The following is a 57,671-nucleotide window of genomic DNA, read 5'->3' on the forward strand; positions in this document are numbered from 1 at the left end:
ACCTGGTACGCCGCCGTGCCACCGACGACGACCTCACCCGCACCGTCGCCGTCATGGAACGCCTCGCCGAACGCGGCCGGATCACCAGCGGCATGACCCGCGACGACCCCGCGGTCGGCCTGCACAACCCCGGCGTCAGCCTGCCCCTGCTGGGCAGCGGGGCCGTCGGCCCGCCCATGAAGTGGACGATGACCGACTTCTCCGCCCAGCTGCTCAAACGGACCGTCCAACTCTGCTCGCTGTCGAGGAACATCGCCTCCCAGGACCGCCTGCTGCGGCTCGCCGAGGACATCCTCGACCACCTCTGGCAGCGCCGCATCGGCGAGGGACGGGGCGCCGGCCTCTGGGACAACGTGCACGCCGTCTACCCCGAATCCCCCGAACGCCAGGGCCCGGTCTCCTGGAGCATGACCGAGCGGGTCACCGAGTGCATGGTCGCCGCGCACGGCCTCTACGACCAGCCGCCCATCCGCAGCGCCGAACTCTCCCTGCTGGCAAGGGCGTTGATCAGCGAGTCGGCGCATCTCCTCGGCAAGGAGCAGATGCAGCAGCCCGCGCCCGCCCCCAAGAGCCCCCAGGGCGAGGAGATCAAGGGCATCGAGGCCGACCTGCGCCGGGCCCGCCTGCTCGTCGACGAACAGCCCGGCACGGCCTACGCGCTGGCCCTCGGCGTCCTCGGCCGGCTGGACACCCTCTCCCGGGCCCGCGGCGGCTCCGGCCACCAGGGGGTGTGAGCGTGCTCGTGTTCGCCGCCTCCGACAAGGGGGGCACCGGCCGGTCCGTGACCAGCGCCAACCTCGCCTACCACCGTGCGCTGGACGGGGACGACGTCTGCTACCTGGACTTCGACTTCGGCTCGCCCACCGCGGCCGCCGTGTTCGACCTGCCCGACGTCCTCTCCGAGGCCGAGGACCGCGGCCTGCACTCCTACCTCAAGGGCAAGACCGCCGAACCCCTGCGCGTCGACGTCTGGTCGCGCACCGAGCACCCCGTGCTGCGCGGCCGGCCCGGCGGCTCGGGACGGCTCGTCCTGCTGCCCGGCGACCGCACCGGCGGCGAATTCGTCACCGACGAGGAGAACCTGCACCGCTGCGTCGATCTCGTCCTGCGGCTGAAACGCGAATTCGACGTCATCATCGTGGACCTGAGCGCCGGACGCAGTTATGCGATGGACCTCGCTCTCGCCGCCACCTCGCCCCGCGGCGGACTCGGCCGCCTGAAAACGCGCTGGCTCGTCTATCACCGCTGGACCCGCCAGCACGTCATGGCCGCCGCCGAACTCGTGTACGGAAAACAGGGCATTGTGAAGGCCGGCGTCGCCATGGGCCACGACACCGACGCGCTTTCCGCCTCGATCCGCTTCGTCCGCGCCGCCGTACCCGATCTGGACTCGCCGATGTGGTCGCAGGCCTCGCCCGCGCAGTACGCGTGGATGCGGCAGTGCGACACCCAACTGGAGGAAACCGCGGCCGGCCTCGGTATCGGCAGGACCCGCGTCCTGTCGTCCATTCCGCTGGAACCCGTCCTCCAGTGGCAGGAGCGGCTCATCACCGACGAGGACGTGCACGACCGGCGCATCGCCAACGTGGAGACCTGGCAGAAGATGGGCGAACTCGCCCAGCGCCTGACCGAGGACAAGCACTGGGGGCAGCTGTGACCGGACCGGGAACCGTCTTCCGGGAGACCAGCGCACAGCCGCGCACCGAATCCGTGCCGTTCTCCCACCTCTCCCTCGAACTCGGCCACCTGTACATGGAGGACTTCGCCGAGGGCCCCGCCCGGCTGCGCCGCCACTTCACCGCCGTACGGCCCTGGGTGGACGCCGCCCGCGCCTCGGTCGGTCCCCTGCCGGCCGGCGCACGGCCGCGGATCAGCACCTGTTTCCTCGTCGACGACTACTTCAGCCGGCTGTCCACCCCCGCCGAACTCGTACCGCCCCTGCTGGCGGCCGCCGCCGAGGCCGGCCTGAGCATCGACTACCTGGCCCGCGAGTCCGGCTGCGCCGCCGCCGAACCCGGCCACCGCGACCGCGCCGGACTCGCCGAGTCCGTCCTGCACCGGCTGGTGGAGTCCCCGCCGCCCGGCAGCAACGGCTTCCGCCCGCCCGTCAGCCGCTCCGGCTGGCTCACCAACGGCCGGCGCACCCCCTCGCACCGCACCTCCGCCGCCCTCGACGCCACCGGCACCGTGTGGGAGCCGCCCAGCGAGACCGGCGCCCGCGGCCACTCCGTCTTCGTCGACGTCGAACTGTGGAGCGGACCCGAGGACGAACGCCTCTGGTCCTGCGCCTTCCTCGCCTCCGTCTGGCAACTCGTCCGGCTCGGCCTGCTGCGCCACGACGGCCGGGCCGTGCTGACCCCCGTGCCCTGGGACGACAAGGAGTTCCCCGCCGACTGGGACGCCCTGCCGCCGGTGGTACGCCTCAACCCCCTGGCCGCACCCTTCACCGCGTACGCCACCTGCAGCATCCTCCCGGCCCGCTTCCTGCCCGTCGAACACGCCGTCCGCGTCGTCCTCGACCAGGTCCACGTCGAGTCCGAGGCGTTACGGCAGGTCGCCGAGCGGTCCGCCGCGGAGGGCCGGCCCGTCCCCGCGGGCGTCGTGGACCGCACCTCCTACGTCTTCCCGCCGGGACTGTGACATGAGCGGCCCGCGGGAGTCCACGGAGCCGGTCCTCGCCTGCGGGGAGGTCCGCACCTGCCTGCTGCCCACCCGGGACGCGGTCGACGAGCAGGTCGCCGAACGGCTGCTGCGGCTGCGCGCCGACGAACGCGTCCGGCTCTCCCGCCGCCCCAACCGGCACGCCGTCTCCCCGGACGTCCTCACCGGCGTCGACTGCCGGCTGCCCACCGCCGGCGGCGCCAGGATCCGGGCCGTCGGCACGGTGACCGCCCGCGCCGCCCTCGTCGAGGGCCGCGTCCTGCAGGCCACCGCCCACTTCCGCGTCCCCGCCGGCGGCCCCGACCGGCGGCAGCCCTGGGGCTACTACCTGGTCCGCCCCGGCGTCCTCGTACCCGTCGGCAAGCTCTCCGCGCCGGCCGTGGTCGAGGGTTTCCTGACCGGACCCCGGCAGGACGAGCTGGACGTCGGCTCGGTCGCCGAGAGCCTCCTCGCCCGGATCTCCCGCCAGCACCGGCTGCTCGACCACGACACCCCGCTCAACACCACCGACACCAGCCTGCGCTGGGCGGCCCTGCCGGCCGCCGACGGCGAGGCGGCCGTCCCGCGCTTCACCGTCGCCGACGACGGCCGCCGGATCGTCGAACTGCGGCTGCCCCGCGGGACCGCACCCGCCGCGGCGGCCGCGCTCTGCGAGGACCTCGCCCTGCACGACTGGCTGCTCACCACGGTCGCCGACAAGCTCGACGGTCTGCGGCTCGGCTCCGACGACGGCCGGGCCGCACTGAAGGTGCTGCGCCCGCTCGTCGACCACCTGCTGCACCTGTGGATGCCGCAGGCCCGCGTCGACCGCGGCCTGCACACCCTGTGGCGGGAACTGGAGGAGACACCGGGTTTCAGCCGGCAGTGGACGAGCCTGGCCCAGCGCATCCGGGACCAGCTCGCCGTGCGTCTCCTCACCCGGAGCGACGCGCTGACCCCGTCCTGACGGCGGCACCGCGCGGCACCGCCTCCGAAGACCCGACGACTGTCCGAGCACCATCCGACGCACGACTCGACGCACGATCCCAACGGGGGGAGAAAGAGAGATGAGCGCACCGACGAACTCGTACGTCCGAAGCAGCCGGCAGCGGCGGTCCGACAACGACAGCGCACGTCAGCTCACGCTGAAACTCCTGGTCACCGTAGTGGTGGGCGGAGTGGTCTATGTCCTCACCAACGTCCTGCTGCCGAGGGACGAGGGTCCCTGGCAGCTCGTCCTTTCCGTGCTGTGCGGCGGCACGGTCCTGATCGTGCAGTTCATGGCGTCCTTCGTGAACCAGCTCAGCGAACTGAAGGACGTCGTGGAGAAGCGCTTCGCCGACATAGGCGAGGCCACCAAGCTCTTCAACGAGGTGGAGAAGCTGCGCGGCGACGGGGTGCCCCGGCTCGCCGAACACGCCACCAAGGTCGTCTCCATGGGGCCCGACATCCTGCACGAGTTCGCGCACGAGGAGATCAACCGCCTCGCCGCGCAGATGGAGGACCTCACCAACCTCAGCGCCGAGACGCCGGGCGAGAACCACGACTGGCTGATGACGCTGACCAAGTGCACCAGGAGCAGCATCGACGCCATCAGTACCAGCGTCGTCGACGACGGCTTCTGGTCCAGCGAACCCGCGAACCGCTACCTCACCGCCCAGCGCGAGGCGATCACCGAACGAGGCGTCACCGTGCGGCGGCTGTTCATCGTCAAGGAACCCCGGGAGCGCTCCGCGCTGGCCCCCATCTGCGAGGAACAGCGCCAGATCGGCATCCAGGTCCGGGTGGTGGTCCTGGAACAGCTCCCCGCCCATCTGCGGCGCGGCAAGATGATCGACTGGATCGTCTTCGACGGGGCGCTGTCGTACGAGATCCACGCCGACCAGCTCAGCGTGAACTCCTCGACCACGGTGAACGCCCGCGCGGACGAGGTGCAGCCGCTGATCCGGCGCTTCGACCAGCTGTGGGACGCCTCCGCGGAGATCTCCCCGAACGGCACGCCCGACACCGTGCCCGTGCTGATCCCGGGGGCCGACCCGGGCGGTGACTGACGCGCCGCCCGGGCCCGCCCCGGGGCGGGCCGGTGGCGGTGCCGGTGGCGGTGCCGGTGGCGGCGTCTCAGCCGAGCGTCGCCGCCAGCAGCCTCGTCGTCTCGACGATCAGGTCGTGGTCGTAGGCGGCCTCCCGGTCCGGCATGGTGACCTGCACGACCAGTACCACGGGCGCGCCGTCGGGCGTCCAGGCGATCCCGGCGTCGTTGTTGGCGCCGTACCAGCCGCCGCCGGTCTTGTCCGCGAGCGTCCAGGTGGGCGGCAGACCGGCCCGGAAGCGGTTGTCGCTGGTGCGGTTGGCGAGCATCCAGTCCGTCAGCCGCCGCCGGTCGCCGTGCGCCAGCGCGTCGCCCAGCACCAGCCGGGCGTAGGAGCGGCCGATCGCGTACGGGGTCGTGGTGTCCGTCACCCGCCACGGCTCGGCCGAGTTCAGCTCCGGCTCCCACCGGTCGAGCCGGGTGACCCGGTCCCCGATCGACCGGGCGAAGCGGGTGACGGCGGCCGGGCCGCCCAGCTCGCGCAGCAGCAGGTTGGCGGCCGTGTTGTCGCTGCGGCGGATCGCCGCGTCGCACAGCTCGGACACGGTCATGCCGTCGGCCACGTGGTCCTTCGTGACGGGCGAGTTCTCCACCACGTCGTCGTCGGTGAAGTGGATGCGGCGGGCCAGCACCTCCCCGTCCCGGTCCAGGTCGCGGAGCACGGCGGCGACCGCGAGGACCTTGAACAGGGAGCAGACGGGGAAGCGTTCGCCGGCGCGGTGGCGCACGGAACGCCGGGTGCGCACGTTGTGCGCGAAGACGCCGAGGCGGGCGCCGTGCGCCTCCTCCAGGGCGCGCAGGCGGGCGGCGACGGGTCCGGCGCCGTCGGCGGCCCGCGCCGGACCGGCGCCCAGCAGGGAAGCCGCGGTGAGGGCGCCCGCGGTGGTGAGCAGGGTGCGGCGGTTCGTCGAGCTTAAGATCGTTCTCTCCGTCCGTCGGTGACTGGGCGGGGTGACCCCGGTGGTCCCCGGGACCCCCTCAGTCACGGACGCCCCTTCCCGCCACACGGTTGCGGGAGCCGGGAGGTCGCCGGCGGCACACCGCTCCCGCCGGGTAGGCGAGAATGGCGGCATGAGTCTGTTCCGCGACGACGGCATCGTGCTGCGCACCCAGAAGCTGGGCGAGGCGGACCGGATCATGCTGCGGTCCCGTGGGGGACGCCCCCCACACCCCCGGCCGCCCCGGGGTGGTGCGCGGTGAGTCTGTTCAGGGACGACGGCATCGTGCTGCGCACCCAGAAGCTGGGCGAGGCGGACCGGATCATCACCCTGCTCACCCGCGGCCACGGCCGGGTGCGGGCCGTCGCCCGTGGGGTGCGGCGGACCAAGTCCAAGTTCGGGGCCCGGCTGGAGCCGTTCTCGCACGTGGACGTGCAGTTCTTCGCGCGGGGGAGCGAGCTGATCGGGCGCGGACTGCCGCTCTGCACGCAGAGCGAGACCATCGCGCCGTACGGCGGCGGCATCGTCACCGACTACGCCCGCTACACCGCCGGCACGGCCATGCTGGAGACCGCCGAGCGGTTCACCGACCACGAGGGCGAACCGGCCGTGCAGCAGTACCTGCTGCTCGTCGGCGCCCTGCGCACCCTCGCCCGCGGCGAGCACGCCCCGCACCTCGTCCTGGACGCCTTCCTGCTGCGCTCCCTCGCCGTCAACGGCTACGCGCCCAGCTTCGGCGACTGCGCGAAGTGCGGCATGCCCGGCCCCAACCGGTTCTTCTCCGTCGCCTCCGGCGGCTCCGTCTGCGTCGACTGCCGGGTGCCCGGCAGCGTCGTACCCTCGCCGCAGGCCCTGGCGCTGCTGGCGGCGCTGCTCACGGGAGACTGGGAGACCGCGGACGCCTGCGAGGCACGGTACGTCCGGGAGGGCGGCGGGCTGGTGTCCGCCTACCTGCACTGGCACCTGGAGCGCGGTCTGCGCTCCCTGCGCTACGTCGAGAAGTAGAGAAGCAAGCAGACAAGCAGCAACGCAAGAGGAGACGAGAAACACATGGCCGTACGCGGGTTCCTGGGGCGGCAGCGTCGGGAGTACAAGGCGCCGGAGCCGCACCCGTCCGGCGCCCGCGCGCCGAAGCTCCCCGGCGAGCTGGTCCCCGAGCACGTGGCGATCGTCATGGACGGCAACGGCCGCTGGGCGAAGGAGCGGGGCCTGCCCCGCACCGAGGGCCACAAGGTGGGCGCCGAGCGGGTGCTGGACGTCCTCCAGGGCGGCGTCGAGATCGGTGTGCGCAACATCTCCCTGTACGCCTTCTCCACCGAGAACTGGAAGCGCTCGCCCGACGAGGTGCGCTTCCTGATGAACTTCAACCGCGACTTCATCCGCAGGACCCGCGACCAGCTCGACGAGCTGGGCATCCGGGTGCGCTGGGTGGGCCGGATGCCCAAGCTGTGGAAGTCGGTCGCCAAGGAGCTCCAGATCGCCCAGGAGCAGACGAAGGACAACGACCGCCTCACGCTGTACTTCTGCATGAACTACGGCGGACGCGCGGAGATCGCCGACGCGGCGCAGGCCCTCGCGGAGGACGTGAGGGCGGGCCGTCTCGACCCCTCGAAGGTCAACGAGAAGACCCTGCAGAAGTACATGTACTACCCGGACATGCCGGACGTGGACCTGTTCCTGCGCCCGAGCGGCGAGCAGCGCACGTCCAACTACCTGCTGTGGCAGAGCGCCTACGCGGAGATGGTCTTCCAGGACGTCCTGTGGCCCGACTTCGACCGTCGCGACCTGTGGCGGGCCTGCCTGGAGTTCGCCTCCCGGGACCGCCGCTTCGGCGGCGCGATCCCGAACGAGGAGCTCCTGGCCATGGAGGGCCGGCAGGAGTGACCAGCCCGTCCGGCGATCGAGGACGAGGCCGTTCAGGCCGAGAGGGGGGTCCGGGGGCGAAGCCCCCGGGCGGTCCCGTGACCCACCCGCACGTAGAGCCCGCTCACCCCGCGGCGCACTCCGCGCAGGTGCCGAAGATCTCCACCGTGTGGGCCACGTTCACGAAGCCGTGTTCCGCGGCGATGGCCTCCGCCCACTTCTCGACCGCGGGTCCCTCTACCTCGACCGCCTTGCCGCAGGCGCGGCAGACGAGGTGGTGGTGGTGTTCGCCGCTGGAGCAGCGGCGGTACACGGACTCGCCGTCGGAGGTGCGCAGCACGTCGACCTCGCCGGCGTCGGCGAGGGTCTGCAGGGTGCGGTAGACCGTGGTCAGCCCGACAGAGTCGCCCTTGTGCTTGAGCATGTCGTGGAGTTCCTGAGCGCTGCGGAACTCGTCGACCTCGTCGAGCGCCGCCGCCACGGCGGCGCGCTGCCTGGTGGCTCGGCCCTTCACGGGCGATCCAGCGGTCGTCACCGTTGCCTCCTCGCGTCTGCGCTGTGCCGGGCCATTGTGCCAGCCCGGACCGTGCGCGGTCAGACGCCGACTCCGTCGCCGCCCGCGCGGCTGGCTGGAATCGCGCACTCCGCCGGGTCCCCGGCGGGTTGCGCGGCGGCGGCCGCGCGGGCGCGGCGCCGGGCCAGCGGGGCGGCCAGGGCGGTCAGCACGAGGAAGGCGCCGATGGTCAGCAGCACGATCGTCGCGCCGGGCGGGACGTCCTGGTAGTACGAGGTGACCGTGCCGCCGGTCGTCACGCCGACGCCGATCGCGACGGCGATCGCGAAGGTCGCCGCGAAACTGCGGCTGAGCTGCTGGGCCGCCGCCACCGGCACCACCATCAGCGCCGACACCAGCAGCAGGCCGACGACCCGCATGGCGACGGTGACGGTGACCGCGGCGGTGACGGCCGTCAGCAGGTTCAGGGCGCGCACCGGCAGCCCGGTGACCCGCGCGAACTCCTCGTCCTGGCTGACCGCGAACAGCTGCCGGCGCAGTCCGACGGTGACGAGGACCACGAAGGCCGCCAGGACGCAGATCGCGGTCACGTCCGACTCCGACACCGTCGACAGCGAGCCGAAGAGGTACGACGTCAGGTTGGCGTTGGAGCCGGTCGGCGCGAGGTTGATGAACATCACACCGCCGGCCATGCCGCCGTAGAAGAGCATGGCGAGGGCGATGTCGCCGCGGGTCCTGCCGTACCAGCGGATCAGCTCCATGAGGACCGCGCCGAGGACGGAGACGGCGGTGGCCATCCAGACCGGGGACCACGACAGCAGGAAGCCGAGGCCGACGCCGGTCATCGCGACGTGGCCGATGCCGTCACCCATGAGGGCCTGGCGGCGCTGGACGAGGTAGATGCCGACGGCGGGGGCGGTGATGCCGACCAGGACGGCGGCGAGCAGCGCCCGCTGCATGAAGGCGTAGTCGAGGAAGTCCATCAGCTCAGCAGTCCCGTGCGGATCGGTTCGGTGCCCGCCGGAGCGTGCGGGTGTACGTGGTCGTGGCCGGGCAGTGCGTGCTGGCCGAGCGCCCGGGGCGGCGGCCCGTCGTGCGTGACGCAGCCGTCGCGCAGGACGACGGCCCGGTCGATGAGGGGCTCCAGGGGGCCCAGTTCGTGCAGGACGAGCAGGACGGTGGTGCCCTGGGCGACCTGCTCGCGCAGGGTGGCGGCGAGGACCTCCTGGCTGGCCAGGTCGACGCCCGCCATCGGCTCGTCCATGATCAGCAGCTCGGGTTCGGCGGCGAGCGCCCGGGCGATCAGCACCCGCTGGTGCTGGCCGCCGGAGAGCGCGTCGACGGAGTCCTTGGCGCGGTCGGCCATGCCGACGAGGTCCAGTGCACGGCGTACGGCCTCGTGGTCGGCCTTGCGCAGGACGCCGAAGCGGGCCCGGGACAGCCGCCCGGAGGAGACGACCTCGGTGACGGTCGCCGGGACGCCGCCCGCGGCCGTGGTGCGCTGCGGTACGTAGCCGAGGCGCGACCAGTCCCGGAACCGGCGCCGGTCGGTGCCGAACAGCTCGATGCGCCCGGCGCTGAGCGGCACCTGCCCGATGACGCTGCGCACGGCGGTCGACTTGCCGGAGCCGTTGGCGCCGAGCAGGGCGACGACCTCACCGCGGTGCACGGTGAGGTCGATGCCGCGCAGGACCGGGCGCGAGCCCAGTTCCGCGCGGACACCGCGCAGCGATATGACGGGCTCGCTCTTGGTGTCCATCACGCCCTCCGTGAAGATCATGCGGCTCCCAGGGCCGACTGCAGGGCCTTGAGGTTCGCCCTCTGGACCGCGAAGTAGTCGGTGCCGCGGGACTCGTCGGTGATGCCCTCGATCGGGTCGAGGACGTCCGTCTTCAGGTTCGCGTCCCGGGCCACGGTCTTGGCGGTCTTGTCGCTGACGAGCGTCTCGTAGAACACGGTGGTGACGCCGTCGGCCTTCGCCATCTTCTCAAGTTCCTTGACGCGCGCGGCGCTGGGCTCCGACTCGGGGTCGAGGCCGCTGATGGCCTCCTCGGTCAGGCCGTAGCGCTCGGCGAGGTAGCCGAAGGCGGCGTGCGTGGTGATGAAGACCTTGGTCTTCGTGGCGGCCAGGCCGTTCTTGAACTCGGTGTCCAGCGCGCCGAGCTTGGCGACCAGGTCGGCGGTGTTCTTCTTGTAGTCGGCCGCGTGGTCGGGGTCGGCCTTCTCGAAGGCCTTGCCGACGCCCTCGGCGACCTCGGCGTACTTCACCGGGTCGAGCCAGACGTGGGGGTCCTTGCCACCGGTCTCCTCGTGCCCGTGCTCGTCCTCGGCGGCGTGCTCGTCCTCGTGTTCGTCGGCGTGCTCGTCGGCGTGCTCGTCGGCGTGGCCGCCGACCTCGGTGCCGTGCTCCTCCAGCGTGGTGAGGGTCGTCGCGTCGATCTTCGTCTTGATCCCGGACTGGTCGACGGCCTCGTCGACCGTGGGCTGCAGGCCCTTGAGGAAGAGGGCCGCGTCGGACTCCTCCAGCTGGGCGCGCTGCCGCGTGCTGATCTCCAGGTCGTGCGGTTCCTGGCCGGGCTCGGTCAGGCTGGTGACCTTCACGTGGTCGCCGCCGATCTGCTCGGCGAGGAAGGCCATCGGGTAGAACGACGCGACGACGTCGAACTTCTCCGTGCCGCCGGCGGCCGCGCTGTCGGACGAGCAGGCGGAGAGGGTGCCGAGGCCGAGGGCGGTGACGGCCGCGAGGGCCATCCCGGATATGTGGTGTCGTCGTACGTTCATGACAGTCATTTTCAACAAATATGGAAACCGTTGTCAACAAAGTCGTGGATGGCGGCAGGGGAGAGGGCCCGGTGAGGATTTTCCCGGCGGGTCCGTCGTCCTCCGTGAAGCCTTGGACGGGTACCGATTTGGTCGAGGGGGAGCCCCCGCCGGTACCCTGGGGCAATTCTCTGGAAGCATCTCGCTTCGTCGCCCGTCGTCGTTATGAAGAGAGCACCGTGGCCGCCGACAAGATCGACACCATCGTCAGCCTGAGCAAGCGCCGTGGCTTCGTATTCCCCTGTAGTGAGATCTACGGTGGCCAGCGCGCCGCCTGGGACTACGGACCGCTGGGTGTCGAGCTCAAGGAGAACCTGAAGCGCCAGTGGTGGCGCTACATGGTGACGTCGCGCGAGGACGTGGTCGGCATCGACTCGTCCGTCATCCTGGCCCCCGAGGTCTGGGTCGCCTCCGGCCACGTCGCCACCTTCTCCGACCCGCTCACCGAGTGCACCTCCTGCCACAAGCGGTTCCGCGCGGACCACCTGGAGGAGGCCTACGAGGCCAAGCACAAGCGCCTGCCGGAGAACGGCCTGGCGGACGTGAACTGCCCGAACTGCGGCAACAAGGGCCAGTTCACCGAGCCCAAGCAGTTCTCGGGCCTGCTCTCCACCCACCTCGGCCCCACGCAGGACACCGGCTCCATCGCCTACCTGCGCCCCGAGACCGCCCAGGGCATCTTCACCAACTTCGCCCAGGTGCAGACCACTTCGCGCCGCAAGCCGCCGTTCGGAATCGCCCAGATGGGCAAGTCCTTCCGCAACGAGATCACGCCCGGCAACTTCATCTTCCGCACGCGCGAGTTCGAGCAGATGGAGATGGAGTTCTTCGTCAAGCCGGGCGAGGACGAGCAGTGGCAGGAGTACTGGATGGAGCAGCGCTGGAACTGGTACACCGGTCTCGGCCTGCGCGAGGAGAACATGCGGTGGTACGAGCACCCGAAGGAGAAGCTCTCCCACTACTCCAAGCGCACCGCCGACATCGAGTACCGCTTCCAGTTCGGCGGCAACGAGTGGGGTGAGCTGGAGGGCGTCGCCAACCGCACCGACTACGACCTCGGCGCCCACGCCAAGGCCTCCGGCCAGGACCTCTCCTACTTCGACCAGGAGGCCGGCGAGCGCTGGACGCCGTACGTCATCGAGCCCGCGGCCGGTGTCGGCCGCGCGATGCTGGCGTTCCTGCTCGACGCCTACGTCGAGGACGAGGCGCCCAACGCCAAGGGCAAGCTGGAGAAGCGCACGGTGCTGCGCCTCGACCACCGCCTCGCCCCGGTGAAGGTCGCGGTGCTGCCGCTGTCGCGCAACCCGGAGCTGTCGCCCAAGGCCAAGGGCCTCGCCCAGGCGCTGCGGCAGAACTGGAACATCGACTTCGACGACGCCGGCGCGATCGGCCGCCGCTACCGCCGCCAGGACGAGATCGGCACGCCGTACTGCGTCACCGTCGACTTCGACACGCTCGAGGACAACGCGGTGACCGTGCGCGAGCGCGACTCGATGAAGCAGGAGCGCGTGTCCCTCGACCAGATCGAGGGCTACCTGGCCGCCCGCCTGATCGGCGCCTGAGCCCCACCGGCGCACGAGGCCCCCGGCTCCCTTTCCGGAGCCGGGGGCCTCGTGCCGCGGCGGTGGAGCCCGCCGCGCCCGAGGGCCTCGCGCCCGGGGCCGGGTGTTTCGTTCGGATCGGGCCGGATCGGGGCGCGGTGCCAGGGCCCGTGAGCCCGGCATGATCCGAACGGGAGGTCCTAAGCCCGTGCGGGGTCCACCGTCGCCCGATGGGCCTGCGCCAGGTGCTCCTCCGCCTTCAGCCAGGGCAGGAACTGGGCGCCCTGGCGCCAGCCGCACGTGTCGCACCGGATCGTGCGCCGGCTTCCCTCCCGCCGGACCCGGACGACGTGCTCGCGCCCGTGCTGGTCCCAGCGGCTCACTTTGCTCGTGTTGATCTCCGACATGCTGCCTCCAGAAGCCGGCCCGGCTGAGAGTGTGCAACAAGTCCAACACCAACGGGGCGTTCCGCGGAGCGAGTTGGCCGGGCCGGGGGTTCCGGGGGACTTCATGGCAACCTGCGTACCGGGTCCGGGTCCGGCGGGGCGCGGCCGCACGCGGCCTCGCCGCGTGAGCGTGCCCGGCCCGTGACGAGGCGCCCGCCACCCCTGAGCCGGCCGCGGGGCGTCACGCGCCCGTCCCCGGGAGGCCCGGTCACGCGGCGCTGCCCGCCCGCCGCCCCGAATCCGGCCGCGGCCGCCGCCCGCACACCCCTGCGGAAACCCGCCCGCGGGGTGCTACGCCTTCAGCCCCGCATGCTCGCGGATCTCGGGGGCGGCCAGCCGTTCGGCCGTCCGCGCGGCCGTTCCCCGTGCCCACGGCCCGCTGCTCACCAGGCCCACCACCAGCACCAGCGCCCCGCACGCGGCGATGACCCACCATCCCGGCACCGCCGCCGCCACGAACGTCTCGCGGTACGCCGACGCCCCGATGCCCGCCGCGAGCACCGCCCCGACCACCGCGACCCCGAGGGTCTGGCCGAGCTGCCGGCTGGTGGAGGCGACGGCGGCGGCGACCCCGGCCTGGGTACGGGGCATCCCCGAGACCGCGGTGTTGGTGATGGGGGCGTTCACGAAGCCGAAGCCGATGCCGAACAGCACGTATCCGAGGAACAGCGTGGTGTCGGAGGTCTCCGCGTCGAACGCGGCGAACAGCACGCCGCTCGCGGTCATCGCGAGGCCGGCGACCAGCAGGGGCACCCGTGGCCCCCGGCTGCCGACGAGCCGCCCGGACAGGGGGGCGCACAGAAAGGTCGGCAGGGCCATAGGCAGCATCCACAGACCGGCGTGGAGGGCGTCGAGGCCGCGGACGTTCTGGAGGTACAGCGTGGACAGGAACAGGAACCCGCCGAGCGCCGCGAAGGCGCTGATCGCGATCACGGTCGCCCCGCTGAACGGCGCCGACCGGAAGAACCGCAGGTCGATGAGGGGTTCGTCGCGGCGGGGCTCGTAGCGCAGGAGGCCGAGCAGGGCGGCGAGGGCGACCGCGGCGAAGGGCAGGCTGACGCCGGGCCCGGCCTCGGGCGCCTCGATGATCGCGTACGTCAGGCTGCCGAAGAGGACGATGACCAGGAGCTGGCCGACCGGGTCGGGGCGGCGGGCCTTCGGGGCGCGGGACTCGGGGACGTACCGCAGGGTCAGCAGGAAGGCGCCGAGGCCGACCGGCAGGTTGACCCAGAAGATGGAGCGCCAGCCGACGGACTCCACCAGCAGGCCGCCGATCAGGGGGCCGGCGGCCATGGAGATCCCGACGACCGCACCCCACACGCCGATGGCGCGGGCGCGCTCGCGCGGGTCCGTGAACGTGTTGGTGATGATCGACATGGCGACCGGGTTGAGCATCGAGCCGCCGACCGCCTGCACCGTGCGGGCCGCGACCAGCAGGTCGAGGTCGGGGGCGAGGGAGCAGAGCAGGGAGCCGAGCGAGAACACCACCAGGCCCGCGAGGAAGACCTTCCTGCGGCCGATCCGGTCGGCGGTGGACCCGGCGAGCATCAGCAGGGACGCGAGGACGAGGGTGTAGGCGTCGATGGTCCACTGCAGACCGGAGGTGCCGGCGTGCAGGTCGCGCTGCATCGCGGGCAGGGCGACGTTGAGGATCGTGTTGTCGAGGCTCACGATCAGCAGGCTCATGCAGCAGATCGCGAGGACGAGCAGACGTCGTCGCTGGCTCAGCTCGGGCATGCGGTCATGGTACGCCGAGTTCAATAGTGCGGCTAACTAATGACCGTTACATGAGGGTCGTCGATGGGCGACAATGGGCGGATGTCCACGCCCGTTTCCCCCCTGCAGATCGGCCCGCACACCGTCCAGCCGCCGGTCGTCCTCGCCCCCATGGCCGGTATCACCAACGCGCCCTTCCGCACCCTGTGCCGCGAGTTCAGCGGGGGCAAGGGCCTGTTCGTGAGCGAGATGATCACGACCCGGGCGCTGGTCGAGCGCAACGAGAAGACCATGCAGCTGATCCACTTCGACGCGAGCGAGAAGCCGCGCTCGATCCAGCTGTACGGCGTGGACCCGGCGACCGTCGGCAAGGCCGTCCGCATGATCGCCGACGAGGGCCTGGCCGACCACATCGACCTGAACTTCGGCTGCCCGGTCCCGAAGGTCACCCGCAAGGGCGGCGGCTCCGCCCTCCCCTACAAGCGCAACCTGCTCCGCGCCATCCTCCGCGAGGCCGTCGGCGGCGCCGGGGACCTCCCCGTCACCATGAAGATGCGCAAGGGCATCGACGACGACCACATCACCTACCTCGACGCCGGCCGCATCGCCGTCGAGGAGGGCGTCACCGCCATCGCGCTGCACGGCCGCACCGCCGCCCAGCACTACGGCGGCACCGCCGACTGGGAGGCGATCGCCCGTCTGAAGGAGCACGTCCCGGAGATCCCCGTCCTCGGCAACGGCGACATCTGGTCGGCCGGGGACGCGCTGCGGATGGTGCGCGAGACGGGGTGCGACGGAGTGGTCGTCGGCCGCGGCTGCCTGGGTCGGCCGTGGCTGTTCGCGGACCTGGTCGCCGCCTTCGAGGGGCGTCCCCAGGACATCGCGCGGCCCTCCCTGCGCGAGGTCGCCGACATCATGGTCCGGCACGCCACCCTCCTCGGCGAGTGGATCGGCGACGAGTCCAGGGGCGTCGTCGACTTCCGCAAGCACGTCGCCTGGTACCTCAAGGGCTTCGCCGTCGGCTCCGAGATGCGCAGGCGTCTCGCGATCACGTCCTCCCTGGCGGAACTCCGCGCCGGACTCGACGAACTGGACCTCGACCAGCCCTGGCCCGCCGGTGCCGACGGCCCCCGCGGGCGCACCTCCGGCAACAACAGGGTCGTCCTCCCGGACGGCTGGCTGAAGGACCCCTACGACTGCGCGGGCGTCGGCGAGGAAGCCGAACTGGACACCTCCGGCGGCTGAAACCGCCCGGCGGGGTGAGCCCTCCCACGGCCCGCCGGGTCCGGGCCCGGGTCAGTCCTTCGTCGGACGCGGGGTCGACCCGTACGCCGTCAGGAAGCGGTCCCGGAAGAGGTCCATCCTCCAGACCGGGGCGTCCTGGGCCGGTTCGAGGCCGTCGGTCCACTTCCAGGCGGCGATCCGGTCGAGGACCGCCGGGTCCTTGGCCACGATCGAGACCGGCACGTCACGGTCGGCGTTCTCGCCGCTGACCCGGGCGATGGGCTGGTGGTCGCCGAGGAAGACCAGGACGGTGTCCTCGGTGCCGTAGCGCTCCAGCCACTGGGTGAGGGCGGTCACCGAGTACTCGATCGACCTGCCGTACGCCTCGCGGGACCTGGTCGAGTCGGCGATGACGTCGGACGCCTTCTCGCCGGCCCGCTGGATGCCGTCGAAGACCGAGCCGTCGCCCACCTCGTCCCAGCCGACCATCTCCGGGAGCGGGGCCCACGGCTGGTGACTGGAGGTCAGGATGATCTCCGACATCAGCGGCTTGTCGCGTTCCCTGCCGTGCTCCAGCCGCTGGAACGCCTCCAGGGCGTACTGGTCGGGCATCGTCGACCAGCTGAACTTCGGGCCCCGGTAGCCCATCTGGAAGGCGTTGTAGACCTTGTCGAGGCCGTAGTGCTTCTGCTCGGGCCACGCCTTCTGGATTCCGGGCATCACCCCCACCGTGTCCCAGGCCCCGGTCTTCTGGAAGATCTTCGGCAGGCTGAGGCGGTCGCTGTTCATGACCGTGCGGTAGCGCTGCTGGTTGTCGATCCACAGTCCGGACAGCGCGGTGGAGTGGCCGAGCCAGCTGCTGCCGCCGAAGGTCGCCGAGGTCAGCCAGCCGCTCTTGGCGCGGTAGCCGGCCTTCGCCAGCGTGGCGGTGCTCGCGGTGAGCGTCCGGCCGACGCCGGGGGACATGACCGGGTCCTCGATCGCGCTGCGGCCGTAGCTCTCGATGAAGGTGAAGATCACGTCCTTGCCGCGCAGGTCGGGAACGAGCTGGTCGGGCGGGGTGTCGCCGAAGGCGTCCACGCGGGCCTCCTTCGCGAACGCGGCCTCGTCCGCGAGGGTCTGCCGTACGTCCCTGGCCTTGACGGTGACGGCGCTGACCGCGCGGTTGAAGGCGAGCGGCAGTCCGGCGTACTGGACCGACAGGACGGAGCAGGTGATCCAGACCGTGCCGGCGATCAGCGTGCCGCGGGTCGCCGCGGGGACGTCGCGCGCCAGCACCTCGCTCAGCCGGACCGCCGCCAGCGCCATCACGACGAACAGCACGGCGATCAGCAGGAGCAGACCGATCGCGGCGCCGAGGGCCGTCGCCCCGCCCATCGAGTCCGCGACGTAGGACTGCGCGTCGTCCAGCAGGCCCCAGTCCAAGACCAGGTTGAAGCCGCGGCCCAGGTACTCGGAGTACGCCATGTCCAGGACGTTGACCACGGTCAGCGCCGCGAGGCCGGCCCCGAGCGCCGCCGCGGCCACCACCCGGGGACGGCGCGGCAGCGCCAGCAGCACGGCCGCCGAGACGACCGCCTCGCCGGGCAGCCGCAGAAGCCGGTCGGCCCGCAGGAGGCCCAGCTGGTTCGGCAGCACCATCGCCCCGAGCACGAGCACGAGGGCCAGCACGGTCGTCGTCCACCACAGCACGCGCGCCGCCCGCGGATGACGGCTCCGCCAGGCCCACCCGTACGCGATGCGGGAGGCGAGGGTGCGCGGCGGCGCGGTTCCGCTCCCCGGCGCCCCGGGCTCCCCGGCCGTCTCGGCGCCGTCGGGCGAGCCGTCGCGGGAGTCGGGCAGGTCACGAGACCGTGTGAAGACAGGCACCCGAGGGGGTCCTTCCGTACGAAGCCGGGCGGATCGGCGGATCCGGTGGTGGGGCCGGATCCGCCACCGTTTCGTACGGCGTGCCCGGGCCCGGCGTTCACCGGTTCCGGCCAGTGGTCGGCAAACACCGGGCGAACGCCCGGCCATGTGCGACGCCAGGGCCTGTCCGGCGGATCGAGCCGGAGGAAACCGGCGGTGCCCTGGAGCCAGGATGGGCGGGGTCCGGTGCGTCCGGCTGCAGGGCGCGGGAGGGCGTCGACGCGGTGGGGGCGCCTCCCGGCCGAAGGCCGGGGGACGTCGGCAACCGACGACGACGCCGCCGGTGGCACCCCCTTCCGGGGGAGGGCGTGCCGGACGCCGCGTCCGCGGCATGATCCGCCGGACAGGCCCTACGCTCCGCCCACCGCCGTGAGCAGGGCCAGCGGGGCCGCCGCCGCGCGGGACTCCCGCACGCACGCGTGCGGGTACGGCACCGGTTCCGCGTGGGTGTCGCGGCCGTAGCCCGCGAGCACCTCGGGCAGCCGGTGGCCGGTCGCGGTGGCCGCGTCGACCAGCCCGTGCGCGACGGTGCGGGCCTCGTCGTGCAGGCCGTAGCGGGCCAGCCCCAGGGCGATCAGCGCGTTGTCGTGCGGCCACACCGAACCGCGGTGGTACGACAGCGGGTGGTACGCCGGCTGCCCGGCCGCCAGCGTGCGCACGCCCCAGCCGGAGAAGAAGTCCGGCTCCAGCAGCCGCCGGCCGACCAGCTCGCCGTACTCCTTGTCCAGCAGCCCCGACCACAGCAGGTGGCCGGCGTCCGAGGCGAGCGCGTCGACCTGGCGGCCCTCGCCGTCCAGCGCGAGCGCCGGGAAGGAGCGCTCGTGCATCCAGAAGTCCCGCTGGAAGCGGTCGCGCAGGTCGGCGGCGGCCTGTTCGAGCAGGGCCGCGTAGGTGTCGTCCCGCCACGCCGCGCGCGCCACGGACGCGGTCCGGCGCAGCGCGTCGTACGCGTAGCCCTGGGCCCCGGCCGCCGTCACCGGGCCCGAGGGGCGGGTGCCGTCGGCCGAACAGATGGCGCCGGGGGAGTCCTTCCAGTTCTGGTTGGCGAGGCCGCCCTGGTCGGCGCGGTAGACCAGGTAGCCGCGCGAGGTGAGGCCGCCGTGGTCGAGCATCCAGCCGACGGCCGCGCGGGCGTGCGGCTCCAGCCGGCGGGCGAGGGCCGCGTCGCCGGTCTGTTCGACGTAGGCGCCGAGCAGGACGAGGAAGAGCGGGGTGGCGTCCACCGAGCCGTAGTAGCGGCGGTAGGGGACCTGGTGGAAGTGGGCGAGTTCGCCGTGCCGCACCTCGTGGACGATCTTGCCGGGCTGGGCGACCGACTCCGGGCCGGTCTCGGTGGCCTGGGCCGCGGCCAGCGCGAGGAGCGTGGCGGCGGCCGGGGCGGGCCGGTAGGGCAGTGCGAAGAGCGAGGTGAGCAGGGCGTCGCGGCCCAGCAGGGTCAGGAACCAGGGGGCACCGGCGGCCGGGACGCGCAGCTCCTCCCCGTCCGGCCCGGTCGCGGGGACCTGGAGCGCGGCCAGGTCGGCGAGGCCCCGCGCGCAGGCGGCCGCCAGTTCGGGCCAGCCGGTGGGGAAGGCCACGCCCTCCACGAACTCGCCCTCCCGCACGAGCAGTTTCGCGGTCAGCGCGGCGGGGGAGCTGGGGACGCGCAGGGCCCGCTTCTCGCCGTGCGGGCGGGCCATCACCCGCAGCGTCAGTTCGGCCGAGCCGTGCGGCTCCAGTTCCAGGGTCCACACCAGGCGGCGGGCGCCGGTGCCGGTCTCCTCCACGCCGTCCGGCGCGGGGTCGGCGGTCACCGTCGTGAGGGACCGCCACTCGCCGCGCCGGTAGTCGAACTCCACCCCGTCGTCGAGGATCCGGCGGCGGCGGACCGCACCGGTCTTGGCGTAGGTGCGGTGGTCGGAGCGGAGTTCGAACTGGTCGGTGAAGTCGGCGTCGACGGTGAGCGCCAGCCGGACCGTCAGCGGCACCGGACGGTTGCCGACCACCCGCAGCGACTCGACGAACGAGCCGTCGCCCACCGCCTGTTCGCGGAAGAGCGTGCACGACGGCGGCTCCGTGCGGCCGCCGCGCGGTACGAGCACACAGCGCGCCGCGTCCCCGTCCGCGACGGGCACGAGCACCTCGGGCACGGCCCCGTCCACGGTGAGCTGCCAGCGGCTGAGGTGGCGCGCGTCCCTGACGAACATCCCGTCGGGGGATCCGGCGCCGCGCACGCCGCTGATGTCCCCGCGGTCACCGACGGCGGCGAACGTCCCGCCGTACACGAGCAGATGATGCCGGTCCGTCATCCCCGGTCCCCTCCCTTGAACGAGCTGTCGTCCCTGACGATGTCCGTGCCGCACGGCACGCCTTCGGTGTCGTGCAGCAGGTCGAGCATGAGCGCGGCGGTCCAGCTGAAGCCGGTCGCCCCGCAGGCTTCGCCGGTGTACGGGTCGACGTACTCGGCGAAGTCCGAGGAGTCGGCGAGGTCCAGCACGGCCTCGCGCAGCGCGTCCGCGTCCGCGCGCTCGCCGTGCAGCCGCAGGCCCCGCTCGACGAGCCAGGCGGTGTTGAACCAGGCCGGCCCCCGCCAGTAGCGGTGCGGGTCGAAGGCCTCGCCGAGCAGGTCGTAGCTGGGGGCGAGACGGGTGGTGACACCTACCCCGAAGTGCGGGCCGCGCAGGGTGCGCACGAGAGCGGAGACGATCTCGCGGGGCAGCGCGGGCAGCAGCAGCGGGACCAGGCCGGCGACCCCGCGCTCCCGGATCAGGCCGTCGCCGCGCAGGTCCCGGCAGAGGAACAGACCCTCGGCGGGGTCCCACAGCCGCTCCACGAGCGCCGCCGTCAGCCGCTCCGCGCGCGCGTGCCGGGCGGTGCCGGTGGCCCCCAGCTCCCGCGCGATCCGGGCCAGCGCGTGCTCGGAGGCGATGAGCAGGGCGTTGAACGCGGGGTCCTCGACGGCGAAGGCGCCCGGCCCGGCCTCCCTCCCCCCGCCCGGCCCGGCCTCCCTCCCCCCGCCCGGCCCGGCCTCCCTCCCCCCGCCCGGCCCGTCCCGGTACCCCCCGTCCCGGTAGTCCGTCGCCAGCCGCACGTACCGCCCGTAGTCCAGGTCCGTCGGCCGGTCCTGCGGCGCCCCGTGGGCGAGGTCGGCGCGCCGGAAGGAGCGCGCCGGGGCCGGGGTGATCCGGGCGAGCGGCGCGTCCCAGGAGGGAGCGTTGTCCATCCCCTGCTCCCAGGGGTGCACGACCGACGCCAGACCGCCGCCGCCCAGGTCCCGCCGGTGCAGCAGATAGCGGTGCCAGGCGGCCAGCCGGGGGTACACCCGGGCGAGGAAGCCGCGCGCCCGGGACAGCCCGGGGTCGGCGCGGTGCACCAGCCAGGCCGCCAGCGCGTGCACCGGTGGCTGCACGATGCCGGAGGTCTGTACGGTGCGCGGGGCGCCCGCAGCGCGCCCCGCGGTCGAGGAGCGCCAGAAGTCGGGGCTCGGGAAGTACGCGTCGAGCGGTACGGAGGGGTTGAAGACGATGTGCGGGATGCGCCCGTCGCCCCACTGGGCGTCCAGCAGCGTCTCCAGCTCGGTCTGCGCCCGGCGCGGGGAGACGTGCCGCAGCCCGATCGCGACGAACGCCGAGTCCCAGGACCACTGGTGCGGGTACAGGCCGCGGGAGGGCACCGTCGAGGTTCCCGTCCAGTTGCCGTCCAGCACCTCCACGGCCCTGAGGTGCGGCGACCCGGCCGAAGTGGTCGGATCGTATACGGAGGGGTGCTCCGCGGGACGGGCGACGAGCTGGGCAGTGCGATCCACTCGGGCTCCCCGAAGAACGACGACGAGGCCACCGCCGACAGGTTCGGCAGTGGCTACCGTGGGGTTACGTCTATTTAACACGCAGAACTCAATATGTAATGCAGGATTGAGAAACACAAGGGGGTGCGCATGACCGGACAGCCCGGACGGACGGGCAGGGGTGGCGGTCAGGCCGGCGCCGGAGACCTGCTCGCGCTGGTACGCACCGGCCGGGCCACCACGCGCGGTGCCCTCCAGCAGGTCACCGGACTCTCCCGGGCCACGGTCGGACAACGCCTGGACCGCCTCTTCCGCGCGGGCTGGCTGCGCGAGGGCGCGGGCGGCCCCGTCGACTCCCCGCTGGGCGGCCGCCCCTCCATCACGCTCGAGTTCGACGACGCGCACGCCGTCGTCCTCGCCGCCGACCTCGACACCCGGCACGCGCGCGCGGCCGTGCTGTCCCTGACCGGCGAGGTCCTCGCCGAGCACGCGGGCACGCTGGCCGTCGAGGACGGTCCGGACGCCGTGCTCGGCGAGCTGGGCGGCTGGTTCGCGGAACTGCTGGAGAAGGCCGGTCACCGCGCGGAGGAGGTGTGCGGCATCGGCCTCGCCGTGCCCGGCCCGGTCGACAGCGAGACCGGCCTGGTGGTCCAGCCGCCGATCATGCCCGGCTGGGACGGCTACGACATCCGCGGCCGGCTCGCCAGGGCGTTCACGGAACGCACGGGCACCGCACCCGTCCCCGTCCTCGTCGACAACGACGCCAACCTCATGGCCTACGGCGAGCAGCGCACCGGATACCCCGACTGCTCGGCGTTCGTGCTGGTCAAGGTGTCCACCGGGATCGGCGCCGGGATCGTGGTGGGCGGCGAGATCTTCCGGGGCGCCGACGGTGGCGCCGGCGACATCGGGCACATCCGGGTGGGCTCCGAGGCGCTGTGCCGCTGCGGCTCCCACGGCTGTCTCGCGGCCGTCGCCGGCGGCGCCGCGGTGGCCCGCAGACTGGCCGGCACCGGGGTGCCCGCGTCCTCCGGCTCGGACGTGCGGGACCTGCTCGCCGCCGGGCACCCGGGCGCGGCCGCGCTGGCCCGCGAGGCCGGGCGCCAGGTCGGCGACGTGCTGGCGACCGTCGTGACACTGCTCAACCCGGGCGTGCTGATGATCGCCGGGGACCTCGCCGGCACCTCCTTCGTCACCGGTGTGCGCGAGCTGCTGTACCAGCGGGCGCTGCCCCGCTCCACGGCCCGGCTGGAGGTGGTGACCTCACGGCTGGGGGAGCGGGCGGGGCTGGTGGGGGCCGGCGCGCTGGTGGTGGAGCACCTGTACGCGCCCGCGCGGGTGGAGGAGCGCCTGCTGGCGCTGGGCGTGTGAACGGGGGCGGCCGCCGGGCGCGTGAACGGGGGCGGCCGCCGGGTGGAGGACCGCGGCCGGTGCCGGGCGCGGGCGTGTGGACGAGGACCGACGCCGGGCGGACGACCGCGGCCGTGCCGGACGGCGGGCGTGTCACGAGCACGTTTCCGTTCCGGGACGGGCCGGGTCGCGTCCGCGGGGGCGTCCGGATGGTGAAATCCGGCGGCCTGTGGAAGCGTGATTCTCGCCACCCTTGATAGGGGTAGCGCTCAGATGAGCGATGCGCGCTCGTTTGCACTTCCTCAAGGGGTGGCACTCAGTGCCACCCCTTGATCGTTCATCGATCGAAATCAAGCGTGACAGCGAGCGCTCATGTGAGCGTCAAATCGGGCGTACGGAAGGGGATGTGTTCAAGAGGTGAAAGCATCGGCCGCTCCGCGCTTGCCAAGCTTTGACTTTCGATCCGGTGGCGGACGACTGGTTACAGGCGCATGACGCACAAGTGGACGTACCCAGGTGCCTTCGATCTGGGTATGTTCCTGGCCGTCAGGGCAGCCACCGCGTCCTCGAGGAGTCGAGACCCGTGTCGGAAAACAAAGATCTCCCGGTAGCCGGAACGGCCACGAGCGTTGAGGCCGTGAAGTTCGTTTACGACTTCACCGAGGGCAACAAGAACCTCAAGGACCTTCTCGGGGGCAAGGGCGCCAACCTCGCCGAGATGACCAACCTCGGCCTGCCGGTGCCGCCCGGCTTCACCATCACCACCGAGGCCTGCAAGGTCTACCTCGACAGCGGCGAGGAACCGGCGGCACTGCGTGACGAGGTGAGTGCGCACCTCGACGCCCTGGAAGAGAAGATGGGCAAGAAGCTCGGCCAGGCCGACGACCCCCTGCTCGTCTCCGTCCGCTCCGGCGCCAAGTTCTCGATGCCCGGCATGATGGACACCGTCCTCAACATCGGCCTCTCCGACAGGTCGGTCCAGGGCCTGGCCAAGCAGGCCGGCGACGACCGCTTCGCCTGGGACTCCTACCGGCGCCTCATCCAGATGTTCGGCAAGACCGTCCTCGGCGTCGACGGCGACCTCTTCGAGGAGGCGCTGGAAGCCGCCAAGGCGGCCAAGAAGGTCACGGTCGACACCGAGCTGGAGGCCGCCGACCTCAAGAAGCTCGTCACCAGGTTCAAGAAGATCGTCAAGACCGAGGCCGGCCGGGACTTCCCGCAGGACCCGCGCGAGCAGATGGACCTCGCCATCCACGCGGTCTTCGACTCCTGGAACACCGACCGCGCCAAGCTCTACCGCCGCCAGGAGCGCATCCCGCACGACCTGGGCACCGCCGTCAACGTCTGCTCGATGGTCTTCGGCAACCTCGGCCCCGACTCCGGCACCGGCGTCGCCTTCACCCGCGACCCCGCCTCCGGCCACCAGGGCGTCTACGGCGACTACCTCCAGAACGCCCAGGGCGAGGACGTCGTCGCCGGCATCCGCAACACGGTCCCGCTCGCCGAGCTGGAGGCCATCGACAAGAAGTCGTACGACCAGCTGATGCAGATCATGGAGACGCTGGAGAACCACTACAAGGACCTCTGCGACATCGAGTTCACCATCGAGCGCGGTCAGCTGTGGATGCTCCAGACCCGGGTCGGCAAGCGTACGGCCGGCGCGGCCTTCCGCATCGCCACCCAGCTCGTCGACCAGGGCCTCATCGACGAGACCGAGGCCCTCCAGCGGGTCAACGGCGCCCAGCTCGCCCAGCTGATGTTCCCCCGCTTCGACGAGCAGGCCAAGACCGCGCAGGTCGGCCGCGGCATCGCCGCCTCCCCGGGCGCCGCGGTCGGCAAGGCGGTCTTCGACTCCTACACCGCCGTCAAGTGGTCCCGCTCGGGCGAGAAGGTCATCCTGGTCCGCCGCGAGACCAACCCCGACGACCTCGACGGCATGATCGCGGCGGAGGGCATCCTCACCTCGCGCGGCGGCAAGACCTCGCACGCCGCGGTCGTCGCCCGCGGCATGGGCAAGACCTGTGTCTGCGGCGCGGAGGAGCTGGAGGTCGACACCAAGCGCCGCCGGATGACGGTGCCCGGCGGGCACGTCGTCGAGGAGGGCGACCTGATCTCGATCGACGGCTCGTCCGGGAAGGTCTACCTCGGCGAGGTCCCGGTGGTCCCCTCCCCCGTCGTGGAGTACTTCGAGGGCCGCATGCACGCCGGCGCCAACGACGCCGACGAGCTGGTCGAGGCCGTGCACCGGATCATGGCGTTCGCCGACCGCAAGCGCCGCCTGCGGGTCCGCGCCAACGCCGACAACGCCGAGGACGCGCTGCGTGCCCGCCGGTTCGGCGCCCAGGGCATCGGCCTGTGCCGCACCGAGCACATGTTCCTCGGCGACCGCCGCGAGCTGGTCGAGCGCCTGATCCTCGCGGACACGGAGACCGAGCGCGAGGACTCGCTGAAGGCGCTCCTGCCGCTCCAGAAGAAGGACTTCGTGGAGCTGTTCTCGGCGATGGACGGCCTGCCCGTCACCATCCGCCTCCTCGACCCGCCGCTGCACGAGTTCCTCCCCGACATCACCGAGCTGTCGGTGCGCGTGGCCCTCGCGGAGTCCCGCCAGGAGCCCCACGAGAACGAACTGCGCCTGCTCCAGGCGGTCCACCGCCTCCACGAGCAGAACCCGATGCTGGGCCTGCGCGGCGTACGCCTCGGCCTGGTCATCCCCGGCCTGTTCACCATGCAGGTCCGCGCCATCGCCGAGGCCGCGGCCGAGCGCAAGAACGCCAAGGGCGACCCGCGGGCCGAGATCATGATCCCGCTCGTCGGCACCGTCCAGGAGCTGGAGATCGTCCGCGAGGAGGCCGACCAGGTCGTCGCCGAGGTCGAGGCGGCGACGGGCGTGTCGCTGAAGCTGTCGATCGGCACGATGATCGAGCTGCCGCGCGCCGCGCTGACCGCCGGTCAGATCGCGGAGGCGGCGGAGTTCTTCTCCTTCGGCACGAACGACCTCACCCAGACCGTGTGGGGCTTCAGCCGCGACGACGTCGAGGCCTCCTTCTTCACCGCCTACCTGGAGAAGGGCATCTTCGGGGTCTCCCCCTTCGAGACCATCGACAAGGACGGCGTCGGCTCCCTCGTGAAGGCCGCCGCCGAGGCCGGCCGCGCGACCCGCCCCGACCTGAAGCTCGGCGTCTGCGGCGAGCACGGCGGCGACCCGGAGTCCGTGCACTTCTTCCACGAGGTCGGCCTCGACTACGTGTCCTGCTCCCCCTTCCGCATCCCGGTCGCCCGCCTCGAGGCGGGCCGGGCGGCCACCCAGTCGGAGGGCAGCGACCACCGCTGAGCCGGGGGGTGGGGGACGGTCCCCCGACGGTCCGTCCCCCACCCCTCTCCACACCCGGAGCCGCCGCGGTCCCCGACCCTCAGCACCGATCGCGGCGGCTCCGGCGCACCGAGAGAGGGCGGCACCCTGTGCGGGGGTGCCGCCCTCTCGTGTCGTTCTCGGCCTGCGCGGCCCCGCGCGGTCCCTACTCGCAGCCCGTCCCGTCGCCGTCCCGGTCCAGGTGCCTGCCGTAGCCCGGGTCGCCCGCGTGGACGGGGGCCGCGCCCGCGGCCCGGGCCTCGGTGCAGTTGGCGTAGTAGGCGGTGCCGGAGCCGTCCGAGCCGCCGGAACCGCTGTCGCCGGAGCCGCTGTCGTCGTTCGCCGCCGCCTCCGCCGTGACCGTCTTGGTCACCCTCACCGTCTCCGTCGCGGTCACCGTCTCCGTCGGCGCCGGGGCGGCCTTCGCGGTGGCGGTGGCCGTCGCCGTCGCCGTTGTCGTCACCGTGACCGTCGGCCGGGGCTTGGCGGACAGGGGTTCCGCGTCCGTCGTGGAGTCCTCACCGCTGCTGCCCATGCCGACCCCGATGAACAGGGCGAGGGCGAGCGCGGGCAGGACGTAGCGCTTGCGGGCCCATCTCGGTGCGGGCCGGGTGGTGGTGTACGGGTTGCTCATGTCGTCCCCCTGAGACGCTGGTGCCAGGGGGACGACCGTAGGGCGCCGGGACGGAGCGTGAAGGCTTCGTGGCTGATCCGTGATGAAGATGTGTGAGGCATCCGTCCGGGTGGGCGGGCCCGCGGGCTCAGGGAGCGGGCGTCCGGCCGGTGGGGACGGTGCCCACGACGGGGTCAGGCCCGGAACGGCCCCTTCACCTCGTACGTGATGCCGCCGGAGGAGCTGCCCGAGGTGCCGCGCTGGCTGGAGAAGTACAGGCGGGTGCCGTCGGGGGAGAAGGCCGGGCCGGTGATCTCCGAGCCCGACTGGCCCTCGACGCGCAGGAACGGGGCGACCACGTCGGCCGGGGTGATCACGCAGATCTCCATGGTGCCGCCGTCCTCCGCGACGAACAGGTCGCCGGAGGCGGAGCCGGTGATGTTGTCGACCCCGGTGAGCGGGGCCGTGCCGGAGACCAGGGAGTCGTCGTAGGCCAGCTGGTAGGTGTTGTTCGCCAGGTCGAGCTGCCAGACCCGGTTGTCGCCCTTCGTGGTGAACCAGACGGTGTCGTCCGCGTAGTGGCAGCCCTCGCCGCCGTTGAAGGACTTGGCGCCGGACACCTGGGTGCGGGTGGTGGTGGGGGAGCCGTCCGGGTCGGGGACGTCCGCCCAGGTGAAGGAGCCGGACGTGGCGCTGCCGGCGACCATCACCTGGAGCGTGCCGGACGCCAGGCTGCCCCAGGTCGTCGGCACGAAGCGGTAGAAGCGGCCGTTCGTCTCGTCCTCGGTCAGGTAGACCACCTCGCGTACCGGGTCGGCGGCGGCCGCCTCGTGCTTGAAGCGGCCCATCGCCGGCCGTCGCACGGCCGCGTCCACGCCCCACGGGTCCGTCTCGTAGACGTAGCCCAGCGACACCTCCTCGCACGACAGCCAGGTGTTCCACGGGGTCTTCCCGCCCGCGCAGTTCTGCCGCGTGCCGGACAGGATGCGGTACGCGCCGGTCACCGCGCCCGTCGAGGAGAACCGCACCGCGCTCGCCCCGCCGGACGGATTGATCTCCGAGTTGGAGACGTAGATCCAGCCGGTGCCATCGGCGTAACAGGCGCCCCCGTCAGGGGCGTTGTGCCACGTGTACGACGTGCCGGGCACCGTCTGCCCGGAGCGGGCGATCACCCGGCTGGTGAAGCCGCTCGGAAGCCTGATGCCGTTGGCGTCCGGCGAGCCGAGCGCCCCGTACGGGCTCGTGCCGGGCTGTGCCGGCGCGGCGTACGCGGCGCCGCGCCACAGGGTTCCGCCGAGCACGGCGGAGGACCCGCCGAGGACGGCCGCACGCAGGAGGGTACGACGTTCCACGCTCACTCCCAAGGGGTGTCGTGACACCCCGCGGCCGGCCGGCCGCGGGGTCGTGCGGTCAGGGAGACTACGAGCGCGGGGTGACTGTGTCGTGGACACGCTGTGACGGGGAGATGCCTAGGCTGGGGACAGCAGCGGAGGGAGCACGGCCATGAACGGCTGGAACACGCACGACATCCCCGACCAGAGCGGCCGCACCGCCGTCGTCACCGGCGCCAACGGCGGGCTCGGCTACGTCACCGCGCGCGAGCTGGCCCGGAAGGGGGCGAGGGTCGTCCTCGCCTGCCGCAGCGAGACCCGGGGGCGGGCGGCCGTGGCCCGCCTGACCGGTGAAGTGCCGGGAGCGGAGGTGGAGTTGGGGCGGCTGGACCTCGGTGACCTCGCCTCCGTCCGGGAGTTCGCCCGGCCGTACGCCCGGCTCGACCTGCTGGTCAACAACGCGGGCGTGATGGCGATGCCGTACGGCACGACCGCCGACGGGTTCGAGACGCAGTTCGGCGTGAACCACCTCGGCCACTTCGCCCTCACCGGACTGCTCATGCCCGGGCTGCTCGTCGCACCCCGGGCCCGCGTGGTGACCGTCTCCAGCATGGCCCACCTGCTCGGCACCATCGATCCCGGAGACCTCAACAGCGAACGGAAATACCGGCGTTGGATCGCCTACGGCCGTTCCAAGACCGCCAACCTGCTGTTCACGCACGAGCTGGCGCGCCGGCTGGAGGCGTCCGGCGCGCAGGTGACCGCGGCGGCCGCGCATCCCGGATACGCGGCGACCGGCCTCCAGACGGCCGGACCGCGGGCGCGGGGCAGCCGGGCGGCCGAGCGGCTGATGTCCGCCGGCAACCGCGTCTTCGCCCAGTCCGCCGAGGCGGGCGCCCTGCCCGTCCTGTACGCCGCGACCGCGCCGGACGTGCGCCCCGACTCCTTCACCGGCCCGTCCCTGGCGATGTGGCGAGGGGCTCCCGCGCCCTCGTGGCGGGCGCCCTGGACCCTCGACGACCGGGCGGGCCGCCGCCTGTGGACGGAGTCGGAACGGCTGACCGGAGTGTCGTACGACAGCCTCGACGGCTGACCGGGCACCCGCGCCGACTTCCGCGCGGACGCCCGGTCAGCCGGTCGCCCGGTCAGTTTGCGAGGCCGGTCGACCGGGCGCTCGGCCGACCGGACCTCAGCCCGCCGCCCGCACCTCGTACGTCGTGATGCGGACCGCGTCGTCGTCCAGGCACTGCCCGCTGCGCAGGTCGAAGCGCTGCTTGAGCAGGGGTGAGGCGACGAACGGCCGCCCCTGCGCCGAGCCGGTCAGGCCGCGGGAGAGGACCGCCGCGCCGCTGAACGGGTCGCGGTTGTCCACCGCGTACAGCTCCCCCGCCCGGTCCCGGAACAGGGCCGCCTGGCGGCCGTCCGGCAGGAGCGCCGCCACGCCGCGGCCGGGGACCAGCAGGCTCAGGTCGCAGACCGTGAACCAGTCCTCGCCGAGCTGGAGCTGCACCTTCAGGTCGGTCGTCTCGAGTGCCAGGGTCATCGCTGGGCGCTCCCTTCCAGGGGACGGTGGCCGATGGAGAGCAGCGGCAGATCGGGCTTGATCTGGTCGCGCTCGGGGACGAAGCCGACGACCGGGTCAGGGGTGTCCGGCGCGTTGACGAAGGACACGAACCGGGCCAGCTTCTCGGGGTCGTTGATGGTGGTCGCCCACTCGTCGGCGTAGTTGGCCACGTGCGCGGCCATCAGGGACTCCAGCTCCTCGCAGATGCCGAGGGAGTCCTCCACGACCACGTCCCGCACGTGGTCCAGGCCGCCGGGGATGCGCTCCAGCCAGGTCGAGGTGCGCTCCAGCCGGTCGGCGGTGCGGATGTAGAACATCAGGAACCGGTCGATCAGACGGATCAGTTCGGCGTCGGTGAGGTCCTGGGCGAGGAGGTCGGCGTGGCGCGGGGTGGCGCCGCCGTTGCCGCCGACGTACAGGTTCCAGCCGTTGGAGGTGGCGATGATGCCGAAGTCCTTCGACTGGGCCTCGGCGCACTCGCGTGCGCAGCCGGAGACGGCGGACTTCAGCTTGTGCGGGGAACGCAGGCCCCGGTAGCGCAGCTCCAGGTCGATCGCCATGCGGACGGAGTCCTGGACGCCGTAGCGGCACCAGGTCTGGCCGACGCAGGACTTCACGGTGCGCAGGGACTTGCCGTAGGCGTGGCCCGACTCGAAGCCGGCGTCGACCAGGCGGGCCCAGATCAGGGGGAGCTGTTCCACGCGGGCGCCGAACATGTCGATCCGCTGACCGCCGGTGATCTTCGTGTAGAGACCGAAGTCGCGGGCGATCTCGCCGATGACGATCAGGCCCTCGGGGGTCACCTCACCGCCGGGGATGCGCGGCACCACCGAGTAGGAGCCGTTCTTCTGGAGGTTGGCGAGGAAGTGGTCGTTGGTCTCCTGCAGCGCCGCCTGCTCGCCGTCCAGGACGTAGCCGCTCGCGCCGATCACGGGGGCGAGGGAGGCGATGATCGAGCCGATCGCGGGCTTGCAGACGTCGCAGCCGTCGCCGCCCCGCGCGCCGTCGCGGCCGTAGCGGTCGAGCAGGTCCTGATAGGTGTTGACGCGCAGGGCGAAGACGATCTCGTACAGCTCCTCGCGGGTCTGCGCGAAGCAGCCGCACAGGCCCTTGTCGACCTCGACGCCGCTCGCCTCCAGCTCGGCGGTGACGAGCTGGCCGAGGACCTTGACGCAACTGCCGCAGCCGGTACCGGCCTTGGTGCACTTCTTCACCTCGGGCACGGTGGTGCAGTGGTGCTCGGTGACCGCGTCGCGGATGGTGCCCTTGGTGACGTTGTGGCAGGAGCAGATCACCGCGTCGTCGGGGAGCGCGGACGGGCCGAGCCGCTCGCCGCCGCCGGCCCCGGCGGGCAGGACCAGCGACTCGGGGGAGATCGGCGGGACGGAGCCGGTGAGGGCGCGCAGGGTGCCGTAGGCGTCGGCGTCGCCGATCAGGATGCCGCCCAGCAGGGTGCCGTCGCGGCCGATGACCAGCTTCTTGTACAGGCCCGAGCGGGAGTCGGAGTACACGACGTCCAGGCAGTCCTCGGCGGTGCCGTGCGCGTCGCCGAAGGAGGCCACGTCGACGCCGAGCAGCTTCAGCTTGGTGGAGAGGTCGGCGCCGGTGAACGACTTCTGCTCGCCCTCGTCGGCGGCGATGGCCGCGGCCGCCGTCTCGGCCTGCTCGTAACCGGGGGCGACCAGGCCGTACACCCGGCCGTCGGCGGCCAGCGCGCACTCGCCGATCGCGAAGACGTGCGGGTCGGCGACGGTGCGGCACCGCTCGTCGACGGCGATGCCGCCGCGCTCGCCGACCGTGAGGCCGCAGGCGCGGGCCAGCTGGTCGCGGGGGCGGACACCGGCGCTGAACACCACCAGGTCGGTGGCCAGTTCGGAGCCGTCGGACAGCTTCATGCCGGTGACGGCACCGGAGGCGTCCGTCACGATCTCCTGGGTGCCGACGCCCGTGTGGACGCTCAGCCCCATCTCCTCGATGGTGCGCAGCAGGGCCGCGCCGCCTCCCTCGTCGACCTGCACCGGCATCAGGCGCGGCGCGAACTCCACGATGTGGGAGGTGAGTCCGAGGCCCTGCAGCGCGCCCGCGGCCTCCAGGCCGAGCAGACCGCCGCCGACCACCGCGCCCGTCGTGGCCCGCGACCTCGCGTACTCCTCGATGGCGAGGAGGTCCTCGATCGTGCGGTAGACGAAGCAGCCCTCGGCGTCCTTGTTCGGGACCGGCGGCACGAACGGGTAGGAGCCGGTGGCCAGCACCAGCACGTCGTAGTCGACGACCAGGCCCGAACGGGCGGTCACCCTGCGGGCGTCGCGGTCGACGCTCTCCGCCGGGTCGCCGACGTGCAGCTCGATGCCGTGGGCCTCGATGAACCCCATGTCGGTCAGGGAGAGGTCCTCGGGCGTCTTCCCCGAGAAGTACGAGGTGAGCTGGACGCGGTCGTACGCGGGGCGCGGCTCCTCGCACAGCACGACCACGCGGTGCGTGGCGGTCAGGCCGCGGTCGGCGAGCGCCTCGAGGAAGCGCTGTCCGACCATGCCGTGGCCGACGAGGACGATCGTGGGGGTGGCCCCCGAAGCGGCGGTCATTCAGCAGCCTCCATCGTTGGTGAGCAGGTGGAGCAGGGGGCCGTCGTCGGGGAGCGGCTCTGCTCCCTCCCAGGCGCGGGCGAGCGCGCCGACGGTGCCGAGTTCGCCGACGAGCACGCCGCCGACCAGGCGGTCGTCGCGGACGACGACCTTGCGGTAGGTGCCGCGGGTGGCGTCGGCGAGCCGGACGACGTCGTCACCGGGCCGTGCCTCGGTCTCGCCGAACGCGGCGAGGTCGAAGGCGGTGCGGTCGAAGGCGGTGCGGCCGGGGCCGGCGTGCCCGTGGAGCGTGAGGCGGGTGAGGGAACGCGTCCCCGAGTAGCGGGCGCCGGCCGATCCGGTGAGCAGCTCGGCCAGCACGTCCGCCTGTTCCAGCGCGGGCGCGGCGAGTCCGTAGACCTCGCCCCCGTGCTGGACGCAGTCCCCGATCGCGCGGATGTGCGGGTCGGAGGTGCGCAGTTCGTCGTCGACGAGGACGCCCTTGTGGACGGCGAGTCCCGCCTCCTTGGCGAGGCCGGTGCGCGGGTGGACGCCGCAGGCCAGGACCACCAGGTCGGCGTCGAGGGCGTATCCGTCGGCCATCTCCACCGAGCGGACGGCGCCGCCGACGCAAGCCACGTCGCGGACCCGGCACTCGGTGTGCACCTCGACGCCGAGGTCCCGCAGGTGCCGCAGCACCAGCGCCGAGGCGTCGGGGTCGAGCTGGCGTTCCATGAGCCGCTCGGACTGCTGGGCGAGGACCACCTGCGCGCCGCGGACGGCGAGCGCGCGGGCGGCGGAGACCCCGAGGAGCCCGCCGCCGATGACGACGGCCCGCACGCCCGGCCGGACCGCCTTCGACAGTCCCAGGCAGTCGTCCATGGTGCGGAAGGCGTGGACGCCCTCGGGCAGTTCACGGTCCGCAGTGAACAGTCCGCGCAGCGGCGGCAGCACCGGGTTGGAGCCGGTGGCCAGCACCAGCGTGCCGTATGCGATCTGCGAGCCGTCCGCGCAGGCCAGGCTGCGCCGCTCGCGGTCGATGCCGGTCACCCGGGTCCGGACCAGTCCGGCGGGCGCGGGCAGCGCGATCACCTCGGGGGCGTACCGGCCGGCCAGCACCTCGGCGAGCAGGACCCGGTTGTAGGGCCGGTGCTCCTCCTCGCCGATCAGCAGGGCGGGCGTGCCCAGCTCACCGAGCCGGCGGACCAGGCGTACGCCCGCCAGGCCGGCTCCGATCACCACCACACGCTCGTTCGAGGTCATGACACCGAGCGTGCGGTGCGGAGGTTACCCGGCCGCATCACCGTTGTTTCCCGAGAGGAACACTGCCCTCAGCGGGGGCCGGGCCCGGATGTGAGGGTTCCCGGGGGCCGAGGGGGCCCCGTGTGAGCTTTCCCCCGCCCGGCGCGGGTGTGTGTGACCGGCCCCATCCTCAGAAGTGCCTCAGTTCGATGGACGGGCCATGTATCCGGTCCCTAGGGTCGCGATCATGCCCGACATATCACTGACCATGGTCGCCGTCCTCTGTCTCGCCGCACTCGCGGCCGGCTGGATCGACGCCGTGGTCGGCGGGGGCGGGCTCCTGCTGCTGCCGGTCCTGCTGCTGGGGCTGCCGGCCGGCACCCCGGCCGCGCACGCGCTCGGCACCAACAAGGCGGTCGCGATCGTCGGCACCTCCGGCGCGGCGGTGACGTACGCCCGCAAGGCGCCGGTCGACGTGGGGGTGGCCGTGCGGATCGGGCTCGCCGCGCTCGCCGGGTCCTCCGGGGGCGCCTTCCTCGCGGCCGGGATGAGCACGGAGGTCCTCAAGCCGGTGATCATGGTGGTGCTGCTCGGCGTCGCCGCCTTCGTGATCCTGCGCCCGGCCTTCGGCACCGCCCCCGCCACCGGTCCGGCCGGCCCGCGCCGCGTCCTCGCCGCGATCGGCCTCGCGGGTCTCGGCATCGGTTTCTACGACGGCCTCGTCGGCCCCGGCACCGGCACCTTCCTCGTCCTCGCCCTGACCGCCGTCCTCCACCTCGACCTGGTCACCGCCTCCGCCACCGCCAAGATCGTCAACTGCTGCACCAACGCGGGCGCCCTGGCCACGTTCGCCTGGCAGGGCGCGGTCCTGTGGCAACTGGCGCTCCCGATGGCCGCCTTCAACCTCGTGGGCGGCATGCTCGGCGCCCACACCGCCCTGAAGAAGGGCAGCGGCTTCGTCCGGATCGTGCTGCTGACGGTGGTCTTCGCGCTGGTGGCGAACCTGGCGTACGAGCAGTGGGTGGCGTAGGGAGGGGTGGTGGCAGGAGCGACGGCCCGTGTCCCGGGCCGTCACCGGCTCCCCGTCAGGTGCGCGAACACCACCACGTTCCCCCGGTAGCCGGTCGCCCGCGAGTATCCGCCGCCGCAGGTGATCACCCGCAGCTCGGGCCGCGCCGCCGCCCCGTAGACCTTCTCGTCGGGGAAGTCGCGGGCGTCGTACACCTCGACCGCGTCGACGGTGAACACCGCGACCCCGCCGTCGCGCCGGTCCACCTCGATCGTGGCGCCCCTGCGCAGGGCACCGAGGTCGTAGAAGACGGCCGGGCCGTCCGCGTTGTCGACGTGCCCGGCGACGATCGCGGTGCCCCTCTCGCCGGGGGTGGTGCCGGACTCGTACCAGCCGGCGAGGTTCTTGCGCGCGGCCGGCGGCACGTCGAGGCTGCCGGACTCCGTCAGGCCGAGGCCCACGAGAGGGGCGTCGACCCGGATCGACGGGATGCGGACGCGGTCGGGCGGGGACGGCGGCAGCGCGGGCGCGGACCGCGGGTCGACGCCGCCCGGACGGGCCTCGGCGGCCGGCGGCTGCGGCGGGGCGGGCGTCCCGGCGCCGCCGTGCAGCAGCCAGACCCCCGAGCAGAGGGCGACCGCGGTCACGGCGGCTATGACGGTGTCGCCGACGGCTCTGCGCATGCGTTGAGCTCCCCTCTCCCTGACGGAACCCCGTGCCCCCTCCGGGCCGCGAGGGGCGTCGGACCCGGAGGGGGCGGGGACATGCGGTACCGGCGGACGGACAGCGGAGGGTGTCCGTCAGATCCCGTCGCCTCTCGCCCGGCGATGCAGGAGCCAGGTACCGCCCGCGGCGGCGACGGCGAGAGCCGTCACCCCGGCCGCGGTCTGCACGGGATCGGGGCCCAGAGCGCCGCCGACCCCCGTCTTCACACTTCCGCGCGGATACACCTGCTCCCGCGCGGAACTCAGCACGACCACCAGGTCCCCGGTGACCCTGCGCCCGTCCTCGGCGCACTGCGCGACGATCTCGTACGTCCCCGGATGCGCGCTCGGCGGCACCTGGAACTGCCCGATCGCCTGACCGTCGTGGCTGCTCGGCGCGAGCGTGAAGGGGCCGGCGCCGACCGCGCCGGCGTCGCCCGCGGCCGCCCCGGGGTCGCCGCAGGCGGCCGTGTTCACGGTGACCCGGCCGCCCGGCACGGCGGTGGAGGGGTACACGTCCAGGCTGCCGCTTTTGGAGGCGGCGGCCTGGACGGGCGCGGCGAGCCCGGCCGCGGTGGCCGCGGTGAACGCGGCACCGGTCAGCAGTCGGGCGGCGGTACGTCGCATCGGTGCTCCTCCGAGCTGTCGCGGGGGCGGCCCGCGACATCCCCATGTGCCGCTGCGTCAGTCGCGCCCCTGCTCCTCCGAGGTAAGTGGCAGCGACGCCGGGCCGCTTCCCGAGAAGGCGTCGGGAATGTGGTGAACGGGTGTCGGACGGCTCGGCCGCGAGGGTGCATCCCCGGCCGTTCCCGCAGGTCACCGGGGCGCGTGGAGCGACCCGCGGAAAAGCGGCCGGAGGGTGCGGGAAGAGGTGCGAACGGGTGACCCCGGGTGGGTCCGGCTGGGTCCGGGTGCCCCTGGGGGTCCGGCTGGAGCGGCGCTAACCGGGTCTGCCCTGGCAGTGACCCGGCCTCGGCGGCGACCCGGGTCTGCCTCGGCGGCGACCCGGCCGTGGCCTCACTCCGGCCGCCCGTGACGCGTTCCCCGGTTCTGCCGTAGAGGGAGAAGGGGAGTTGCGGGGTGGTCACGGAAGCGATTCTCCCCCTTACGACACGGGCACCCTCAACGCGGCCCGCGATCTCTACGGCGCCGGCAGCGCGGAACAGAACGCGGTGGCGGCGGCCTGGAGCGCGCTCAACGTCAACTGACCGATCCCGCTCCCGTTTCTGTTTTCGGGAACAACGACGGGCGGCACCTCGCGGTGGGTGCCGCCCGGCACGATCCGAACGAGAGGCCCTACCTCCCGGCGATCTCCACCCGCACCGCGCACACCTTGAACTCGGGCATCCGGGAGGTCGGGTCCAGGGCCGGGTTCGTCAGCGTGTTGGCGCGGCCCTCGCCCGGCCAGTGGAAGGGCATGAAGACGGTGTCGGGGCGGATGCCGCTGGTGATCCGGGCCGGTGCCACCGCCCGGCCCCGCCGCGATACGACGGCCAGCGGATCGCCCTCGGCCGCGCCGAGCCGCGCCGCGAGGCGGGGGTGCAGCTCCACGAACGGGCCGGGCGCGGCGGCGTTCAGCTCCTCCACGCGCCGGGTCTGGGCGCCGGACTGGTACTGGGCCACCACCCGCCCGGTGGTGAGCAGGACCGGGTACTCCGCGTCCGGTTCCTCCGCGGTGGGGCGGTGCGAGACCGGCACGAAGCGCGCCCGGCCGTCGTCCGTGGCGAACCGGTCGAGGAAGAGACGGGGCGTGCCGGGGTGGACGGTGTCGGCGTCGTCGCGCGCGGGACCCTCCGGGAACACGTCGGAACCGGTGTCCTCCCCGCCGTCGACCCCGGCCGCCGCCGCCGCCGCCGCTCCCGTTCCCGCGATACCGGCCGTCGTCGGCCTTCCGGCCGTTGCCGCTGCTCCCGCCGCCGCTTCCACCGGCGCCGGGCAGGGCCAGAAGACCCCGTTCTCCTCCGCCAGGCGCCGGTAGGTGATCCCGGAGTAGTCCGCGGGCCCGCCCGCGCTGGCCCGGCGCAGTTCGTCGAAGACCTCCTCGGGATCGGTGGGGAAACCCTTCTCCACCCCGAGCCGCGCGGCCAGTTCGTGCAGCACCTCCAGGTCGCTGCGCACCCCCTCGGGCGGAGTGATCGCCCGCTGCCGCAGCAGCACCCTGCCTTCCAGGTTGGTCGTCGTCCCGGTCTCCTCGGCCCACTGGGTGACGGGCAGCACGACGTCCGCGAGTGCGGCCGTCTCCGACAGCACCACGTCACAGACGGCCAGGAAGTCCAGGGACCTGAGGCGGTCCTCGACGTGCGCGGCACGCGGCGCGGACACCACCGGGTTGGACGCCATCAGCAGCAGCGAGCGGATGTCGGTGCCCATCGCGTCCAGCAACTCGTAGGCGCTGCGTCCCGGACCGGGCAGGCTGTCGGGGTCGACCCCCCATACCCCGGCCACGTGCCGGCGGGCCGCCGGGTCGTCCAGCTTGCGGTAGCCGGGCAACTGGTCGGCCTTCTGGCCGTGTTCGCGCCCGCCCTGCCCGTTGCCCTGGCCGGTGAGGCAGCCGTACCCGGACAGCGGGCGCCCCGCCCGGCCGGTCGCCAGGCACAGGTTGATCCACGCGCCGACCGTGTCGGTGCCCTTGGACTGCTGCTCGGGCCCGCGCGCGGTGAGCACCATCGCGGCCTCCGGTTCACAGAACATCCGCACGGTCTCCCGGAGTTGCGGAACGGACACGCCCGTGATCCGTTCCACGTGCTCCGGCCAGTGCGCCATCGCCGCCGCCCGCGCCTCCTCCCAGCCGGACGTCCGCTCCCGCACGTACTCCTCGTCGACCCGTCCCTCGGCGACGACCAGGTGCAGCAGTCCGAGCGCCAGCGCGAGATCGGTGCCGGGCCGGGGCATCAGATGCAGGTCGGCCTGCTCGGCGGTCTTCGTGCGGCGCGGGTCGACGACGATCAACGTGCCGCCGTTCTCCCGCAGTTCGCTGAAGAAGCGCAGGGCCGGCGGCATGGTCTCCGCGAGGTTGGACCCGACGAGGATCACGCAGCCGGTCCTCGGGATGTCCTCCAGCGGGAACGGCAGCCCCCGGTCCAGGCCGAAGGCCCTGATGCCGCCGGCCGCGGCGGACGACATGCAGAAGCGGCCGTTGTAGTCGATCTGCGAGGTGCCGAGCACCACCCGCGCGAACTTGCCGAGGGCGTACGCCTTCTCGTTCGTCAGTCCGCCCCCGCCGAACACCCCGAGCGCGTCGGGACCGTGCTCCGTCCGGGTCCTGCCCATCTCACCGGCGATCCGGTCGAGTGCCTCGTCCCAGCCGGCGGGCACGAGCGCGCCGCCGGAGCGCACCAGCGGCGAGGTCAGCCGCACCCGGGACGAGAGCACCGCCGGTGCCGTGCGGCCCTTGCCGCACAGCGCCCCCCGGTTCACCGGGAAGTCCGCGCGCTCGGTCACCTCGACGCCCCCCTCCGGCGTGGGCGACAGGTTCATCCCGCACTGCAGGGCGCAGTACGGGCAGTGGGTGGGCGTCGAGGTGGTCTCCATGCGGTTCAGCGTGCTTCGGCCGTGTTACGCGCCGTGCGGCGTCCTGTTACGGCGGTGTGGTGGTGCCCTCCCGACGGACGCCCGCCCGGCGTGAGGCGGCACACCCCGCGGGCAGACGGGCAGACGGGCAGACGGGCAGGGAGGCAGGGAGGCAGGGAGCGCGCGGACGCCGGGCGGGCGCGGTGCGGGCGCGCGGGCCCGCACCGGAGCCGTCATCCGCCCTGTCCGGCCGACGCCAGCGCCCTGCTCACCCCGGACTCCTCGGGTCCGAGGAACCGCGGATCCGGCTCGAACACCGCGTCCAGCGCCGCCTTGCCGGCCGCGAAGACCTCCCGCGCGCCCCCGTAGTACCAGGTCACGTCGTGTTTGGCGGCGACGCCGACGCCGTACGACTCGACACCCGCCGCCTCGCACAGCGCGACCGCCCGCCGGATGTGGAAGTCCTGACTGATCAGGACCGCCCGGTCGACCCCGAAGATCTTCCTGGCGCGCACGCAGGAGTCCCAGGTGTCGAACCCCGCGTAGTCGCTGACGATCCGCGCGTCCGGGACGCCGTGCTTCGTCAGGTAGGCGCGCATGGCGTCGGGCTCGTCGTAGTCCTCGCGGCTGTTGTCCCCGGTGACCAGCACCACCCTGACGCGTCCCTCCCGGTACAGCGTCGCCGCCGCGTCCAGCCGGTGCGCGAGGTACGGCGACGGCTCCCCGGCCCACAGCCCGGCACCGAACACCACCGCGACGTCGGTGCGCGGCGCGTCGGCCGTCGTGCCCAGCCGGTCCGCGGTGGAGAGGTACAGCCAGGTGGCCGGAAGCAGCCCCAGCACACAGGCGGCCATCACTGCCTGCACCAGCCGCCGCCACCCGGTACGGGTGCGCGGCAGCCGCGGTCGACGGATCTTCATGCGGTGCCCCCTGCCGGCCGTCCGGACCGTCCTTCCGGCTTCGACCGGGTAAGACGTGACCGGCCGGGGTCCGGTTCGGTCCGCCGCACGTCACGCCGGTCACACCGCCCGCCGCTCACACCGCAGCCCACGCCGCACCGCACCGCAGCCCACGCCGCACCGCACCGCAGCCCACGCCGCACCGCCGCTCACACCGCACCTCACAGTGCGGCCGCGCGTGCCGTGAACCCCCGGAAAAGACCCGTGACGGTCGCGCAACGGGGGTGCAACCTCGCACCGCCACGATCGGTCCATGACGGCGTCGCCCTCCACGGACAATGAGATGTACGACGAGATGTACGACGAGTCCCACCACCGCCCCGGCAGCCCGCTGCCCGGTGGCGTCCACCTCGACAGTACGGCGCACATCATGAACCGGATCAGCTCCCAGCCCGCCGGCCGGCCCGGCCCCGTCCCGCTCGACCGCCGCCGGCGCCCCGGCCCGCCCGCCCTGGTGGTCGTCGCCCACGGCAGCCGCGACCCGCGCGCCCTGCGGACCGTCAGCACGCTCCTGGACGGCGTCCGCGACCTGCGCCCGGACCTGCCCGTGCACCTCGGGCACATCGAGCTGAACGAGCCGCTGCTGTCGGACACCCTCGCCGGCCTCGACGCGGCGGACACGGCGCACGCCGAGGGCGCCGTCCTCGTACCGCTCCTCCTGAGCCGCGGCTACCACGTGCGCCGGGACATCCCCGAGACGGCCGCCGCGGCGCGGGTGCACACGCGCGTGGCCGCACCGCTCGGCCCGCACGCCCTCCTCGTGGAGACGCTGCACGCGCGTCTCGTCGAGGCCGGCTGGCGCACCCGGATGACGGACGCCGAGCGCCGCACCAGCGCGGTGGTCCTCGCGGCGGCGGGCTCCCGCGACCCGGACTCGGCCGTCGACACCGGCCGTACGGCCCGGCTCCTCGCGGACCGCCTCGGCGTCCCCGTGGTCCCGGCGTACGCCTCCACGGCCGCACCCACCGTCCCCGCCGCCGTCCGCGCGCTCGCCGCGCGGGGCCGCCACCGGGTGGCCGTCGCCTCGTACTTCACCGCCCCCGGCCGCTTCGCCACCGAGTGCGCGCAGGCCGCACCCTGGATCGCCTCGGCCCCCCTCGGCACCCACGAGGCGATGGCCCGCCTGGTCCTGCACCGCTACGACCAGGCACGCGCGGCGACCGTCGGCAGCAACGCCGCCTGAGGCGGCACGCGACGGTGACGCCGCACACCTCCACGGGACCCGGCAGCCGCGTGGCGCCCCGATTGTCACCGCCGCCGCTTACCGTCGGGACATGCCCTACGACGAGCTGTCAACCGAACGCTGGGCGGCGGAGCCCGACAAGCGCCCCGGCCGCACCGCCTTCCAGCGCGACCGCGCCCGTGTCCTGCACTCCTCGGCGCTCAGAAGGCTCGCCGGCAAGACCCAGGTGGTGACCCCGGGCACCCGCACCGAGGCCTGGGACGCCACCCCCCGCACCCGCCTCACCCACTCCCTGGAGTGCGCCCAGGTCGGCCGGGAGCTGGGCGCGGCCCTCGGCTGCGACCCCGACCTGGTCGAGGCGGCCTGCCTCTCCCACGACCTCGGCCATCCCCCGTTCGGGCACAACGGCGAACAGGCGCTGAACGACTTCGCCCGCGACTGCGGCGGCTTCGAGGGCAACGCCCAGTCGCTGCGCCTGCTCACCCGCATCGAGCCCAAGCGCTTCACCCCCGAGGGCTCCGTCGGCCTCAACCTCACCCGCGCCACCCTCGACGCCGCCACCAAGTACCCCTGGCCGCGCGGCGCCCACCCCACCGACCCGGCGTCCCCCAAGTTCGGTGTCTACGACGACGACCGCCCCGTCTTCGACTGGGTGCGGGAGGAGGCCCCCGGCACGCGCACGTGCTTCGAGGCGCAGGTCATGGACTGGTCCGACGACGTGGCCTACTCGGTGCACGACGTGGAGGACGGCCTGCACGCCGGCCACATCGACCCGAACTGCCTGCACGCCGAACCGGAGCGCGCGGAGGTCTTCCGCGTCGCCGTCGGCCGCTACGTGCCCGCGGACACCGACCCGGCGGAACTCGCCGCCGCCCTCGACCGCCTCCAGGACCAGCAGTGGTGGCCGCACGGCTACGACGGCACGGCCGTGGCCCAGGCCCGCCTGAAGGACGCCACCAGCCAGCTCATCGGCCGCTTCTGCCTGGCAGCCGAGGCCGCCACGCGCGCGAGGTGGGGCACGGGGCGCCTCACCCGCTACGGCGCCGAACTCGTCGTACCCCGCGAGACGCGCCTGGAGTGCGCGGTCCTCAAGGCCGTCGCCGACTGGTACGTCATGCAGCGCGCCGAGCAGGAGCTGCTCCGCGCCGACCAGCGCGTGATCATCGGCGAGCTGGCCGAGGCGCTCACCGCCCGCGCCCCCGACGGGCTGGAGCCCCAGTTCCGTGCCCTGTTCGACCGGGCCGGGGACGACCGCGCCCGCAAGCGGGTGATCGTCGACCAGATCGCCTCGCTCACCGACGCCTCGGCCCGCTCGCTGCACGCCCGCCTGACCACCGGGCCGTGAACCGGGCGGACGGGGCGGCCGACGGGCCCGAAGGTGACACTCCGTGGCCTGATCGGGCCACCCCCTCTTCCCCCGACCTGCCGCGTGCGGGACGCTCGGGTGGCGGCACTGTTACGAGGAGGCATCACGTGGTCGACGCGGATCAGACATTCGTCATCGTCGGAGGAGGCCTGACCGGCGCCAAGGCGGCCGAGACACTCAGAGCCGAGGGCTTCACCGGCCGCGTGATACTGATCTGCGACGAACGGGACCACCCCTACGAGCGCCCGCCGCTCTCCAAGGGCTTCCTGCTCGGCAAGGAGAGCCGCGACAGCGTCTTCGTGCACGAGCCCGCCTGGTACGCGCGCAACGACGTCGAGCTGCACCTGGGCCAGACCGTCGACGCCGTCGACCGCACGGCCAGGACCGTCCGCTTCGGCGACGACGGGACCCTCGTCCACTACGACAAGCTGCTGCTGGCCACCGGCTCCGAACCCCGCCGCCTCGACATCCCCGGCACGGACCTCGCGGGCGTCCACCACCTGCGCCGCCTCGCGCACGCCGAGCGCCTCAAGGGCGTCCTCGCCGCACTCGGCCGTGACAACGGCCACATCGTGATCGCCGGCGCCGGCTGGATCGGCCTGGAGATCGCGGCGGCGGCCCGCGAGTACGGGGCGGAGGTCACCGTCGTCGAACCGGAGCCGACCCCGCTGCACGGCGTCCTCGGCCCCGAACTGGGCAACGTCTTCGCCGAACTGCACCGCGAGCACGGCGTCCGCTTCCACTTCGGCGTCCGGCTCACCGAGATCGTCGGTCAGGACGGCATGGTCCTGGCCGCCCGCACCGACGACGGCGAGGAACACCCGGCGCACGACGTGCTCGCCGCGATCGGGGCCGCCCCGCGGACCGCCCTCGCCGAGGCCGCGGGACTGGAGCTGGCCGACCGCGCCCACGGCGGCGGCGTCCTGGTGGACACCCGGCTGCGCACCTCCGACCCCGACATCCACGCCGCCGGCGACGTGGCGTCCTTCCCGCACGACCTGTTCGGCACCACCCTGCGCGTCGAGCACTGGGCCAACGCCCTGAACGGCGGACCGGCGGCCGCCCGCGCCATGCTCGGCAAGGACGTCACCTACGACCGGGTTCCCTACTTCTTCTCCGACCAGTACGACCTGGGGATGGAGTACAGCGGGTGGGCGCCACCGGGGACGTACGACGAGGTGGTGATCCGCGGGGACGCGGGGAAGCGGGAGTTCATCGCGTTCTGGGCGAAGGAGGGACGGGTGCTGGCGGGAATGAACGTGAACGTGTGGGACGTCACGGAGCAGATCCAGCGGCTCGTCCGCTCACGCGGGCGGGTCGACACGGAGGCGCTGGCCGATCCACGGGTGCCGCTGGACGCCCTCGGCTAGGGCCGCCGCCCCGCGGCGTCGTCCACGCGGCTGGCGGGTTCCGCGGCTTCGCACGCGCCGCGGTCCCCGGCCGCCCGCGCGGTGTCCCGCCCCCGGCCGCCCGCGCGCCGCCCCGCGCCCCGGCGGGGCGGCGCCGCGGCGCCCGGGGCTGTCGGCGCGTCCCCGTAGAATCAGCACGTGGCAGGACGGATCAACGACGAGGACGTGAAGGCGGTTCGGGACGCGGTTCCGATCGACGCCGTGGTGTCCGAGTACCTCCAGCTGCGAGGCGCGGGCGGCGGCAACCTCAAGGGCCTGTGCCCCTTCCACGACGAGAAGTCGCCGTCCTTCCAGGTCAGCCCCAGCAAGGGGCTCTTCCACTGCTTCGGCTGCCAGGAGGGCGGCGACACCATCACGTTCGTGATGAAGGTCGACCACCTCACCTTCTCCGAGGCCGTCGAGCGCCTCGCCGCCCAGGCCGGCATCACCCTGCGTTACGAGGAGGGCGGCTACAACCCCTCCCATCAACGCGGCGAACGCATCCGCCTGGTCGAGGCCCACAAGATCGCCGCCGAGTGGTACGCCGAACAGCTCGCCGTCAGCCCCGAGGCCGACACCGGCCGGATCTTCCTCGCCGAGCGCGGCTTCGACCAGGCCGCCGCCGTCCACTTCGGCGTCGGCTACAGCCCCCAGGGCTGGGACCACCTCACCCGCTTCCTGCGCGGCAAGGGCTTCAGCGACAAGGAACTGATCCTCTCCGGCCTCGCCCAGGACGGCCGCCGCGGCCCCATCGACCGCTTCCGCGGCCGGCTGATGTGGCCCATCCGCGACATCGGCGGCGAGGTCGTCGGCTTCGGCGCCCGCAAGCTCTACGAGACCGACAACGGCCCCAAGTACCTCAACACGCCCGACACGGCCATCTACCGCAAGTCACAGGTCCTCTACGGCATCGACCTCGCCAAGAAGGACATCGCCAAGTCCTCCCGCGCGGTCGTCGTCGAGGGCTACACCGACGTCATGGCCTGCCACCTGGCCGGCGTCACCACCGCCATCGCGACCTGCGGCACGGCCTTCGGCACCGACCACATCAAGATCCTCCGCCGGCTGCTGATGGACAACGGCTCCGCGCGCGTGATCTTCACCTTCGACGGCGACGCGGCCGGCCAGAAGGCGGCCCTGCGCGCCTTCGAGGACGACCAGAAGTTCGCCGCCGAGACGTACATCGCCATCGCGCCGGACAACATGGACCCCTGCGACCTGCGGCTGGCCAAGGGCGACGAGGCGGTCGCCGACCTCGTCGAACCCCGCACCCCGCTGTTCGAGTTCGCCCTGCGCCAGATCGTCGCGCGCTACGACCTGGAGACCCCGGGCGGGCGGGCCGCCGCCCTCGACGAGGCCGCCCCGGTCGTCGCCCGCATCAAGAACAGCGGCGCCCAGCACGAGGTCGCCGTCCAGCTGGCCGGCATGCTCGGCATCCTCGACACCCAGTTCGTCGTCAAACGCGTGGCGCAGCTGGCCCGTTGGGCCCGCGACCGCGGCGGCAGGGGACCGGCGCCGGCCCGCGGCGGCTCCGCCCCGTCCTACGAGGCCGCCCCCCGCCCCGCCGTCACCGGCCCCGCCCTCACCCTGCGCAACCCCGTCTACGCCACCGAGCGCGAGCTGCTCAAGCTCGCCCTCCAGCGCCCCGAGCTGGTCTCCCCGGCCTTCGACGCGTACGGCGTCGACGAGTTCACCGCCGCCCCCTACGCCGCCGTGCGCGCGGCGATCCAGGACGCGGGCGGCGCCGAGTACGGCACGCAGGACCCGCAGGACTACCTCGTCCGCGTCCGCGAGGCCGCCCCCGACGACACCGTCCGCGCGATGGTGACGGAGCTGGCGGTCGAGGCGATCATGCGCAAGACGGTGGACGAGGTGTACGCCGGTGCCCAGCTGGTCACCGTCCGCCGCCGTGCCGTCGAACGCCGCATCCGCGACGTCCAGTCCCAGCTGGCCCGGCTGTCCGCCGGCGGCGACCCGGCCCAACTGGCCGCCGTCCAGAACGAACTGTGGGTCCTTCAGCAGTACGACCAGGCACTGCGCGGACACGGAGCCGCAGCTCTGTGAGCACATCCTGACCTCCTCGGTCAGCAGGCGGTCACGGCCCGGACGCAAAAAGTCATCGCACGCCCCTCGTGGCGGTGATGTGTCGTACCCCACACTGGGTGGCGGTGCCTGAGTCCTCGGAGCGCGGCCGATCCGTCCCCGGCGGGTCCCACACCCCCGCGGTTCCGCTCATCGCGTACGGGACGGACAGCGGCGAGGCCGCCGACCCCGTCCTCGAAGCAGCGCTGCCGCGCCTCTCGGCAGCGATCACCCTGGAGGTCGCCCCCGTGCAGACCCGGACCCTCACCCAGACCGACACGCGTACCGACGGCACGGAACCGGACGGCCGGACGGGCGTCCTGGTCGCGGTCCCGCCGCAGAACCGTGTCGTGCGCCACCCGGAGACGGCCATGGAACCGGAGCCCGAGCCGGCCGACCCGGCACCCGAGGACCCGCCCGCCGAGGCGCTCACCGAGCCCTCCGAGCAGGCCCTCGACCAGGCCCTCGACCGGGCCGCCGAACAGGTCCTCGAGCCCGTCGAGACGCCCGCCCCGCGCTTCGTCGACACCTCCGGCCCCTCCTCGGACCTGTTCCGCCAGTACCTGCGCGAGATCGGCCGGATCCCGCTGCTCACCGCCGCCGAGGAGGTCGAACTGGCCCGCCGGGTCGAGGCCGGCCTGTTCGCCGAGGCGAAGCTGAGCGGCACCCCCGACATGGACGGCGACCTCGCCCTCGACCTGGACCGGCTGGTCGTCATGGGCCGGATGGCCAAGCGCCGCCTCATCGAGTCGAACCTGCGCCTCGTCGTGTCGGTCGCCAAGCGCTACGTCGGCCGCGGCCTGACCATGCTGGACCTCGTCCAGGAGGGAAACCTGGGTCTGATCAGGGCGGTCGAGAAGTTCGACTACGCCCGCGGCTACAAGTTCTCCACGTACGCCACCTGGTGGATCCGCCAGGCCATGTCCCGTGCGCTCGCCGACCAGGCCCGCACCATACGCGTCCCCGTGCACGTGGTGGAGCTGATCAACCGCGTGGTCCGCGTCCAGCGCCGGCTGCTGCAGGAACGCGGCTGCGAGCCCACCGCCGACGAGGTCGCCGCCCAGCTCGACCTCGCCCCCGAGCGGGTCGGGGAGGTGCTGCGGCTGGCACAGGAACCGGTCTCCCTGCACGCCCCGGTGGGCGAGGAGGACGATGTGGCGCTCGGCGACCTCATCGAGGACGGTGACGCCGCCAGCCCCGTGGAGTCGGCGGCGTTCCTGCTGCTCAGGGAGCACCTGGAGGCGGTGCTGTCGACGCTCGGCGAGCGCGAACGCAAGGTCGTCCAGCTCCGCTACGGCCTGGCCGACGGCCGTCCCCGCACCCTGGAGGAGATAGGCCGCATCTTCGGCGTCACCCGGGAGCGGATCCGCCAGATCGAGTCCAAGACCCTCGGCAGACTCCGCGACCACGCCTTCGCGGACCAGCTCAGGGGCTACCTGGACTGAGCCGGGCCCGCCCCGCCCGGCGTCCGCGAGCCGCTCACCGCGTCCCGCCGAGGACGCCGGCCCGGCCGGGTCCGTGCGGTCGGGCCGCGGACCCGTGTGCCGGGCTGCCGACCCGTGTGCGGCATCACGCGACCCGTGTACGGCATCACGGGTGAACAGGCCTGCCCGGTGGCCCCGCTGCGGGCGCGGTGGTCCCGTCGCGGCGCGCGGTGGCCGTCGAGCGGCTGCCGCGACGCCCCGATGGCCTGCCGCCCGTCCTCGGATCGGCCGCCGGGCGTAGTGGTTCTACGCGTTTTCACCGACGCGGCACTGGTCGAGCTCTGTCACCGCCTCTCCAGGTGTGATCTTGTTACCGGCATGCTGAGAACAGGTTTCCGAGGAGTGGGAATGCGCGTGGACGGATTACGGCGGGTTCCGGCGGTCGTGGCGCTGCTGGCGACGGCGGCACTGCTGACCGGATGCGGAGGCGGCGACGAGAAGTCCGGGGACCAGGGGGCCACCGCCGCGGCCGGGGACCCCGCGAAGGGGACGCCGGACGGCGGGGCGGGCGGCGGCTCGCTGGACGCGGCCGGCCTGGAGAGCGCGGCGATCGCCGAAGCGGACCTGCCCGACTACACCCTCACCGTCTTCAAGCAGGGCACCCTCCTCGGCAGCAGGGGCGAACCCACCGACCCGGCGGTCTGCCAGCCGGTGGAGGACATCCGGCTGCGCGCGCCGGAACCGGCCCCGGCCGCGGCGGCGGGCCGCTCCGTCCATCCGAAGACGGACACACAGGCCACCGAGGTCACGCTGTACGCCTACGACAAGGCGGCCGACGCCGAAAGTCTCCTCACCCACGTCCGTGACGCCGCGAAGGGCTGCACCGGGTACGAGGACGACATGGGCCTGAACCCGACCGTCACCGCCCTGCCCGATCCCGACCCCGGCCCGGGCGACGAGGCGGTCGCCTACAAGCGTGAGTCGTCGGGAACGGCGCACTGGTACCGGGTGGTGCGCAGCGGCTCCAACGTCGCCGTCTTCGGCTGGATGAGCCCGGCCACGCAGAAGAACGCGGCTGAGGCATCGGACGAGGTGATCACCGCCCAGATGAAGAAACTGACGGAGGCGGCGGGCAAGGGGTGACCCCGGCGGCGCGCTCCCGCCGCCCCCGCCCGTCCCGGCCCGGGGACTCCCCCTCGGGCCCCGCCCACCGCCGGAGAGGCTGAGCCCGGCCCCGGGTCCAGCCTTCCGGCGGTGGGCGGAGCCGGGGCCGGAGACGACGTCGGCACCCGGATCCGCGGTGGCGGCCGCAGCGGGGCCCGGGGCCGGTGTCCGGGTACGGGGCGGAGGAGCCGGGGACGGCTCAGTCCACCTCCGCGACCGCCTCGGCGAACTGCGCCTTGTACAGCCGCGCGTACGCCCCGTCCACCGCCAGCAGATCCGTGTGCGTGCCCTGCTCGACGATCGCCCCGTTCTCCATCACCAGGATGGTGTCGGCGTCCCGGATCGTCGACAGCCGGTGCGCGATGACGAACGACGTCCGCCCGTGCGCCAGCTTCGCCATCGCCTTCTGGATCAGCACCTCGGTACGCGTGTCGACGGAACTCGTCGCCTCGTCGAGCACCAGGATCACCGGGTCGGACAGGAACGCCCGGGCGATGGTGATCAGCTGCTTCTCACCGGCGCTCACCCCGCTGCCCTCACCGTCGATCACCGTGTCGTAGCCGTCGGGGAGCGTGCGGATGAACCGGTCGGCGTGGGCCGCCCGCGCCGCCTCCTCGACCTCCCCGCGCGTGACCTCGCGCGAGGCGCCGTACGCGATGTTCTCCGCGATGGTGCCGCCGAACAGCCAGGTGTCCTGGAGCACCATGCCGATCCCGGCGCGCAGTTCGTCGCGCGACATCCGCGTGATGTCGGCGCCGTCGAGGGTGATGCGCCCGCCGGTGACGTCGTAGAACCGCATGAGGAGGTTGACCAACGTGGTCTTGCCGGCGCCGGTGGGGCCGACGATGGCGACCGTGTGGCCGGGGTCGACGACCAGCGAGAGGTCCTCGATCAGCGGCTTGTCGGGGTCGTAGCGGAAGGACACGTGCTCCAGCGCCACCCGCCCGCGCAGTTCCTCGGGCCGCACGCCCGGCACCGGATCGGCCGACTGCTCCTCGGCGTCCAGCAGTTCGAAGATCCGCTCGGCCGAGGCGACGCCCGACTGGATCAGGTTCGCCATCGACGCGACCTGCGTCAGCGGCATCGAGAACTGGCGCGAGTACTGGATGAACGCCTGCACGTCACCGATCGACAGGGAGCCGGTGGCGACCCGCAGCCCGCCGACCACGGCCACCAGCACGTAGTTGAGGTTCGACACGAAGAACATCAGCGGCTGCATGACCCCGCTGTTGAACTGCGCCTTGAACCCGGCCTCGTACAGCGCCTCGTTCTGCTCGGCGAACTGCCGCGCCGACTCCTCCTGCCGGCCGAACACCTTCACCAGCGTGTGGCCGGTGTACATCTCCTCGATGTGCGCGTTCAGCTTGCCCGTGGTGCGCCACTGCTGCACGAAGTGCGGCTGCGACCGCTTGCCCACGCGCGCGGCGACGACCGCCGACAGCGGCACGGTGACCAGCGCGACCAGGGCGAGGATCCACGACACCCAGAACATCATCGCCAGCACGCCGACGATGGTGAGCAGCGAGTTCACGAGCTGGCCCAGCGACTGCTGGAGCGTCTGCCCGACGTTGTCGATGTCGTTGGTCGCCCGGGACAGCACCTCGCCGCGCTGCCGCTTGTCGAAGTACGACAGCGGAAGCCGCGACAGCTTCGTCTGCACGTCCTCGCGCATCCGGTACACCGTGCGGTTGACCGCCCGGTTGACCAGCCGGGTCGCCACCGCCATCAGCAGGCCGGCGACCGTGAACACCACGAGCGCGAACAGCAGCACCCGGCCGACGGCGTCGAAGTCGATGCCCTGGCCGGGGGTGAAGTCGGTGCCGCGCAGCATGTCGGCGACATCGCCGTCACCGCGCTCGCGCATCGAGTCGAGGACCTCGTCCTTCGACGCCCCGGCCGGCATCTGCCGCCCGACGATGCCGGCGAAGACCAGGTCGGTGGCCCGGCCGAGGATCTTCGGCCCGACCACGCTGAGGCCCACGCTCAGGACGACGCAGCACAGCATCGCGTAGAGGGTGAGCCGCTCCGGCTTGAAGTGGGCGAGCAGCCGTCGGCCGGACGCCTTGAAGTCCAGCGTGCGGCTCTCCGGTCCCGTCCCGGTCATCATGCGCCCCATGGGCCCGGCCATCAGGCAGCCTCCGCTTCCGTGAGCTGGGAGAGCACGATCTCCCGGTAGGTCTCGTTGTCCGCCATCAGTTCCCGGTGGGTGCCCTCGCCGACGACCCGGCCCCCGTCCAGCACGACGATCCGGTCGGCGTCACGGATGGTGGCCACCCGCTGGGCGACGATGACGACGGTCGCCTCGGCGGTCTCCCGGCCGAGGGCCGCCCGCAGCGCCGCGTCGGTGGCGTAGTCGAGGGCGGAGAAGGAGTCGTCGAAGAGGTAGATCTCCGGGCGCTGCACGAGCGTGCGGGCGATGGCGAGCCGCTGCCGCTGACCGCCGGACACGTTGGTCCCGCCCTGCGCGACGGGGGCGTTCAGACCGCCCTCCAGCTCGCGCACGAACGTCGCGGCCTGGGCCACCTCCAGCGCGTGCCACAACTCCTCGTCCGTCGCGTCCGGGTTGCCGTACCTGAGGTTGGTCGCGACCGTGCCGGCGAACAGGTACGGCTTCTGCGGCACCAGCCCGACCGTCCTGGCGAGCAGCGCCGCGTCCAGGTCCGCGACCTCGACGCCGTCGACGAGGACCTGTCCGTCGGTGGCGTCGAACAGCCGGGGGACCAGCCCGAGCAGCGTGGACTTGCCGCTGCCCGTCGAGCCGATGACGGCGGTGGTCTCCCCGGGCCGCGCCACCAGGTCGACGCCCTTGAGCACGGGCTCCTCGGCGCCCGGGTAGCCGAAGCCGGCGCCCCGGATCTCCAGGTGGCCGTGGCGCCGCAGGTCACGCACCGGTGCCTTCGGCAGGACGACGCTGGACTCGGTGTCCAGGACCTCCTGCACGCGCTCGGCGCACACCTCGGCGCGCGGCACCATCATGAACATGAAGGTGGCCATCATCACGGACATGACGATCTGCAGGAGGTAGGCGAGGAAGGCGGTCAGATCACCGATCTGCATCCCGCCGCTGTCGATCCGGTGGGCGCCGAACCACACCACCGCGATCGACGACAGGTTCACCGTGGTCATGACCACCGGGAACATCAGCGCGAGCAGGTTGCCGGCCTTCAGCGAGATGTCGGTGAGGTCGGTGTTGGCCTCGCGGAAACGCTGCTCCTCGTAGTCGTCGCGGACGAAGGCGCGGATGACGCGGTTGCCGGTGATCTGCTCGCGCAGCACCCGGTTCACCGTGTCCAGCCGCGTCTGCATGGCACGGAACAGCGGCCGCAGCCGCCGCACGATCAGCGTCACGCAGACGCCCAGCAGCGGCACCACGGCGACCAGGATCGCCGACAGCGGCACGTCCAGGCCGAGGGCCATGACGATGCCGCCCGCGCACATGATCGGCGCGGACACCATCAGCGTGAACGACATCAGGACCAGCATCTGGATCTGCTGGACGTCGTTCGTGGTCCGGGTGATCAGGGAGGGCGCGCCGAACTGACCGAGTTCGCGGGCGGAGAAGGACTGCACCCGGTCGAAGACGGCGGCCCGCATGTCCCGCCCGAGCGCCGACGCCGTCCTGGCGCCGTAGTACACGGCACCGATGTTGCAGACCACCTGCACCAGCGAGACGCCGATCATCAGGGCGCCGTAGGAAAGGATGTAACCGGTGTCGCCGTTGACCACGCCGTCGTCGATGATGTCGGCGTTGAGCGTGGGCAGGTAGAGCGTGGCGCAGGTCTGGAGGAACTGGAGCAGCACCAGCAGGACGATGGGTTTCTTGTAGGGCCTGAGATAGGTCCGCAGAAGTCGTATGAGCACGCTACGTCTCTCGGAGTCGGCGGGGTGCGGGGCACTGGTTGCCCCTGGCCCCTATCGTCCGGCACTCCACCGGTGTTACCTCAACCGATTAAGCCGACAGCGTTGTGCTATGGGGCTGCCCCGGCCCCTGCACCGGCCCTGCGGGGAAAATCCGTGCCCCGTGCCCCGCGCCCCGTGTCCCGCGCCCGCCAACACCATGGCCAGTTCGCAAAGGGCTCACGGCATCACCGGACCACCGCCGGGTGCGACACCCGGGACCCGAGGCAACGACCGGAGGTCAGCGCTCGCGCCCCAGAACGGTGTCGAGTGCGGTCGGACCCGTCGACGGCCGCAGCCCTCGTTGCCGATGGCGTGGAGAAGGGAAAACAGGTCGGCGCTTCATGCCGGAGCATGTGTGTGACATCTTCGTAAATCTTTTGCTTACCGGGGATCGTGTACGGCGAACGGCCCACGGAGGGGATGTGCGGGAAAGCGGACCGAGGAATGCACGGAGAAACGCCACGATCGTCCCGCCGTCGCCCCTGACGGCAGGGGAGAGTCCTTCCGGGGGGTTCACTGCCGCTCGAGGAATGCGTTGTCCGGTTGACGCGCCGGTGTGCCGAGGCCTTCCGGGCGTACCGGCGGGGTCTGCGACCGGGAAGTCCTCTCGACCGCCGCGAGAAGGGCATCGTCGGAACGGAGCGTAGGGCGGAGTGCCGGTGGGCGGCAGTGGCGCCCGAAGGATTTCGCCAATCCAGTGGGCCGCGCGAGGTGACTTCCCTTGTATTCGCCAAAGGTGCCAAAAGGGCATCGCGCCCATCGGGGAGAATCGAACTGCACGCTGTGTGACCTTGAGGTGGGTACGTTCCCATGAGTGGTCCGGAAAAACCTGCAGAAAGAGTTCTGAAGAATGGCCGGAACCAATGTCTTGTGGGCTCTCGGTGGCTCGGATATGAGGGTCGGAATGATCCTTGACAGTATGTGGGGGGTGTCGTTGACTGCGGGGGACATTCGGGTGGACGGAATTCCCTTGCCCTGTCCTTCCCGTACGTCGGTGGTCGCCGAAGGCGCGTGACGGTCCGCCCGGCGACGGCGGGACCCGAAGGCGGGACGGTCCGGTCACCGGCGCCGGCACCAGGAACGGACCACCGGCGGTCCGCCGAGAGAGAGGCAGGGCGTGAACACCCAACCGCACGACCGTCGCACACTGCTGCGGGGCCGTACCGCGACCTCTCTGCTGTTCCTGCTGTTCGGTACGGCGCTGGGGGCGTGGACCAGCCGCATCCCCAGTGTGAAAGGCCATCTCGATCTCAGCGACGGCCTGCTGAGCGTGGCGCTGCTGGCGTTCGCGGCGGGAGCGATCGTCGGGATGCTGGTCCTGGGCCGGCTCGCGGACCGGTTCGGCAGCACCCGGGTGATGGTGCCGACCGCGGTGCTGGAGGGCGTCCTGCTCGTTCCGCCCGCCTACGTCGACTCCCTGGCCGCCCTGGTCGTCGCACTGTTCCTGTTCGGCCTGACCCACGGCACCCTCAACATCGCCATGAACGCCGACGCCATCCGGGTGGAGAAAGCCTGGGGACGGCCCGTCATGTCGTCGTTCCACGCCGTCTACAGCATCGGTGGCTTCCTCGGCGCCGCGGTCGGCGGATTCCTCGCCCGTCAGGGGGTGGGCCCCGGCGCCACCTTCGTCACCGTCGGCGCGGGCGTGCTCGTACTCGCCGGGTGGGCCGCGTTGTGGGCCCTGCCCGGGACCCCGCCCGCGCGGCCCGCCGAGGTCACCGCGGACAGCCCCGCGCCCGCCAAGGGCTCCGTGGTCTCCTTCGACCTGGTCTTCCTCGGTGTGCTCGCCATGTGCGCGCTGGTCGGCGAGGGCACCGCGGCCGACTGGAGCGCGGTGTACATGCACGAGAGCCTCGGCAGTTCGGACGCCGCGGCGGCCACCGCGTTCGCCGCGTTCTCCGTGGCGATGACGGTGGGCCGACTGCTCGGCGACCGGCTGGCGGCCCGGTTCGGACCGGTGCGGCTGGTGCGCGTCAGCGGTGTGGTGGCCTCCGTCGGCATGATCGCTTCCCTGCTGGTCGGGCACCCGGTGGCCGGAGTCGTCGGTTTCGCCTGCCTGGGCGCGGGCATGGCGTGCATCGCCCCGCAGGTGTACTCGGCGGCCGGTCAGCGCGACCCGGCACGGGCCGGGGCGGCGCTGTCCCTGGTGGTCAGCCTCGGCTACACCGGGTTCCTGATCGGACCCATCGTGGTCGGCGCGGTGAGCACCATGACCGGGCTGCCCACGGCCCTGGGCGTGCCCGCGCTGCTGGTGCTGTGCGTGGCCCTGGGCGCCTCCGCGGTGCGCCCCCGCGACGGCCGGGGACAGGAGACGCTCCCCTCCGCCGAAGCAGCCGAAGCAGCCGAAGCAGCCGACCGCCCTGCCGCCCCCTCCCGTTCCGGCGACACCGCGAACGGCTGAGCAGGTCCGTTCACCCTCCGGCGCTCCGTGGCAGCGTCGCTCCGATCCGCCCGTCACCTCCCCCTCCACCCCCGCCGGCGTACGGGCGGGGCCGGGTCCACACGCGTGTCCCCGGCCCCACCCGTGCGCCGGCCGCGCCGCCGCGTATTCGACGAACAGGGACGATCATTGCGCATCATCGAGTGTCACTTCGAGTTCAGCGGGTTCGACGACCACCTCGTCAAGGCCGGCACCTCCGTCTACCTGTGGAACCTGGCACGGCAGTTCAAGGCGGCCGGGCACGAGGTGGGGGCGGTGACCGCCGCCCACGGGCTGCTGCCCCTCGTCGCCGAACGGTACGAGGTCACCCCCTTGGACTGGAGCGCCCGGGAACGGATACCGGTCCGACTCGATCCCGTCCACTGGCCGGATCTCCCGCAGACGACCACTCTGGACGTCACCGCCCGCGCCCACCGCGTCACGGTGGACGGCATCGACATCGTGATGCTGAGCGGCGGGGTGCTGGACGCCTTCCCCGACAGCTTCTACCCTCCGGGCGAACTGGAGGGACGCAGCCTCGACTTCCTCAAGCCGTTGGTGTTCCAGGTGATGGCGGCCCGGTACGTGCGCGAGCGGGTCCCCGGCGGCACGGTGGTGCACCTGCACGAACCGTTCCACCACTACCTGCTGCCCGGTCTGCTGGCCGGGCACGGCTTCCACGTGGTCTCCACCGTGCAGACCAACATGGCCGTGAACACCAAGGTGTACGGGCCCCAGGTGCGCGCCGTGCTGGAGCACATGGGCGCGGACCCGTCGGTCGCGGACGGACTGGCGGACCCGCCGCTGGACTCGCGTCTGGAGCGGGCCATGCGGGCGTTCCTGCCGCGCACCCTGCTCTACCAGGACTGTCCGGAGCGCCCCGGGCACGACTACATCACCATGCTGGGTCTGGTGGTGCGGTCCGTGGCCGCCATGGACTTCCTCTCCGAAGGTCAGCTCGACCATGCCCTGACCCAGGCGGAGACGCCCTTCGAGGAACTGTTCCAGCGGCTGGCGGTCCGCCGTGAACTGCGCGCCCACGAGGACCTGCTGGTGATCGGCGGCTGCGCGATCGGCGACGAGTGGCTGCACGTGCGGCGCGACGAGGAGGTCCGCAAACGGACGCTGACCGCGCTCGGGCTGGACCCGGCCCTGCCCACCCTGTTCCACAACGCCCGGTACTCGGTGCAGCACAAGGGGCAGAAGGAACTGTTCCGGGGCGTCCGGGCGCTGCTGGACGAAGGCCGGCGGTGCAACGTGCTGCTGCACTGCCTGGCGCCGCAGCCGCCGGACGACGAGGACCTGGACGCCCTCGCCCGTGACCACGCGGACCTGGTGCGCGTCGACACCGGCCCGATGAGCAACGCCGCCATCAAGGACTGGGCGGTCTCCAGCGATTTCTGCGTGTTCCCGTCCAAGTTCGAGATGGACACCTTCCTGATGGCGATGGGCGAGGCGATGGCCAGCGGGTCGGTCCCGGTGGCCACCGCCCAGCGCGGCATGCGCCACTTCCGGCACGCCGCCGACCTGGACACACCGGGTGCCACCGGGCTGGCTCTGCCACGTTCGTTCCGGGTGGACGACCCGCTGCTGACCGAGGCGGTCCGGGCCGGCCTGGAGCGGATGCTGCGCGTGTGGCACGAGGAGCCGGAGCGGATGGCGGCTCTGCGTGCCCGCGCGGTGGAGGTGGCCCGCGGCTTCACCTGGCGGGCGGCGGCGCTGCGTTTCCTGGCCGTGTTCGAGGCGGTCCTGGCCGGCACCCGGCCGGCCGACGCGGCGCCGGCGACGCGCGGGACGCCGCAGGCCGGTGCGGAGCCGTTCGAGGCCGGTGACGGCCGGGCCGTCCGCGAGAGCGACACGGTGCGGGTGCGCTGGTCGGGGCGGGACGCCCGGCGGGTGGAGGTCGTGCCGCCCGATCCGGACGCGGACGTGGTCGCGCTGGAGCCGGACGGCGACGGCTTCGCCGGCCGGGTCCCCGTGCCCGCGGACGGCGTCCTGGTCGTCCTGGTGACCGGCGCGGACGGACGTACCAGGTGGTCGGAGCTGGCCGTGGCGGACGCCGCGTGACAGGTGTGGGGGTGGCTCGGGCCGACCGGCCCGCGCCACCCCCACACCTCGTCCGAGGACGCACCCCCACACGCACCCCACACCTCATCCGAGGGTGACGGTGACGCCCACCTTCTCCAGGATGTACGGGCCGGCCACCACGGGGCTCATGCCCTGGCCGCCGCCGACCGGGGCGGCCAGCGGAACCACTTCGGTGTCGGGGTCGGTCTCGAAGAAGCAGACCAGCGAGACCAGTTCCTCGTCCGGAGCGGTGTCGCTCGGGGCGAGGACACGGTGCCGCAGCGAACGCCAGCGGCCGTCCGTCCACAGGTTCATCAGGTCGCCGAGGTTGACCACCAGGGTGCCCTCCTCGAAGGGCGGCTTGAACCAGCCCTCCTCCTCGTTCCACACCTCCAGACCACCGACGCCCTGCTGGCGGTCGAGCAGGCTCAGGGTGCCGAAGTCGGTGTGCGGTCCGACCCGCATCTGTCCCTCCCGCACACCGCCGACGGTGCGCAGGGACGGGTACCAGTTGACGTTCTGGGTCCAGGTGGCGCGCCGCGACCTGGCGGTGAAGAAGTCCCCGGGCAGGCCGAGGACGGTGGCGAGGACCTCCAGCACCTCGTGGGCGACCCGGGTCATGTGCCCGGTGTACTCCAGCGCGGTGCTCTGCAGGGCGGGCCGCTCCGCGGGCCACTTGTTGTCCGGGTAGTAGGTCTCGTCGAAGGCGGCGTCGCCGGTGCGGTGGTCCGGTCCCACGTGGTACGCCTCGTGCAGGTCGGGGCTCCCGGACATGCCGTCCACGGCGCCCACGTCGAGTGCGCCCAGGCCGCGCCAGCCGTTGTCGTAGGGGCGGGCGACGGAGTACCGCTGCTTGGTCTCGGGGGGCAGGCCGAAGAACGCGCGGCCCTCGGTACGCATCCGCTCGGTCAGCTCCGCCGGCACACCGTGCCCGCGCAGCAGGAACAGGCCGGTCCGGCGCAGGGAGGCGTCGAGTTCGGCGGCTGTCGCCGCGCGCCGGTCCGCACCGGCCGTCGCCCATTCG

44 protein-coding genes and 1 pseudogene (2 of these 45 running past the window's edge) are annotated in these 57,671 nt (G+C 72.7%); 23 read left to right on the top strand and 22 right to left on the bottom strand.

The features are described from left to right. From ACGFQC_RS02370 to ACGFQC_RS02390, 5 genes are all read left to right on the top strand, one after another. Positions 1 to 734: the 3' portion of an SCO2524 family protein gene (locus ACGFQC_RS02370; RefSeq protein WP_363088166.1), read on the top strand. Its footprint begins 1,129 nt before the window's first position; the window shows 734 of its 1,863 coding nt (coding positions 1,130–1,863); its start codon lies beyond the left edge, outside the window; the stop codon is at positions 732 to 734. A gap of 2 nt (positions 735 to 736) precedes the next feature. After that, complete coding sequence (locus ACGFQC_RS02375; protein WP_363088165.1) at positions 737 to 1,657, top strand: SCO2523 family variant P-loop protein; 921 nt, start codon at positions 737 to 739, stop codon at positions 1,655 to 1,657. Beyond that, positions 1,654 to 2,640, top strand: a complete 987-nt coding sequence (locus ACGFQC_RS02380) for an SCO2522 family protein (RefSeq protein WP_363088164.1) — start codon at positions 1,654 to 1,656, stop codon at positions 2,638 to 2,640. The genes ACGFQC_RS02375 and ACGFQC_RS02380 overlap by 4 nt, the downstream gene beginning before the upstream one ends. 1 nt (position 2,641) lies before the next feature. Continuing rightward, entirely contained in the window at positions 2,642 to 3,607 is a 966-nt protein-coding gene (locus tag ACGFQC_RS02385; protein WP_363088163.1) for an SCO2521 family protein, read from the top strand. A 100-nt stretch (positions 3,608 to 3,707) separates the two neighbouring features. Further along, complete coding sequence (locus ACGFQC_RS02390; protein WP_363088162.1) at positions 3,708 to 4,691, top strand: DUF6879 family protein; 984 nt, start codon at positions 3,708 to 3,710, stop codon at positions 4,689 to 4,691. 67 nt (positions 4,692 to 4,758) lie between these two features. Here ACGFQC_RS02390 and bla read toward each other — a convergent pair whose 3' ends face one another. After that, positions 4,759 to 5,649, bottom strand: coding sequence for a class A beta-lactamase (bla, locus tag ACGFQC_RS02395; protein ID WP_363088354.1), 891 nt, complete (start codon positions 5,647 to 5,649; stop codon positions 4,759 to 4,761). Positions 5,650 to 5,800: 151 nt separating this feature from the next. Here bla and ACGFQC_RS02400 point away from each other — a divergent pair, with 151 nt between their 5' ends. Genes ACGFQC_RS02400 through ACGFQC_RS02410 form a run of 3 tightly spaced genes read left to right on the top strand, consistent with a single transcriptional unit; the run spans position 5,801 to position 7,551 of the window. Next, positions 5,801 to 5,929 (top strand): hypothetical protein, encoded by a 129-nt coding sequence (locus tag ACGFQC_RS02400; protein ID WP_393287568.1) that lies wholly within the window; start codon positions 5,801 to 5,803, stop codon positions 5,927 to 5,929. Continuing rightward, positions 5,926 to 6,672 carry a DNA repair protein RecO gene (gene recO, locus ACGFQC_RS02405; RefSeq protein ID WP_363088161.1) on the top strand — a complete coding sequence of 249 codons (747 nt, stop codon included), beginning with the start codon at positions 5,926 to 5,928 and terminating at the stop codon, positions 6,670 to 6,672. The genes ACGFQC_RS02400 and recO overlap by 4 nt, the downstream gene beginning before the upstream one ends. A 45-nt stretch (positions 6,673 to 6,717) precedes the next feature. Continuing rightward, the gene (locus tag ACGFQC_RS02410; protein WP_363088160.1) at positions 6,718 to 7,551 is read left to right on the top strand and encodes an isoprenyl transferase; all 834 of its coding nucleotides are present in this window, start codon (positions 6,718 to 6,720) and stop codon (positions 7,549 to 7,551) included. Positions 7,552 to 7,654: 103 nt separating this feature from the next. Here ACGFQC_RS02410 and ACGFQC_RS02415 read toward each other — a convergent pair whose 3' ends face one another. The 4 genes from ACGFQC_RS02415 to ACGFQC_RS02430 are packed head-to-tail and all read right to left on the bottom strand — an operon-like array spanning position 7,655 to position 10,825. After that, the gene (locus ACGFQC_RS02415; RefSeq protein ID WP_363088159.1) at positions 7,655 to 8,065 is read right to left on the bottom strand and encodes a transcriptional repressor; all 411 of its coding nucleotides are present in this window, start codon (positions 8,063 to 8,065) and stop codon (positions 7,655 to 7,657) included. 59 nt (positions 8,066 to 8,124) lie between these two features. After that, complete coding sequence (locus ACGFQC_RS02420) at positions 8,125 to 9,027, bottom strand: metal ABC transporter permease (protein ID WP_363088158.1); 903 nt, start codon at positions 9,025 to 9,027, stop codon at positions 8,125 to 8,127. Then, on the bottom strand, positions 9,027 to 9,824 hold the full coding sequence (locus ACGFQC_RS02425) for a metal ABC transporter ATP-binding protein (RefSeq protein ID WP_363088157.1): 798 nt from the start codon (positions 9,822 to 9,824) through the stop codon (positions 9,027 to 9,029). The genes ACGFQC_RS02420 and ACGFQC_RS02425 overlap by 1 nt, the downstream gene beginning before the upstream one ends. Continuing rightward, positions 9,821 to 10,825, bottom strand: coding sequence for a metal ABC transporter solute-binding protein, Zn/Mn family (locus tag ACGFQC_RS02430; protein ID WP_363088156.1), 1,005 nt, complete (start codon positions 10,823 to 10,825; stop codon positions 9,821 to 9,823). The genes ACGFQC_RS02425 and ACGFQC_RS02430 overlap by 4 nt, the downstream gene beginning before the upstream one ends. Positions 10,826 to 11,043: 218 nt before the next feature. Here ACGFQC_RS02430 and ACGFQC_RS02435 point away from each other — a divergent pair, with 218 nt between their 5' ends. Next, positions 11,044 to 12,426, top strand: coding sequence for a glycine--tRNA ligase (locus ACGFQC_RS02435; RefSeq protein WP_363088155.1), 1,383 nt, complete (start codon positions 11,044 to 11,046; stop codon positions 12,424 to 12,426). 179 nt (positions 12,427 to 12,605) lie between these two features. Here the strand turns inward: ACGFQC_RS02435 and ACGFQC_RS02440 are convergent, their stop codons facing one another. Then, entirely contained in the window at positions 12,606 to 12,812 is a 207-nt protein-coding gene (locus tag ACGFQC_RS02440; protein WP_363088154.1) for a hypothetical protein, read from the bottom strand. A 330-nt stretch (positions 12,813 to 13,142) separates the two neighbouring features. After that, on the bottom strand, positions 13,143 to 14,588 hold the full coding sequence (locus ACGFQC_RS02445) for an MFS transporter (RefSeq protein ID WP_363088153.1): 1,446 nt from the start codon (positions 14,586 to 14,588) through the stop codon (positions 13,143 to 13,145). A gap of 81 nt (positions 14,589 to 14,669) precedes the next feature. On the opposite strand from ACGFQC_RS02445, the gene dusB reads away from it, so the two are divergent. Further along, a complete protein-coding gene (dusB, locus tag ACGFQC_RS02450; protein ID WP_363088152.1) occupies positions 14,670 to 15,812 on the top strand; it encodes a tRNA dihydrouridine synthase DusB in 1,143 nt (380 codons plus the stop codon). Between the two features lie 51 nt (positions 15,813 to 15,863). On the opposite strand, the gene ACGFQC_RS02455 is transcribed toward dusB, so the two are convergent. The 3 genes from ACGFQC_RS02455 to ACGFQC_RS02465 form a co-directional block, all read right to left on the bottom strand. Further along, complete coding sequence (locus ACGFQC_RS02455) at positions 15,864 to 17,660, bottom strand: CDP-alcohol phosphatidyltransferase (RefSeq protein ID WP_393287575.1); 1,797 nt, start codon at positions 17,658 to 17,660, stop codon at positions 15,864 to 15,866. Between the two features lie 389 nt (positions 17,661 to 18,049). Then, positions 18,050 to 19,987, bottom strand: coding sequence for a glycogen debranching N-terminal domain-containing protein (locus tag ACGFQC_RS02460; RefSeq protein ID WP_363088151.1), 1,938 nt, complete (start codon positions 19,985 to 19,987; stop codon positions 18,050 to 18,052). Continuing rightward, positions 19,984 to 21,483, bottom strand: coding sequence for a hypothetical protein (locus ACGFQC_RS02465; RefSeq protein WP_363088150.1), 1,500 nt, complete (start codon positions 21,481 to 21,483; stop codon positions 19,984 to 19,986). The genes ACGFQC_RS02460 and ACGFQC_RS02465 overlap by 4 nt, the downstream gene beginning before the upstream one ends. A gap of 129 nt (positions 21,484 to 21,612) precedes the next feature. Between ACGFQC_RS02465 and ACGFQC_RS02470 the strand changes: the two genes are divergently transcribed. Together ACGFQC_RS02470 and ppdK are read left to right on the top strand one after the other, a co-directional pair. Beyond that, a complete protein-coding gene (locus ACGFQC_RS02470; RefSeq protein ID WP_363088149.1) occupies positions 21,613 to 22,833 on the top strand; it encodes an ROK family protein in 1,221 nt (406 codons plus the stop codon). Between the two features lie 562 nt (positions 22,834 to 23,395). Then, positions 23,396 to 26,143 (top strand): pyruvate, phosphate dikinase, encoded by a 2,748-nt coding sequence (ppdK, locus tag ACGFQC_RS02475; RefSeq protein ID WP_393287580.1) that lies wholly within the window; start codon positions 23,396 to 23,398, stop codon positions 26,141 to 26,143. A 184-nt stretch (positions 26,144 to 26,327) separates the two neighbouring features. Here the strand turns inward: ppdK and ACGFQC_RS02480 are convergent, their stop codons facing one another. After that, positions 26,328 to 26,795 (bottom strand): excalibur calcium-binding domain-containing protein, encoded by a 468-nt coding sequence (locus tag ACGFQC_RS02480; RefSeq protein ID WP_363088147.1) that lies wholly within the window; start codon positions 26,793 to 26,795, stop codon positions 26,328 to 26,330. 173 nt (positions 26,796 to 26,968) lie between these two features. Continuing rightward, entirely contained in the window at positions 26,969 to 28,126 is a 1,158-nt protein-coding gene (locus ACGFQC_RS02485; protein ID WP_363088146.1) for an alkaline phosphatase PhoX, read from the bottom strand. Positions 28,127 to 28,277: 151 nt separating this feature from the next. Between ACGFQC_RS02485 and ACGFQC_RS02490 the strand changes: the two genes are divergently transcribed. Continuing rightward, entirely contained in the window at positions 28,278 to 29,198 is a 921-nt protein-coding gene (locus ACGFQC_RS02490; protein ID WP_363088145.1) for an oxidoreductase, read from the top strand. A 96-nt stretch (positions 29,199 to 29,294) separates the two neighbouring features. On the opposite strand, the gene nirD is transcribed toward ACGFQC_RS02490, so the two are convergent. From nirD to ACGFQC_RS02505, 3 genes are read right to left on the bottom strand one after another with little or no spacing between them, the layout of a single operon-like run. Next, a complete protein-coding gene (gene nirD, locus ACGFQC_RS02495; RefSeq protein ID WP_363088144.1) occupies positions 29,295 to 29,648 on the bottom strand; it encodes a nitrite reductase small subunit NirD in 354 nt (117 codons plus the stop codon). Further along, positions 29,645 to 32,251 carry a nitrite reductase large subunit NirB gene (nirB, locus tag ACGFQC_RS02500; protein WP_363088143.1) on the bottom strand — a complete coding sequence of 869 codons (2,607 nt, stop codon included), beginning with the start codon at positions 32,249 to 32,251 and terminating at the stop codon, positions 29,645 to 29,647. The genes nirD and nirB overlap by 4 nt, the downstream gene beginning before the upstream one ends. Then, a complete protein-coding gene (locus tag ACGFQC_RS02505; protein WP_363088142.1) occupies positions 32,252 to 33,493 on the bottom strand; it encodes an FAD-dependent oxidoreductase in 1,242 nt (413 codons plus the stop codon). 226 nt (positions 33,494 to 33,719) lie between these two features. On the opposite strand from ACGFQC_RS02505, the gene ACGFQC_RS02510 reads away from it, so the two are divergent. Next, positions 33,720 to 34,502 carry a TSUP family transporter gene (locus tag ACGFQC_RS02510; protein WP_363088141.1) on the top strand — a complete coding sequence of 261 codons (783 nt, stop codon included), beginning with the start codon at positions 33,720 to 33,722 and terminating at the stop codon, positions 34,500 to 34,502. 41 nt (positions 34,503 to 34,543) lie between these two features. On the opposite strand, the gene ACGFQC_RS02515 is transcribed toward ACGFQC_RS02510, so the two are convergent. Both ACGFQC_RS02515 and ACGFQC_RS02520 read right to left on the bottom strand, forming a co-directional pair. Then, a complete protein-coding gene (locus ACGFQC_RS02515) occupies positions 34,544 to 35,164 on the bottom strand; it encodes a class F sortase (RefSeq protein WP_363088140.1) in 621 nt (206 codons plus the stop codon). 117 nt (positions 35,165 to 35,281) lie between these two features. Continuing rightward, positions 35,282 to 35,812 carry a hypothetical protein gene (locus ACGFQC_RS02520; RefSeq protein WP_363088139.1) on the bottom strand — a complete coding sequence of 177 codons (531 nt, stop codon included), beginning with the start codon at positions 35,810 to 35,812 and terminating at the stop codon, positions 35,282 to 35,284. A gap of 485 nt (positions 35,813 to 36,297) precedes the next feature. Here ACGFQC_RS02520 and ACGFQC_RS02525 point away from each other — a divergent pair. Then, positions 36,298 to 36,393, top strand: a pseudogene (locus ACGFQC_RS02525) (M4 family metallopeptidase); the annotation flags it as partial. Positions 36,394 to 36,481: 88 nt separating this feature from the next. On the opposite strand, the gene ACGFQC_RS02530 reads toward ACGFQC_RS02525, so the two are convergent. Next, the gene (locus tag ACGFQC_RS02530) at positions 36,482 to 38,716 is read right to left on the bottom strand and encodes a molybdopterin oxidoreductase family protein (RefSeq protein WP_363088138.1); all 2,235 of its coding nucleotides are present in this window, start codon (positions 38,714 to 38,716) and stop codon (positions 36,482 to 36,484) included. Positions 38,717 to 38,928: 212 nt separating this feature from the next. Beyond that, complete coding sequence (locus tag ACGFQC_RS02535; RefSeq protein ID WP_363088137.1) at positions 38,929 to 39,615, bottom strand: ElyC/SanA/YdcF family protein; 687 nt, start codon at positions 39,613 to 39,615, stop codon at positions 38,929 to 38,931. A 292-nt stretch (positions 39,616 to 39,907) separates the two neighbouring features. On the opposite strand from ACGFQC_RS02535, the gene ACGFQC_RS02540 reads away from it, so the two are divergent. The 6 genes from ACGFQC_RS02540 to ACGFQC_RS02565 all read left to right on the top strand — a co-directional run bounded on the left by ACGFQC_RS02540 (position 39,908) and on the right by ACGFQC_RS02565 (position 48,240). Continuing rightward, on the top strand, positions 39,908 to 40,837 hold the full coding sequence (locus tag ACGFQC_RS02540) for a sirohydrochlorin chelatase (RefSeq protein ID WP_393287588.1): 930 nt from the start codon (positions 39,908 to 39,910) through the stop codon (positions 40,835 to 40,837). 91 nt (positions 40,838 to 40,928) lie between these two features. Next, positions 40,929 to 42,182 carry a deoxyguanosinetriphosphate triphosphohydrolase gene (locus tag ACGFQC_RS02545; protein WP_363088136.1) on the top strand — a complete coding sequence of 418 codons (1,254 nt, stop codon included), beginning with the start codon at positions 40,929 to 40,931 and terminating at the stop codon, positions 42,180 to 42,182. Positions 42,183 to 42,310: 128 nt separating this feature from the next. Beyond that, positions 42,311 to 43,573 (top strand): FAD-dependent oxidoreductase, encoded by a 1,263-nt coding sequence (locus ACGFQC_RS02550; protein WP_363088135.1) that lies wholly within the window; start codon positions 42,311 to 42,313, stop codon positions 43,571 to 43,573. A gap of 177 nt (positions 43,574 to 43,750) precedes the next feature. Then, entirely contained in the window at positions 43,751 to 45,655 is a 1,905-nt protein-coding gene (gene dnaG, locus ACGFQC_RS02555; protein ID WP_363088134.1) for a DNA primase, read from the top strand. Positions 45,656 to 45,759: 104 nt separating this feature from the next. After that, on the top strand, positions 45,760 to 47,118 hold the full coding sequence (locus tag ACGFQC_RS02560; protein ID WP_363088133.1) for an RNA polymerase sigma factor: 1,359 nt from the start codon (positions 45,760 to 45,762) through the stop codon (positions 47,116 to 47,118). Between the two features lie 387 nt (positions 47,119 to 47,505). Then, complete coding sequence (locus ACGFQC_RS02565) at positions 47,506 to 48,240, top strand: hypothetical protein (RefSeq protein WP_363088132.1); 735 nt, start codon at positions 47,506 to 47,508, stop codon at positions 48,238 to 48,240. Positions 48,241 to 48,460: 220 nt separating this feature from the next. Here ACGFQC_RS02565 and ACGFQC_RS02570 read toward each other — a convergent pair whose 3' ends face one another. Further along, on the bottom strand, positions 48,461 to 50,389 hold the full coding sequence (locus ACGFQC_RS02570) for an ABC transporter ATP-binding protein (RefSeq protein ID WP_363088131.1): 1,929 nt from the start codon (positions 50,387 to 50,389) through the stop codon (positions 48,461 to 48,463). Then, complete coding sequence (locus ACGFQC_RS02575) at positions 50,389 to 52,122, bottom strand: ABC transporter ATP-binding protein (protein ID WP_363088130.1); 1,734 nt, start codon at positions 52,120 to 52,122, stop codon at positions 50,389 to 50,391. Before ACGFQC_RS02575 ends, ACGFQC_RS02570 begins: the two co-directional genes overlap by 1 nt. A gap of 1,156 nt (positions 52,123 to 53,278) precedes the next feature. Between ACGFQC_RS02575 and ACGFQC_RS02580 the strand changes: the two genes are divergently transcribed. After that, positions 53,279 to 54,562 (top strand): MFS transporter, encoded by a 1,284-nt coding sequence (locus ACGFQC_RS02580; RefSeq protein ID WP_363088129.1) that lies wholly within the window; start codon positions 53,279 to 53,281, stop codon positions 54,560 to 54,562. Positions 54,563 to 54,730: 168 nt separating this feature from the next. Then, entirely contained in the window at positions 54,731 to 56,647 is a 1,917-nt protein-coding gene (locus tag ACGFQC_RS02585; RefSeq protein WP_363088128.1) for a glycosyltransferase, read from the top strand. A gap of 84 nt (positions 56,648 to 56,731) precedes the next feature. Here ACGFQC_RS02585 and ACGFQC_RS02590 read toward each other — a convergent pair whose 3' ends face one another. Then, positions 56,732 to 57,671 carry the 3' portion of a 2-oxoglutarate and iron-dependent oxygenase domain-containing protein gene (locus ACGFQC_RS02590; protein ID WP_363088127.1) on the bottom strand. 32 nt of this gene lie beyond the right edge of the window, so the window shows 940 of its 972 coding nt (coding positions 33–972); its start codon lies beyond the right edge, outside the window; its stop codon occupies positions 56,732 to 56,734.

This window comes from Streptomyces sp. NPDC048734, from assembly GCF_043198675.1.
GTDB lineage: Bacteria > Actinomycetota > Actinomycetes > Streptomycetales > Streptomycetaceae > Streptomyces.

Bases quoted from the DNA above. Each gene is read 5' to 3' on its own strand.
- nirB (WP_363088143.1), bottom strand. From the start codon at position 32,251: ATGACCGCCGCTTCGGGGGCCACCCCCACGATCGTCCTCGTCGGCCAC.
- ACGFQC_RS02430 (WP_363088156.1), bottom strand. From the start codon at position 10,825: ATGAACGTACGACGACACCACATATCCGGGATGGCCCTCGCGGCCGTC.
- ACGFQC_RS02570 (WP_363088131.1), bottom strand. From the start codon at position 50,389: ATGGCCGGGCCCATGGGGCGCATGATGACCGGGACGGGACCGGAGAGC.
- ACGFQC_RS02410 (WP_363088160.1), top strand. From the start codon at position 6,718: ATGGCCGTACGCGGGTTCCTGGGGCGGCAGCGTCGGGAGTACAAGGCG.
- ACGFQC_RS02545 (WP_363088136.1), top strand. From the start codon at position 40,929: ATGCCCTACGACGAGCTGTCAACCGAACGCTGGGCGGCGGAGCCCGAC.
- ACGFQC_RS02520 (WP_363088139.1), bottom strand. From the start codon at position 35,812: ATGCGACGTACCGCCGCCCGACTGCTGACCGGTGCCGCGTTCACCGCG.
- ACGFQC_RS02460 (WP_363088151.1), bottom strand. From the start codon at position 19,987: ATGACGGACCGGCATCATCTGCTCGTGTACGGCGGGACGTTCGCCGCC.
- ACGFQC_RS02385 (WP_363088163.1), top strand. From the start codon at position 2,642: ATGAGCGGCCCGCGGGAGTCCACGGAGCCGGTCCTCGCCTGCGGGGAG.
- ACGFQC_RS02390 (WP_363088162.1), top strand. From the start codon at position 3,708: ATGAGCGCACCGACGAACTCGTACGTCCGAAGCAGCCGGCAGCGGCGG.
- ACGFQC_RS02470 (WP_363088149.1), top strand. From the start codon at position 21,613: ATGACCGGACAGCCCGGACGGACGGGCAGGGGTGGCGGTCAGGCCGGC.
- ACGFQC_RS02490 (WP_363088145.1), top strand. From the start codon at position 28,278: ATGAACGGCTGGAACACGCACGACATCCCCGACCAGAGCGGCCGCACC.
- ACGFQC_RS02480 (WP_363088147.1), bottom strand. From the start codon at position 26,795: ATGAGCAACCCGTACACCACCACCCGGCCCGCACCGAGATGGGCCCGC.
- ACGFQC_RS02565 (WP_363088132.1), top strand. From the start codon at position 47,506: ATGCGCGTGGACGGATTACGGCGGGTTCCGGCGGTCGTGGCGCTGCTG.
- ACGFQC_RS02505 (WP_363088142.1), bottom strand. From the start codon at position 33,493: ATGACCTCGAACGAGCGTGTGGTGGTGATCGGAGCCGGCCTGGCGGGC.
- ACGFQC_RS02445 (WP_363088153.1), bottom strand. From the start codon at position 14,588: ATGCCCGAGCTGAGCCAGCGACGACGTCTGCTCGTCCTCGCGATCTGC.
- ACGFQC_RS02425 (WP_363088157.1), bottom strand. From the start codon at position 9,824: ATGATCTTCACGGAGGGCGTGATGGACACCAAGAGCGAGCCCGTCATA.
- nirD (WP_363088144.1), bottom strand. From the start codon at position 29,648: ATGACCCTGGCACTCGAGACGACCGACCTGAAGGTGCAGCTCCAGCTC.
- ACGFQC_RS02535 (WP_363088137.1), bottom strand. From the start codon at position 39,615: ATGAAGATCCGTCGACCGCGGCTGCCGCGCACCCGTACCGGGTGGCGG.
- ACGFQC_RS02510 (WP_363088141.1), top strand. From the start codon at position 33,720: ATGCCCGACATATCACTGACCATGGTCGCCGTCCTCTGTCTCGCCGCA.
- ACGFQC_RS02515 (WP_363088140.1), bottom strand. From the start codon at position 35,164: ATGCGCAGAGCCGTCGGCGACACCGTCATAGCCGCCGTGACCGCGGTC.
- ACGFQC_RS02420 (WP_363088158.1), bottom strand. From the start codon at position 9,027: ATGGACTTCCTCGACTACGCCTTCATGCAGCGGGCGCTGCTCGCCGCC.
- ACGFQC_RS02540 (WP_393287588.1), top strand. From the start codon at position 39,908: ATGACGGCGTCGCCCTCCACGGACAATGAGATGTACGACGAGATGTAC.
- ACGFQC_RS02400 (WP_393287568.1), top strand. From the start codon at position 5,801: ATGAGTCTGTTCCGCGACGACGGCATCGTGCTGCGCACCCAGAAGCTG.
- dusB (WP_363088152.1), top strand. From the start codon at position 14,670: ATGTCCACGCCCGTTTCCCCCCTGCAGATCGGCCCGCACACCGTCCAG.
- ACGFQC_RS02530 (WP_363088138.1), bottom strand. From the start codon at position 38,716: ATGGAGACCACCTCGACGCCCACCCACTGCCCGTACTGCGCCCTGCAG.
- ACGFQC_RS02440 (WP_363088154.1), bottom strand. From the start codon at position 12,812: ATGTCGGAGATCAACACGAGCAAAGTGAGCCGCTGGGACCAGCACGGG.